The sequence below is a fragment of the Achromobacter sp. NPDC058515 genome (assembly GCF_042721735.1).
Classification (GTDB): domain Bacteria; phylum Pseudomonadota; class Gammaproteobacteria; order Burkholderiales; family Burkholderiaceae_B; genus Achromobacter.
In genome coordinates this window covers 1-46,684 of the sequence record NZ_JBHXNI010000026.1, presented here as the reverse complement: position 1 = coordinate 46,684, position 46,684 = coordinate 1, and the positions used below count along the sequence as shown (strand labels likewise).

General features: G+C 67.8%; 39 protein-coding genes, 6 tRNA genes and 2 pseudogenes. 26 read left to right on the top strand and 21 right to left on the bottom strand.

Annotated elements, in window-relative coordinates; translation table 11 throughout:
- Both ACFWP0_RS28950 and ACFWP0_RS28945 read right to left on the bottom strand, forming a co-directional pair.
- Positions 1-269: pseudogene (locus ACFWP0_RS28950) on the bottom strand (NADP-dependent malic enzyme); the annotation flags it as partial.
- A 137-nt stretch (positions 270-406) separates the two neighbouring features.
- Positions 407-1,294 (bottom strand): FAD-binding protein, encoded by an 888-nt coding sequence (locus tag ACFWP0_RS28945; protein ID WP_377848114.1) that lies wholly within the window; start codon positions 1,292-1,294, stop codon positions 407-409.
- A 43-nt stretch (positions 1,295-1,337) separates the two neighbouring features.
- On the opposite strand from ACFWP0_RS28945, the gene ACFWP0_RS28940 reads away from it, so the two are divergent.
- Positions 1,338-2,498, top strand: coding sequence for a pyridoxal phosphate-dependent aminotransferase (locus ACFWP0_RS28940; RefSeq protein WP_377848112.1), 1,161 nt, complete (start codon positions 1,338-1,340; stop codon positions 2,496-2,498).
- A 55-nt stretch (positions 2,499-2,553) separates the two neighbouring features.
- Here ACFWP0_RS28940 and ACFWP0_RS28935 read toward each other — a convergent pair whose 3' ends face one another.
- Positions 2,554-3,372: a lytic transglycosylase domain-containing protein gene (locus ACFWP0_RS28935; protein WP_377848110.1), complete on the bottom strand. Its 819-nt coding sequence runs from the start codon at positions 3,370-3,372 to the stop codon at positions 2,554-2,556.
- Between the two features lie 81 nt (positions 3,373-3,453).
- On the opposite strand from ACFWP0_RS28935, the gene ACFWP0_RS28930 reads away from it, so the two are divergent.
- On the top strand, positions 3,454-4,998 hold the full coding sequence (locus ACFWP0_RS28930) for a UbiD family decarboxylase (protein ID WP_377848108.1): 1,545 nt from the start codon (positions 3,454-3,456) through the stop codon (positions 4,996-4,998).
- A gap of 79 nt (positions 4,999-5,077) precedes the next feature.
- Here the strand turns inward: ACFWP0_RS28930 and ACFWP0_RS28925 are convergent, their stop codons facing one another.
- The 9 genes and pseudogenes from ACFWP0_RS28925 to ACFWP0_RS28885 form a co-directional block, all read right to left on the bottom strand.
- On the bottom strand, positions 5,078-5,440 hold the full coding sequence (locus tag ACFWP0_RS28925; RefSeq protein ID WP_377848107.1) for a hypothetical protein: 363 nt from the start codon (positions 5,438-5,440) through the stop codon (positions 5,078-5,080).
- Positions 5,441-5,443: 3 nt separating this feature from the next.
- Positions 5,444-5,860 (bottom strand): phage holin family protein, encoded by a 417-nt coding sequence (locus ACFWP0_RS28920; RefSeq protein WP_377848105.1) that lies wholly within the window; start codon positions 5,858-5,860, stop codon positions 5,444-5,446.
- A gap of 68 nt (positions 5,861-5,928) precedes the next feature.
- The gene (locus ACFWP0_RS28915; RefSeq protein ID WP_377848104.1) at positions 5,929-6,246 is read right to left on the bottom strand and encodes a YqjD family protein; all 318 of its coding nucleotides are present in this window, start codon (positions 6,244-6,246) and stop codon (positions 5,929-5,931) included.
- Positions 6,247-6,329: 83 nt separating this feature from the next.
- On the bottom strand, positions 6,330-7,055 hold the full coding sequence (locus tag ACFWP0_RS28910; RefSeq protein WP_377848116.1) for a hypothetical protein: 726 nt from the start codon (positions 7,053-7,055) through the stop codon (positions 6,330-6,332).
- Between the two features lie 139 nt (positions 7,056-7,194).
- Complete coding sequence (locus ACFWP0_RS28905; protein WP_377848102.1) at positions 7,195-9,921, bottom strand: molybdopterin-dependent oxidoreductase; 2,727 nt, start codon at positions 9,919-9,921, stop codon at positions 7,195-7,197.
- Between the two features lie 5 nt (positions 9,922-9,926).
- Positions 9,927-11,144: pseudogene (locus ACFWP0_RS28900) on the bottom strand (NAD(P)/FAD-dependent oxidoreductase); the annotation flags it as partial.
- Positions 11,145-11,153: 9 nt separating this feature from the next.
- Positions 11,154-12,029: an ABC transporter ATP-binding protein gene (locus ACFWP0_RS28895; RefSeq protein ID WP_377848101.1), complete on the bottom strand. Its 876-nt coding sequence runs from the start codon at positions 12,027-12,029 to the stop codon at positions 11,154-11,156.
- A gap of 4 nt (positions 12,030-12,033) precedes the next feature.
- Complete coding sequence (gene ntrB / locus ACFWP0_RS28890) at positions 12,034-12,864, bottom strand: nitrate ABC transporter permease (RefSeq protein ID WP_377848099.1); 831 nt, start codon at positions 12,862-12,864, stop codon at positions 12,034-12,036.
- Positions 12,865-12,890: 26 nt separating this feature from the next.
- Positions 12,891-14,189: a CmpA/NrtA family ABC transporter substrate-binding protein gene (locus tag ACFWP0_RS28885; protein ID WP_377848098.1), complete on the bottom strand. Its 1,299-nt coding sequence runs from the start codon at positions 14,187-14,189 to the stop codon at positions 12,891-12,893.
- Positions 14,190-14,668: 479 nt separating this feature from the next.
- Between ACFWP0_RS28885 and ACFWP0_RS28880 the strand changes: the two genes are divergently transcribed.
- Entirely contained in the window at positions 14,669-15,250 is a 582-nt protein-coding gene (locus ACFWP0_RS28880) for an ANTAR domain-containing response regulator (protein ID WP_377848096.1), read from the top strand.
- 123 nt (positions 15,251-15,373) lie between these two features.
- Positions 15,374-16,789 (top strand): siroheme synthase CysG, encoded by a 1,416-nt coding sequence (gene cysG / locus ACFWP0_RS28875; RefSeq protein WP_377848094.1) that lies wholly within the window; start codon positions 15,374-15,376, stop codon positions 16,787-16,789.
- 9 nt (positions 16,790-16,798) lie between these two features.
- On the opposite strand, the gene upp is transcribed toward cysG, so the two are convergent.
- The 3 genes from upp to ACFWP0_RS28860 form a co-directional block, all read right to left on the bottom strand.
- Entirely contained in the window at positions 16,799-17,437 is a 639-nt protein-coding gene (upp, locus tag ACFWP0_RS28870) for a uracil phosphoribosyltransferase (RefSeq protein ID WP_377848092.1), read from the bottom strand.
- A gap of 154 nt (positions 17,438-17,591) precedes the next feature.
- On the bottom strand, positions 17,592-19,040 hold the full coding sequence (dacB, locus tag ACFWP0_RS28865) for a D-alanyl-D-alanine carboxypeptidase/D-alanyl-D-alanine-endopeptidase (RefSeq protein WP_377848091.1): 1,449 nt from the start codon (positions 19,038-19,040) through the stop codon (positions 17,592-17,594).
- Positions 19,041-19,141: 101 nt separating this feature from the next.
- Positions 19,142-20,299 (bottom strand): ABC transporter substrate-binding protein, encoded by a 1,158-nt coding sequence (locus tag ACFWP0_RS28860; protein WP_377848089.1) that lies wholly within the window; start codon positions 20,297-20,299, stop codon positions 19,142-19,144.
- Positions 20,300-20,531: 232 nt separating this feature from the next.
- Between ACFWP0_RS28860 and queA the strand changes: the two genes are divergently transcribed.
- From queA to ACFWP0_RS28825, 7 genes are all read left to right on the top strand, one after another.
- Positions 20,532-21,590 carry a tRNA preQ1(34) S-adenosylmethionine ribosyltransferase-isomerase QueA gene (gene queA, locus ACFWP0_RS28855; protein ID WP_377848087.1) on the top strand — a complete coding sequence of 353 codons (1,059 nt, stop codon included), beginning with the start codon at positions 20,532-20,534 and terminating at the stop codon, positions 21,588-21,590.
- Positions 21,587-22,723 carry a tRNA guanosine(34) transglycosylase Tgt gene (gene tgt, locus ACFWP0_RS28850; protein WP_377848085.1) on the top strand — a complete coding sequence of 379 codons (1,137 nt, stop codon included), beginning with the start codon at positions 21,587-21,589 and terminating at the stop codon, positions 22,721-22,723. The genes queA and tgt overlap by 4 nt, the downstream gene beginning before the upstream one ends.
- A 229-nt stretch (positions 22,724-22,952) precedes the next feature.
- On the top strand, positions 22,953-23,297 hold the full coding sequence (gene yajC, locus ACFWP0_RS28845; protein WP_054451553.1) for a preprotein translocase subunit YajC: 345 nt from the start codon (positions 22,953-22,955) through the stop codon (positions 23,295-23,297).
- A 111-nt stretch (positions 23,298-23,408) separates the two neighbouring features.
- Positions 23,409-25,289 carry a protein translocase subunit SecD gene (gene secD / locus ACFWP0_RS28840; RefSeq protein ID WP_377848083.1) on the top strand — a complete coding sequence of 627 codons (1,881 nt, stop codon included), beginning with the start codon at positions 23,409-23,411 and terminating at the stop codon, positions 25,287-25,289.
- A 53-nt stretch (positions 25,290-25,342) separates the two neighbouring features.
- On the top strand, positions 25,343-26,278 hold the full coding sequence (gene secF, locus ACFWP0_RS28835; protein WP_377848082.1) for a protein translocase subunit SecF: 936 nt from the start codon (positions 25,343-25,345) through the stop codon (positions 26,276-26,278).
- Positions 26,279-26,371: 93 nt separating this feature from the next.
- Positions 26,372-27,049: a VOC family protein gene (locus tag ACFWP0_RS28830; protein ID WP_377848080.1), complete on the top strand. Its 678-nt coding sequence runs from the start codon at positions 26,372-26,374 to the stop codon at positions 27,047-27,049.
- A gap of 79 nt (positions 27,050-27,128) precedes the next feature.
- Positions 27,129-27,839: an alanyl-tRNA editing protein gene (locus ACFWP0_RS28825; RefSeq protein WP_377848079.1), complete on the top strand. Its 711-nt coding sequence runs from the start codon at positions 27,129-27,131 to the stop codon at positions 27,837-27,839.
- A gap of 71 nt (positions 27,840-27,910) precedes the next feature.
- Here ACFWP0_RS28825 and ACFWP0_RS28820 read toward each other — a convergent pair whose 3' ends face one another.
- Positions 27,911-28,678 (bottom strand): phosphatase PAP2 family protein, encoded by a 768-nt coding sequence (locus ACFWP0_RS28820; protein ID WP_377848077.1) that lies wholly within the window; start codon positions 28,676-28,678, stop codon positions 27,911-27,913.
- Between the two features lie 169 nt (positions 28,679-28,847).
- On the opposite strand from ACFWP0_RS28820, the gene miaB reads away from it, so the two are divergent.
- The 5 genes from miaB to lnt all read left to right on the top strand — a co-directional run bounded on the left by miaB (position 28,848) and on the right by lnt (position 34,439).
- Complete coding sequence (gene miaB / locus ACFWP0_RS28815; RefSeq protein WP_377848075.1) at positions 28,848-30,287, top strand: tRNA (N6-isopentenyl adenosine(37)-C2)-methylthiotransferase MiaB; 1,440 nt, start codon at positions 28,848-28,850, stop codon at positions 30,285-30,287.
- On the top strand, positions 30,284-31,306 hold the full coding sequence (locus ACFWP0_RS28810) for a PhoH family protein (RefSeq protein ID WP_377848074.1): 1,023 nt from the start codon (positions 30,284-30,286) through the stop codon (positions 31,304-31,306). The genes miaB and ACFWP0_RS28810 overlap by 4 nt, the downstream gene beginning before the upstream one ends.
- Positions 31,296-31,769, top strand: coding sequence for an rRNA maturation RNase YbeY (gene ybeY, locus ACFWP0_RS28805; protein ID WP_377848073.1), 474 nt, complete (start codon positions 31,296-31,298; stop codon positions 31,767-31,769). Before ACFWP0_RS28810 ends, ybeY begins: the two co-directional genes overlap by 11 nt.
- A 154-nt stretch (positions 31,770-31,923) precedes the next feature.
- Positions 31,924-32,814, top strand: a complete 891-nt coding sequence (locus ACFWP0_RS28800) for an HlyC/CorC family transporter (RefSeq protein ID WP_377848071.1) — start codon at positions 31,924-31,926, stop codon at positions 32,812-32,814.
- Positions 32,811-34,439 (top strand): apolipoprotein N-acyltransferase, encoded by a 1,629-nt coding sequence (gene lnt, locus ACFWP0_RS28795; protein WP_377848069.1) that lies wholly within the window; start codon positions 32,811-32,813, stop codon positions 34,437-34,439. Before ACFWP0_RS28800 ends, lnt begins: the two co-directional genes overlap by 4 nt.
- Before the next feature lie 7 nt (positions 34,440-34,446).
- Here lnt and ACFWP0_RS28790 read toward each other — a convergent pair whose 3' ends face one another.
- On the bottom strand, positions 34,447-35,502 hold the full coding sequence (locus ACFWP0_RS28790; RefSeq protein WP_377848068.1) for an aldo/keto reductase: 1,056 nt from the start codon (positions 35,500-35,502) through the stop codon (positions 34,447-34,449).
- A gap of 389 nt (positions 35,503-35,891) precedes the next feature.
- Here ACFWP0_RS28790 and ACFWP0_RS28785 point away from each other — a divergent pair.
- From ACFWP0_RS28785 to ACFWP0_RS28745, 9 genes are all read left to right on the top strand, one after another.
- Positions 35,892-35,967 (top strand) — tRNA-Ala (locus ACFWP0_RS28785).
- A gap of 35 nt (positions 35,968-36,002) precedes the next feature.
- Positions 36,003-36,078 (top strand) — tRNA-Glu (locus ACFWP0_RS28780).
- A gap of 80 nt (positions 36,079-36,158) precedes the next feature.
- Positions 36,159-36,235 (top strand) — tRNA-Asp (locus tag ACFWP0_RS28775).
- Positions 36,236-36,340: 105 nt separating this feature from the next.
- Positions 36,341-36,416 (top strand) — tRNA-Ala (locus tag ACFWP0_RS28770).
- A gap of 34 nt (positions 36,417-36,450) precedes the next feature.
- Positions 36,451-36,526: transfer RNA gene (locus tag ACFWP0_RS28765), tRNA-Glu, on the top strand.
- A 72-nt stretch (positions 36,527-36,598) separates the two neighbouring features.
- A tRNA-Asp gene (locus ACFWP0_RS28760) sits at positions 36,599-36,675 on the top strand.
- A gap of 189 nt (positions 36,676-36,864) precedes the next feature.
- The gene (locus tag ACFWP0_RS28755; protein WP_377848067.1) at positions 36,865-38,379 is read left to right on the top strand and encodes a PAS domain S-box protein; all 1,515 of its coding nucleotides are present in this window, start codon (positions 36,865-36,867) and stop codon (positions 38,377-38,379) included.
- Between the two features lie 249 nt (positions 38,380-38,628).
- Positions 38,629-39,648 carry a biotin synthase BioB gene (gene bioB, locus ACFWP0_RS28750; protein WP_377848065.1) on the top strand — a complete coding sequence of 340 codons (1,020 nt, stop codon included), beginning with the start codon at positions 38,629-38,631 and terminating at the stop codon, positions 39,646-39,648.
- The gene (locus ACFWP0_RS28745; RefSeq protein WP_377848115.1) at positions 39,645-40,517 is read left to right on the top strand and encodes an EamA family transporter; all 873 of its coding nucleotides are present in this window, start codon (positions 39,645-39,647) and stop codon (positions 40,515-40,517) included. The genes bioB and ACFWP0_RS28745 overlap by 4 nt, the downstream gene beginning before the upstream one ends.
- Before the next feature lie 10 nt (positions 40,518-40,527).
- Here ACFWP0_RS28745 and ACFWP0_RS28740 read toward each other — a convergent pair whose 3' ends face one another.
- Together ACFWP0_RS28740 and ACFWP0_RS28735 are read right to left on the bottom strand one after the other, a co-directional pair.
- Positions 40,528-41,928 (bottom strand): MFS transporter, encoded by a 1,401-nt coding sequence (locus ACFWP0_RS28740; RefSeq protein WP_377848064.1) that lies wholly within the window; start codon positions 41,926-41,928, stop codon positions 40,528-40,530.
- 84 nt (positions 41,929-42,012) lie between these two features.
- Positions 42,013-42,516: a peroxiredoxin gene (locus ACFWP0_RS28735; protein ID WP_377848062.1), complete on the bottom strand. Its 504-nt coding sequence runs from the start codon at positions 42,514-42,516 to the stop codon at positions 42,013-42,015.
- Between the two features lie 244 nt (positions 42,517-42,760).
- Here ACFWP0_RS28735 and ACFWP0_RS28730 point away from each other — a divergent pair, with 244 nt between their 5' ends.
- Positions 42,761-43,186 carry a hypothetical protein gene (locus ACFWP0_RS28730; RefSeq protein WP_377848060.1) on the top strand — a complete coding sequence of 142 codons (426 nt, stop codon included), beginning with the start codon at positions 42,761-42,763 and terminating at the stop codon, positions 43,184-43,186.
- A gap of 185 nt (positions 43,187-43,371) precedes the next feature.
- Here ACFWP0_RS28730 and ACFWP0_RS28725 read toward each other — a convergent pair whose 3' ends face one another.
- Positions 43,372-44,250: a dienelactone hydrolase family protein gene (locus ACFWP0_RS28725; RefSeq protein WP_377848058.1), complete on the bottom strand. Its 879-nt coding sequence runs from the start codon at positions 44,248-44,250 to the stop codon at positions 43,372-43,374.
- Positions 44,251-44,314: 64 nt separating this feature from the next.
- A partial coding sequence (locus ACFWP0_RS28720) for a DUF748 domain-containing protein (RefSeq protein ID WP_377848056.1) occupies positions 44,315-46,684 on the bottom strand: 2,370 nt, incomplete at its 5' end.

The following is a 46,684-nucleotide window of genomic DNA, read 5'->3' as shown; positions in this document are numbered from 1 at the left end:
ACCGGCTTGGAGGCCAGCGCGCCGATGTTGCCCAGGCCCAGCACCGCGGTGCCGTTGGTGATCACGCCCACCAGGTTGCCGCGGGCGGTGTAGCGGAACACATTGGCGGGGTCCGCCACGATTTCCTCACAGGCCGCCGCCACGCCGGGCGAGTACGCCAGGGCCAGATCGCGCTGGTTCGTCAGCTGCTTGGTCGGCGTGACCGAGATTTTGCCGGGGCGCCCGTGCTCGTGGTATTCAAGGGCGGCTTTGCGAAGGTTGGCATCCATATGGGCGGCTACTGGCTAGAGTGTGTGACACGGAAAGAGGGAGGAATTCTATTCCCATGACGGGCGTCGCGATACATCCGCGACGTTCCCCTTTCTTTGAGGACGAGCGCCGAAATCTTACAGCAAGCTGAAAAGTATCAAATTTCCCGGGCCTGAAATAAGGGAAAACGTCCATCGGGATCGAACAGCGCCTTGACCCGCGCATCCAGCCGGAAGGTGGCCAGCCCCGGCGTCTCGGGCTCTGGCCCCTCCTCTGTCCAGGCCGGCGCGTCCGTCAGCATGACGCTCTGCACCCAGGCCAGCGTGCCGCCATGCCCCAGCAGCAGGTGCGCCAGGTTGACGCCGGCCGGGACCTCGGGTTTCAGCGCATCCAGCCGGTAGCGGCCCAGCCAGTGGTAGCCGTCCCGGGTGGCGAAGGCGTCGCCGCCCGAGGCAAGCTGGAACAGCGCCGGCACCAGGCGCTGCACCGTGGCCGAGCGCAGGGGCTGGACATCGGACTCGCCGAACGGGCCCAGCGTCTCCTCGACGCCGTCGGCCAGCATGACGTCCGCCGCCAGCAACCCCGATGCGGCGCACCTGCCGGCGGGCCAGAGGGCCGGCGCCGCCAGCCATTGGGCCAGGGTCATGTCGCCCGGCAGCCCCGCGAACTGGCGCAGTCCCGCCTGGGCCAGCGCCGCCAGCGGCACGCCGGGCTGGGCGCGCCAGCGCGGCGCGTCGCCGCCCAGCCGCGCCAGGCCAGCCAGCAGCGAGGGATCAACCCGCAGGCGCGGCCCCGCCGCCGGGGCGTAGGGTCCCGCCGCGCCTTCCAGCTCAAGCACGACGCGGTATTCCGCGCACAGCGCGCGCGCATGCGCCGCGTCCGCGTCGCGGGCCGGGGTGAGGACGGCGCAGGCGCCGCCCGCGCCGCCCTCGCCCAGGTCGCGCACCTGCCCTTGGCAAACCAATGCCAGGCGTTGCACAAAGGCCGCCCAGGGTGTCTGGGCAGGCCGACGGCCGAGGAGGAAGGCGCGCCGGGAGGGCTGCATGACTACAATTCCTTTTTCGCTAGAAGACGCTTTCGAGAATCCAATGCCCCGCCTTGCCACTCGCACCCATGATTTTCTGACTTTCCAGGTAATGGAACTCTTCAAGCAGGCGCAAGCGCTGCAGGCGGCGGGCAAGGACATTATCAGCCTGGGCATCGGCGAACCGGACTTTACCGCGCCCCCCCAGGTCGTGGAAGCGCTGGAGCGCGCCGCGCACGCCGGCCTCAGCGGCTACAGCCCGGGCGCCGGCCTGATGCCGCTGCGCGCCGCCATCGCCCAGTTCTATCACGACCAGTTCGGCGCGACGATCGATCCGTCCCGCGTGATCGTCACGTCGGGCACCTCCGGCGCCCTGACGCTGGCCTGCGCGGCGCTGGTGAACCCGGGCGGCGAAGTGCTGATGCCCGACCCGTCCTACCCGGCCAACAGCAATTTCGTGCTGGCCGCGGGCGGCGTGCCCCGCCTGATTCCCAGCTCGGCCGAAAAGCGCTTCCAGCTTTCCGCCCAGGACGTGGCCCAGCACTGGACGCCCGCCACGCAAGGCGTGCTGGTGGCCTCGCCCAGCAACCCCACCGGCACCTCCATCGACCATGGCGAGCTGGCCGACCTGCTGGCGCAGGTGCGCGCGCGCGACGGCTTCGCCATCGTCGACGAGATCTACCTGGGCCTGTCCTACGACGGCCAGCCGCGCTCGGCGCTGACGCTGGACGACGACATCATCGTCATCAACAGCTTCTCGAAGTACTTCCACATGACCGGCTGGCGCCTGGGCTGGATGATCGTGCCCCAGGACATGGTCGCGCCGGTGGAGAAAATCGCGTCCAGCCTGGCGATCTGCGCGCCCACGCTGGCCCAGCACGCCGCGCTGGCCTGCTTCTCGCCCGCCGCGCTCAAAACCTTTGAACATCGCCGCGAAGCCTTCAAGCAGCGCCGCGACTACCTGCTGCCGGAATTCGAGCGGCTGGGCATCCAGGTGCCGGTCAAGCCGGACGGCGCGTTCTACATCTACGCCGACATCAGCAGCCTGGGCATGGACAGCGCCACGTTCTCGCAGCGCCTGCTGCTGGAAGCCGGCGTGGCGGCCGTCCCCGGACTGGACTTCGGCCCGGCCCACGGCGGGCACACCATGCGCTTTTCCTACGCCACGGGGCTGGACCGCCTGGAAGAGGCCGTCGCCCGCATCGGCCAGTTGCTGCAGCGCTGACGCCCCAGCGACCAAGGCGCGCCCAGGGGCGCGCCTTGTCGTGCAACTCGGGGAATCAGTCGCGGGCCAGGGCGATGCCCGAGGCCAGCGCCAGGCGCCGGCGTTCGGCCTGCACCTTCGCCCCGTAGCCGTTGTCGTCTGGCCCGGTGGAGCCCACGTAGCAAGCCAGGCCGCCATCCACGGAACCGCGGCGGTTGATGCAGTCGCGCAGGATCGTGGCGCCGACGCCGATGTTGGCGGACGGGTCCAGCGGATTCTTGCCGACCGCATCGAACTTGTCCTGGTGCACGCTGGTCATGACCTGCATCAGGCCCTGCGCGCCCACATGGCTTTCCGCCAGCGGGTTGTAGCGGGACTCGATGGCGATCACGGCCAGGACCAGCAAGGGGTCCAGCTGCTTTTCGCGGCTCACCTTGTACACGGTGTTCAAGAGCGGGCCGGTCGCGTCATAGGCGACCTTGTACTTGCGCGATATATAGTTGCGCAATGCTTCGGCCTGCGGGCCTGTCGCCACCGTGGCGGGCTTTTTTGGCGCCGGAGGCGCAACGCGGGCTGGCCCCAGCATGCCGGTGGCATTGCTGACGGGGGCGGTGGGAACGGCCATGGCAATTGCCGACGCAGTGTCGGAACCCAGTTCGGAGCCGGCATCGGAATCGGCGCCGGCTTGCATGGATGAAGGCGCTAGGGCGGTCAACAAGGCTTTGTGCACTTGCAATGCCTGGTCGCGCAAACCAGGCAGGGCGAATCCCATGCTTACCGTCACAATGACCGCAATGCCCAGATAAACGGAGCAAATGCGCAGGGATTCGGCAAGATATTGGTGCACTCCTTGGGCCATGTTCCTGAACAGGCTGGCCACTGACGCATCGGGCATAAAACCTCCTGCGTAAAAAAGAGGGAGTCAATGTTAACCTCTCTTTCTATCTAAAATGTAACCAAATCGCTGGGATCTGTAGTGAAATACCGCGACCTTAGAGACTTCCTCGCCCAACTTGAACGGATGGGCGACCTTAAACGCATCGCCGCGCCGGTCTCCACACGGCTGGAAATGACCGAAATTTCCGACCGCGTGCTGCGCGCCGAGGGCCCGGCCCTGCTGTTTGAAAATGCCCGCCACGACGGCCAGGCCGCGCAGATGCCGGTGCTGACCAATCTGTTCGGCACGCCCTCCCGCGTGGCCCGCGGCATGGGCGCCGACAACGTCAGCGCCTTGCGCGACATCGGCGAGCTGCTGGCCTCGCTGCGCGAACCCGAAGCGCCCAAGGGCCTGCGCGATGCGCTGGCCAAGGTGTCCATGCTGAAGGCCGCGCTGTGGGACATGAGCCCCAAGAACGTGAAGAGCCCCGCCTGCCAGGAGATCGTCTGGGAAGGCAAGGACGTGGACCTGACCCGCCTGCCGATCCAGACGTGCTGGCCCGGCGACGTGGCGCCGCTCCTGACCTGGGGCCTGGTCATCACGCGCGGCCCCAACGCAAAGCGCCAGAACCTGGGCATCTACCGCCAGCAGCTGCTGGGCCCCAACAAGCTGATCATGCGCTGGCTGTCGCATCGCGGCGGCGCACTCGATTTCCGCGACCACGCGATCGCCCACCCCGGCACGCCCTTCCCCATCGCCGTGGCGCTGGGCGCCGACCCGGCCACCACGCTGGGCGCGGTCACCCCCGTGCCCGACAGCCTGTCCGAATACCAGTTCGCCGGCCTGCTGCGCGGCTCGCGGACCGAAGTCGCGCAGGCGCTGGGCAGCGACCTGTCCGTACCGGCCTGGGCCGAGATCGTGCTGGAAGGCCATCTGCTGCCGTCCTCCGATCCGCGCGCCGTCAAGCCCGCCGTGCCCGAAGGCGTCAACCCGCCGCCGAATTCCGACTACGAAATGGCGCTGGAAGGCCCCTACGGCGACCACACCGGCTACTACAACGAGCAGGACTGGTTCCCCGTCTTCACGGTGGAGCGGATCACGATGCGGCGCAATCCCATCTACCACTCCACCTACACCGGCAAGCCGCCCGACGAACCGGCCGTGCTGGGCGTGGCGCTCAACGAGGTCTTCGTGCCCCTGCTGCGTCGCCAGCTCCCGGAGATCGTGGACTTCTACCTGCCGCCCGAAGGGTGCAGCTACCGCCTGGCCGTGGTGTCGATCCGCAAGCAGTACGCGGGGCACGCCAAGCGGGTCATGTTCGGCCTGTGGAGCATCCTGCGCCAGTTCATGTACACCAAGTTCATCGTGGTGGTGGACGAAGACATCAACCCGCGCGACTGGAAGGAAGTGGTGTGGGCGATGACCACCCGCATGGACCCGGTGCGCGACACGCTGCTGGTGGAGAACACCCCCATCGACTACCTGGACTTCGCCTCGCCGGTGTCGGGCCTGGGCGGCAAGATGGGCATGGACGCCACCAACAAATGGCCCGGCGAAACCCACCGCGAATGGGGCACCCCCATCACGATGGACGCCGACGTCAAGAAGCGCGTGGACGACCTGTGGGGCCAGTTGGGCCTGTAAGCCCGCGGCCCGCGGCGCGCATGAAAAACCCCGCCACGAAGGCGGGGTTTATTCGTTTGGGAACCCGGAGAACGCGCCGCTAGCGCGCATCCGTGTCCCGGTCGTGGCGCATGCCTTGCCAGGTCTTGAACAGTTGCCAGCCGACAAAGGCGCCGCCGGCGATCTTCAAGAGCTTGGACCGCTTGCCGCCGCGCATGAACAGGGCGGACAGGGATGAACTGACGATGGGATAGCGCCGCGCCAGCGTAATCGCCTGCAAAGCCCAGCGGGACGCGCCGCCCGAAGCCAGCCCGGGCAGCATGCCCCGGATCAGCGAGGCCGGCTCCAGCTTGCGTCCGGCGGACACGATGCTTTGCGCCAGCGATTCGCGCTCGATGGCGGCGCGGGCGCGCAGCAGCTCGATGCGCACGGCGCGGTCGACGGTGGGAGACCTTTTTTTCATGGTTCAGATCTCCTCGCGGCGACGGGCCTTCGCGTCGTCATCGCTTTGCGCGTCGCGGACACGCTCCAGCAGTTCCGCGTCGCGGCCCAGCTCTTCCAGCGTGGCCGAGAACGGCGCCGCGCCGTAGACCAGTCCATGGCGCACCACCAGCAACAGCACCACCCCGACAATGCCATAGAAAGCCGCCAGGAGGCCCAGGGCCAGGTAGCGGTCTTCAGTGGGCCAGAACGCCACGGCGATGGAGATGGTGGCCACCAGCACGGCCAGCGTCAGGAACAGCAACGCGGCAAACGCCATGCCCAGCAGCTTGAGCAGGCGCGCCTTTTCATCCGCCGCCTCCAGAGCCAGCAGCTCCAGACGCGTGCGCAACAGCCCGACCAGGCTGGACGCGACACCGAATACAGATTTTCGTAGACCCATGGCGGAAAGGACGCCGGGCGGACGGCGCGGACTAACGCCTGCGCCGCCCGCCCGGACGCCCTGCCTTATCAGCGGCGGCTGATCAGCAAGCCGAGCAGCAGGCCGGTCACGCCTGCGACACCGATGGCTTGCCAGGGATTGTCATGCACGTAATCGTCCGTCGCGCGGGCAGCCTTGCGGCCACGCTCAAGCACTGCGTCTTGCGCTTCGTACAGGGCTTCGCGGGTGCGCTTGAGCGAGGTCAGCGCGCGGTCGCGCAGTTCGTTCGCCTTGTCGCCGGTGCTGCTGGCGGCTTCGCGCAGCAGGCTTTCGGCGTCATTCAGGCTGGTCTTGACACTGTCGATGAGTTTTTCTTTTGCGACTTCTTCGGATTTTCTCGTGGCCATTTTTTGAGCTCCTGTTGTGTGTCTATGACGAAACCATCATACCAGCCGCCATGCGGGGAACATGGCGTGCTTGCTACCGTGTGCTACTTGATCTGCGTAATCTCAACCGCTGACTTGACGCCGCCCTGGTCGATATCCTGCTTCATCACCAGATTGACCGCCGGGCAATACCAATCGGTCACCGTCGTGTTCATGCCGGGGATGGGAATGGTCAGGCCCTGGAAGGTGGCCATGGTGGGATCGGAGTTGCGCGTGTAGGTGATCGGGTGGCAGGACTGCTTGCCCAGGGCGGTATCCACCGGGGTCTTCTTTCCCACGGTTTTCTCGCCGATGCGCACCGTCGTGCTGGGCTGGCCGCCCACGGGCGCTTCCTTGCCGATCTTCAGGCGGAACGACGAGCCCGGCAGCCGCTGGCCGGCGTCGAGCTTGCCGTCGTAGGCAAAGAGACCCAGCATGCGCAGGTCGAACTGGCCTTCGGAAGGCTGCGGCGCCTCGCCCGCGCTGGCGTAGCGCAGGAAGGTGGCCTGGCCGCCCTTGACCGTCATCAGGTAATCGAGCTTGGATTTGCCGGGCGGCAGGCCCGCGTAGCTGAACCGGGCCACGCCCTGCACGCGTGCGCGGCAGTTGTCGCCATTGCTTTTTGTAACCTCGGCAAAAGTCAGGTCGGCACCCAGCGCCAGGTTGCCCGAACCGGTCAGTTGGACCGCGCCGCCGTCATGCATGAATTGCGCGTCGCACACGCCGGCTTGCGCCGTCGCGGCGGCGCCCAGCGCGCCCGCGGCAAAAACCAGGGATGCCATTTTTCGCATCGTCACAAGCCACTCCAGAAATCAGAAAAACGCCGTCCGCACTTGGGGGGACGGTCGGCTTGATACTACACCGGTTGCCATGCCTGGCGTATGTCGGAACGTGTCGGGCGCGGCCCGCCCCCAGCCCCGCCGACGCCCGCTATGCAGGCGCCGCGACGGCCGGCGCGCGAGCTATCAGGGACTGTATCTCCGGCACGCATGAGCCGCAACCGGTCCCGCATCCCAGCGTGGCCTTCAGCGCCGCCAGGTCGCAGCCTTTGCCGATGCCGCCCTGGATCGCCGCCTCGCTGACGCCATTGCAGACGCAGACGATGCGCGAGCGGACCGGCCCGGCGACGCGCCCCATCAGCAGGGCGGCAACGCTGGCGGGCGCATCGCCGCCCGCGGCCCACGCCAGCAGCGCATCCTGCGCCCGCAGGTCGCCGGCCAGGAGGAAGGCCCGCAACGCCCCCTGCCCGGCCGCGACCCTGCGCATGAAGCCGCGCGAGGGATCGTCGAACGCCACGTCGGAGCGGCACAGGCCCAGCGCATCCGCCAACTCGTCCAGCAGCGCGGCGTCCGGCGCGGCGCGGGCCGCCAGCCGCAGCCGCACGCCGCCCGCCCCGACCGGCAGCACCACGGCGTAGTCGAAGCGGCGCAGCCAGGGCGCCAGTTGCGCGCGCAGCGCCGCGCCGTCGCCTTGCAGCCACCCCGCCGCCTGCCACGCCAGGCCGGCGGGTTCGGCGGACACGGCGCTGAACTTCAGTTCCGGCTGGCGCGAGACCGGATCGCAGGCCGGGCTGGTCAGCGCATTCACGCCCAGGCCCGCCATGTAGGCGCTGCCCCAGTGCATCGGCACAAAGGCATGGCCGGGCTGCACCGCATCGTCCGCCCGGGCGGGCAGCACCACGCTGCCCCGCCGCGAGCGCAGCCGCGCCAGCGCGCCGGGGTCGAGCTTGAGCCGGCGCATGTCGTCGGGATGCAGCGACACCCTGGGTTCCTCGACATGCTGCGTCAGCGCGCGGGCGAGCGAGGTGCGCGCCATCGTGTGCCAGTGGTCGCGCAGGCGGCCGGTAGTGAGCTGCAGGGGAAACTCGCCGGACACGGTTTCGGCGGTGGGGCGCCACGCCACGTCGCGAAAACGCGCGCGGCCGCTGGCGGTGGGGTAGACGCCGTCGGCATACAGCCGCGCCGTCCCCTGGCCCTGGCGGTAGGGCCATTGCTGCGGCCCCCGCAGGCGCAGGGTCTCGTAGTCCAGCGCGCTGTAGTCCAGGTCCCGCCCGGCCGTCATGCGGGCGTGCTCGGCGTAGACCTCGCTTTCATCGCGATGGGCGAACAGCGCCGCCTTCTCCGGCGCGATGCGGCCGGCCAGGCGACGGGCGACCGCCTGCGCCAGCCGCCAATCGGGCTTTGCATCGCCGGGCGGCGCGATCGCCGCATGAACCCGGCTGACGCGCCGTTCGGAATTGGTCACGGTGCCGGACTTCTCGGGCCACGTCGCCGCGGGCAGCACGAGGTCGGCATAGGCCAGGGTCTCGGTGCCGGCAAACGCCTCCTGCACGATGACAAACTCGGCGCGCTCCAGCGCCGCGCGCACGCGCGCCTGATCGGGCAGCGACTGCGCGGGGTTGGTCGCCGCGATCCACAGCACCTTGATGCGCCCCTCCAGCACCGCGTCGAACATGTCCAGGGCGGTCGCGCCGGGCATGTCGGGCAGGCGCTCGACGCCCCACAGTCCGGCCACCTCGGCCCGGTCCGCCGCCGATGCAGGGTCGCGATGGCCCGGCAGCAAGGTGGCCATGCCGCCCGCCTCGCGGCCGCCCATGGCGTTGGGCTGGCCCGTCAGCGAGAGCGGCCCGGCGCCCGGCCGGCCTATCTGCCCCGTCGCCAGGTGCAGGTGAATCAGCGCGGCGTTCTTGTCGGTGCCGCTGGCCGACTGGTTCAAACCCATCGTGTAGAGCGACAGCGCCGCGCCGGCCTGGCCAAACCAGCGGGCCGCCTGAATGATGTCCCGCGCCGGCACCCCGCAGATCTGCTGCGCCATCTCGGGCGTGCAGGCCTCTACCCGCGCCCGCAGCGCGTCGAAGCCCTCGGTGTGCCGCTGGATGTAGCCGTGGTCGACCAGCCCTTCGCGCACCATGACGTTCAGCATGGCGTTGAACAGGGCCACGTCGCTGCCCGGCGCGAGCGGCAGGTGCAGGTCCGCGAAGGCGGCGGTGTCCGTGCGCCGGGGGTCCGCCACAATCACCTTCATGCCGGGGCGGCGCGCCCGCGCCGCCTCCAGCCGCCGGAACAGCACGGGGTGCGCGTAGGCCATGTTGGACCCGGCGATCAGCACCGTGTCCGCCAGTTCCAGGTCCTCATAGCAGGCCGGCGGCGCATCGGCGCCCAGGGTGAGCTTGTAGCCCGACACGGCGCTCGACATGCACAGCCGGGAATTGGTGTCGATGTTGTTGGTGCCCGCCAGCGCCCTCGCCAGCTTGTTGAAGACGGCGTAGTCCTCCGTCAGCAGCTGGCCGGACAGATAAAAGCCCACGGCGTCGGGGCCGTGGCGGGCGATCGTGGCGGCCAGCGTGTCCGCCGCGATGTCCAGCGCCTGCTCCAGCCCGATGTCCCGCAGGGGCAGCCCGCGCGCCTCGCGCCATTGCGCCGACAGCACGCGCGCGCCGTCGCTCCGCACCGTGGCGGCCAGGGCCAGGCCCTTGCTGCACAATTTGCCGTGGTTGGCCGGGTGACGCTCGTCGCCGCGCACGCCCAGCACCGCGCCGTCGCGCACCTGCACGCGCACGCCGCAGCCCGTGCCGCAATAGCAGCACACCGAGGCCACTTCCGTGACGCCCGCGGCGTCGTTCCGGATGTCGATCCGGCGAGTCAAAGGCATGTCCATCCCTATTCGCCCGCCACGCTTTCGCCGAACATGAGCCGGTCGCGCAGGGCTTCGATGCCCACGCCTTCGCGGATCAGCCGGACATACCAGGCGCCGTCCGCGGTGTCGCCGTACAGGCAGGCGCCCACCAGCCTGTCGCCCCGGATCACCAGTTTCTTGTAGACGCCGCCCGGCGTGTCGGCCAGCGTGATCGTTTCGGTTTGCGCGCCGCCCACGAAGTCGCCGGCGGAGAACAGGTCGATGCCGGTGACCTTCAGCTTGGTCGACGTGACGCTGCCTTCGTAGCGGCCGATGCCGTGCAGCGCCAGATGGTTGGCCGCCACCTTCGCCTGTTCAAACAAAGGCGCGACCAGGCCGTAGGCGGTGCCGCGATGGCTGACGCATTCGCCGACCGCATAGATGCGCGGGTCGTAGGTCTGCAAGGTGTCGCTGACCACCACGCCCCGGTCCACGTGCAGGCCGCAGCTTTGGGCCAGCTCCGTGTTGGGCCGCACACCCACCGCCATCACGACCAGGTCCGCCGGGATCTCGCTTCCGTCCGCGAAGCGCAGCGCGCGCACGCGCCCGTCGTCCCCGCCCAGGATCGCCTCGGTCTGGCGCTTGAGCAGGAACTTCAGGCCGCGCGCCTCCAGGCTCTGGCGCAGCAGGGCGGCGGCCTCGCCGTCCAGCTGCCTGTCCAGCAGCGCCGCCCCCAGATGCACGACCGACACGTCCATGCCGCGCGCCGCCAGGCCGTTGGCGGCCTCCAGCCCCAGCAGGCCGCCGCCGATCACCACCGCGTGCCGGTAGCGCGACGACGCGTCTATCATCAGATTCACGTCGCGGATGTCGCGAAAGGCGATGACCCCGTCCAGCTCATGGCCCGGCACCGGCAGGATGAACGGATTGGACCCGGTGGCCAGCAGCAGCCGGTCGTACGGCGTCTGCGTCCCGTCGTCGGCCAACACCGTGCGCCTCGCCCGGTTGATGCCGACCACCTTGCGGTTGAGCTGCAGCCGGATGCCGTGGCGGGCGTACCAGTCCTCGTCGTTGAGCACGATGTCCTGCAAGGTCTGCTCGCCGGTCAGCACGGGCGACAGCAGGATGCGGTTGTAATTGGTGTAGGGCTCGGCGCCGAACACCGTGATGTCGTAGAGGTCCGGCGCCAGCTTCAGCAGCTCTTCCACCGTGCGGATGCCCGCCATGCCGTTGCCGACCACCACCAGCTTCTGCTTCGCGTCCATGGCGGTCCCCTATGCGGCGGCGCGCGAGGCGCCCGCCTCCTCCAGCGGGGCGGGGTCCGCGGCCAGGGCAGCATTGGCCTGCGCCACGGCCTGCGAGCGCTCCGGGTTGCCGTGGCGGCGGTGCAGGAAGTCCACGACCGAGGCGCGGCAGGCCAGATAGGCCGCGTCGTTGGCCAGCCGCACGCGGTCGCGCGGCCGGGACAAGGGCACCGGCAGGATCTCGCCGATGGTCGCCGCCGGGCCGTTGGTCAGCATCACGATGCGGTCGGACAGCAGCACGGCCTCGTCCACGTCGTGCGTGACCATGATGGTGGTCGTGCGCGTCTTGGCCACGATCTTCAGCAGCTCATCCTGCAGATGCGCGCGGGTCAGCGCGTCCAGCGCGCCAAAGGGCTCGTCCATCAGCAGCACGCCCGGCTCTATCGCCAGCGCGCGCGCAATGCCCACGCGCTGCTTCATGCCGCCGGAGATTTCCCGGGGCAGCTTGTTCTGCGCCGGCAAGAGCCCCACCAGATCCAGCGCGGCGCGCGTGCGCTCGGCAAGCTGCTCGCGCTTTTCCCTGGCCCCGAACACGCGCTCCACCGCCAGGTGCACGTTCTGGAAACAGTTCAGCCACGGCAGCAGCGAATGGTTCTGGAACACCACCGCCCGGTCCGGGCCGGGGCCGGCGATCTCGCGCTCCGCGCACAGCAGCACGCCGGAAGTCGGACGGGTCAGGCCGGCGATCAGGTTCAGCAGGGTCGACTTGCCGCAGCCGGAATGGCCGATCAGCGTGATGAACTCGCCCTGCTCCACGGTCAGGTCGATGTCGCGCAGCGCCACGAAGGCGCCCTTGCGGGTGTTGAACGTCTGTCCCACGCGTTCGATGCGTACGAATTTCTTCATGGCGCTATTCCTCGGTGTAGGTGAAGCGGCGGGCCAGCGCGACCAGCAGGGTTTCCAGCAGCAGCCCCACGATGCCGATCACGAAGATGGCGATGACGATGTGCTCCACCTTCAGGTTGTTCCACTCGTCCCACAGCCAGAATCCGATGCCCGTGCCGCCGGTCAGCATTTCCGCCGCCACGATCACCAGCCATGCGGTGCCGATGGACAGCCGCACTCCGGTCAGCATGTAGGGCAGCACGGCGGGCAGCAGCACCTTCGTCGTGATCTTCCACTCCGACAGGTTCAGCACGCGCGCCACGTTCAGGTAGTCCTGCGGCACGCGCGACACCCCCACCGCCGTGTTGATGATCATGGGCCAGATCGAACAGATGAAAATGGCCCAGATCGCGGCGGGATTGGCCGCCTTGAACAGCAGCAGCCCCAGCGGCAGCCAGGCCAGCGGGGAGACCGGCCGCAGCAGGCTCACGATGGGCGAGAACATGGCGCGCACCGCCGCGTAGCGGCCGATCGCGAAGCCCACGGGAATGCCGACCAGCGCCGCCAGGCCGAAGCCGACCGCCACGCGCTCCAGCGAAGCCAGCAGGTTCCAGCCTATGCCCTTGTCGTTCGGGCCGTTGTCATAGAACGGATCCGAAAACAGGTCCACGGCCGCGCTCCAGGTGACGCCGGGCGTGGGGATTTCCGGTATCCGCATCGCCACCACCTGCCAGACCAGCACAAACAGCGCGAACCCAGCCGCCGGCCCCACCACCGCCTTCAGCGCGGATTCCAGGCGTTCCCGCCACAGCGCGGCGAACTCGTCGCTTCGGCGCATACTCGTTACGGTAGACATTGCGAGTCCCCTTTTCGTATCGGCGCTCAGGCCTTGACCTTGAAACCGTCGGCATAGGCCGCGGGATTGCTGCCGTCCCAAACCACGCCGTCGATGAGCTTGGAGGCGCGCATCTCGCTGGCGGGCAGCGCCACGCCGGCGGCCTGCGCCGCCTGCTTGTAGACGTCGATGCGGTTGATCTGCCTGGCCATCGCCAGGTAGTCGGGATGTTCCTTCAAGAGCCCCCAGCGCTTGTGCTGCGTCAGGAACCACATGCCGTCGCTCAGGTACGGGAAGTTGGCGGCGCCGTCGGCATAGAAGCGCATGGCGTGCTCGTCCGTCCACTTCTTGCCCAGGCCGTCGTCGTAGTGGCCGAGCATGCGGTCCACGATGCCGCTGGCATCCGTATTGACGTAGGACTTGGCGGCAATGGTTTCCGCAGTCTTGCGGCGGTTTTCGGGAGAAGCGTCGATCCACTTGCCGGCTTCGAGAATCGCGGCGGTGACGGCGCGCGCCGTGTTCGGATTGCGCGCCACGAAGTCGGCGCTGGTGCCCAGCACCTTTTCGGGGTGATCCGCCCAGATGCCCTGCGTGGTGACGGTGGTGAAGCCGATCTTGTCCAGGATGGCGCGCGCGCCCCAGGGCTCGCCCACGCAATAGCCGTCCATGTTGCCCACGCGCATGTTCGCCACCATCTGCGGCGGCGGCACCGTGATGACCTTGGCGTCCTTCATGGGGTTGATGCCGTAGGCCGCCAGCCAGTAGTACAGCCACATCGCGTGCGTGCCGGTGGGAAAGGTCTGGGCGAAGGTGTATTCGCGCTTGTCCGACCCCATCAGCCTGGCCAGCGATTCGCCGTCGCGCGCGCCCGCCTGCAGCAGCTTGTTCGACAGCGTGATGGCCTGGCCGTTCTGGTTCAGGTTCATCAGCACGGCCATGTCCTTCTTCGGTCCGCCGACGCCCATGTGGACGCCGTAGACCAGGCCGTACAGCACGTGCGCCATGTCCAGCTCGCCATTCATGAGCTTGTCGCGCACCGCGGCCCAGGAGGCCTCCTTGGACGGCGTGATCGTCACGCCGTACTTCTTGTCGATGCCCAGCACCGAGGCCATCACGACCGAGGCGCAGTCGGTCAGCGGGATGAAGCCGATCTTCACCTCGGTCTTTTCCGGCGCATCGGTGCCGGCGGCCCAGGCGCCGGCGCGCACCAGCGGGTCAACCAGGGAAAGCAGGCCGGCGCCGGCCACCGCGCGCGCCGTCCCGCTCAGCCATTTGCGGCGTCCGGCGTTGGCGGTCGTGTCGGCGCCGGCGGCGTCGGTCGAGGGGCTACGGGTCACTGGCGTCATGCACAACTCCTGAAAAAGCCCCCCGCGCTGCGCACGCTTCGCGTGCTTGCTGCCCCCGAGGGGGCATTTTTTCCAGGGGCGGCCCGGCGAAAAAAAACGTCCCGCGCGCCACGGAACCCAATCCGATGGCGCTGCGGAACGTCGTTGTCCCTTGCCGCGTATTGCGGCGCATTGCGTCGGGCGACCGCCGTTGGCCGCCCCGTTTTCACTTAAGCAAGCGCTGTGCCAACTGCGCGGCGGGCCACGCGAATTCCGCCGGAACCCGCGCCGCCGCTGGCTTTGCGGCGCAAGCCGCCATGGATGCGGCGGGTCATGGACGCCCCCTAAAACAGGGCGCGAACCAAGATGGTGCGCAGCCGGTTGCGGCAGCGCACCATTCCTGTGCGGGCCGCGCCCCGCCGCCGTGCGCGGGCTCGCCGCAGCGCGCTGCCGCAACGATGGCACGGAACTTGCATCAGTAAAAACATCTGGGGGGTCCCATGCTGAAGGTCATGCTGCTGAACGATGGCGAAGGACGCGCGGCGTCGCTGCGGCAAACGCTTGCCGCGGCGGGCGTGCATGTCGTCGCGGAAGTGGCGCCCGGCATGGACCTGGCCGCCAGCATCGCCCGCGCCGCCCCGGACGTGGTGCTGATCGACAGCGACGCGCCCGGGCGCGACACCCTGGAGAACGTCTGCGTGGCCAGCGAGCACAGCGACCGCCCGGTCGTGATGTTCACCGACAACGGCAACCGCGAAACCATACGCACGGCCCTGCGCGCGGGCGTGGCCGCCTACGTGGTGGGCGACGTGCCCGCCGCCCGCATCGAGCCGCTGCTGACGGTGGCGATCGAACGCTTCGCCATGGAGAAGTCGCGCCGCGAGGAGCTGCGCGAGGCCCAACTGCGCCTGGCCGACCGCCAATGGGTGGAGAAGGCCAAGGGTATCCTGATGAAGGCGCGTTCCATCCCCGAGGACGAGGCGCACCGGCTGTTGCGCGAGCGCGCCATGCAAAGCCAGAAGCGGCTGGGCGAGGTGGCCCGCGAGGTCGTCGAAATGAGCCAGTGGCTGGGCAGCGCCTAGGCCGGCCCGCCTGCGCCTAATAAGTTATGGCTATATGGAATAAAGAAATCAAAAGTTGTGGGGATGAAAGCCCGTCCCTATGATCGACTCACATTGAGCCGGGTACGCCCGAGGCTGGCATTCATGAAGCTTTTCCCGATTTTTGCCGATCTGAAAGACCGGCTGGTACTGGTGGTGGGCGGCGGCGCGGTCGCCGAACGCAAGACGCTCGCCCTCTTGGAGGCCCACGCCGACGTCGTCGTGGGCGCCCCCGAACTGACGCCCGCCCTGGCTGCCCTGGCGGCCGAAGGCCGCATCCGCCACCTGCCGGGGCGTTTCGACGCCGCCTGGCTGGAAGCCGTGTGGCTGGTCGTGGCCGCCACCGACGACCGCGCGACCAACGCCGCCGTCTCCGAAGCCGCCGAAGCGCGCCGCATCTTCAGCAACGTGGTGGACGACCCGGAACTGTCGTCGTTCCAGGTGCCGTCCATCGTGGACCGGTCCCCGGTCATCGTCGCGATTTCCTCGTCCGGCGTGGCGCCCGTGCTGGCCCGCCGGATCCGCGAACGCATCGAATCGCTGTTCGACCACACGCTGGGCCAGCTGGCCGGCCTGGCCGCCGATTACCGCAAGCGCATCCGCGCCAGCCACCCTGACCTGGGCGCGCGCCGCCGCTTCTACGACTGGCTGCTGGACGGCCCGGTGGCCGGCTTTCTGCGCCAGCAGCAGCCGGCGCAGGCAGAAGCCGCGCTGGCCGCCGCCCTGGCCGCGCCGCTTGCCCCCGCCGCGGGCAGCGTGGTGCTGGTGGGCGCCGGCCCCGGCGACCCCGGCCTGCTCACGCTCAAGGCCTTGCGGGCCCTGAACGAAGCCGACGTGATCCTGTATGACCGGCTGGTCAGCGACGAGGTCATGTCGCTGGCGCGCCGCGATGCCGAACGCGTGGCCGTGGGCAAGCTGCCCGGAGAAAACCATCACGCGACCCAGGCGCGCATCCATGCGCTGCTGGTCGAGCATGCGCGCGCCGGCCGCCGGGTCGTGCGGCTCAAGGGCGGCGACGCCTTCATCTTCGGCCGAGGCGGCGAAGAACTGGAATATCTGCGCGCCCATGGCGTGCGCTATGAAGTGGTGCCCGGCATCACCGCCGCGCTGGCCTGTGCGGCCTATGCCGGCATCCCGCTGACGCACCGCGAACATGCGCAGTCCGTACGGCTGGTCACGGCGCACTGCCGCGAGGACGAGGACAACCTGGACTGGCCCGCGCTCGCCCGTGAAAAACAGACCTTGGCGTTCTATATGGGCGTGGGACAGCTGGACCTGCTGACCGGGCGCCTGCTGCGCCACGGCCGTTCGCCGCAGACGCCGTTCGCGCTGATCGAAAACGGCAGCCGGCCGGAACAGCGCGTGCTCTCGGGCACGCTGGAGCAGCTGCCGCGGCTGGCCCAGGCGCACGCCATCCGCTCCCCCGCCCTGCTGATCGTGGGCGAGGTCGCCGGACTGGCGCCGCAATTGCACTGGTTCGGCCAGCACCTGGACGGCCGGCTGGAGAAGCTGGCCGCGTAGCCGCGCAAGCTACGACGTCTTTTGCGTGGTCCCGAAAATGCGGTCGCCGGCGTCGCCCAGGCCCGGCATGATGTAGCCGTGCTCGTTCAGGCCGTCATCGATGGACGCCGTGTAGATATGCACGTCGGGGTGCTTGGCCAGCACGGCGTCGATGCCGACCGGCGCGGCGACCAGCACCAGCGCGCGGATTTCCTTGCAGCCGGCGCGCTTGAGCAGGTCGATGGCGGCAACCATCGAGCCGCCGGTGGCCAGCATCGGATCCACGATCAGCGCCAGGCGCTGGTCCAGTTCCCCCACCAGGCGTTCCAGGTAGGTGTGCGCTTCCAGCGTCTCTTCGTTGCGGGCCACGCCCACGACGCTGACCTTGGCGCCCGGAATCAGGCTGAGCACGCCGTCCAGCATGCCGATGCCGGCGCGCAGGATGGGCACCACGGTGACTTTCTTGCCGGCGATCTTCTCCACCTGGACCTGGCCGCACCAGCCTTCGACAGTGGCGGGGGCCAGCGGCAGATCCTTGGAGGCCTCATAAGTCAGCAGCGCGCCGACTTCCTGCGACAGTTCACGGAAGCTCTTGGTGCTCAGGTCGGCGCGCCGCATGATCCCGAGCTTATGGCGGATCAGCGGATGGCGGATTTCGTGCACGGGCATGTGCGTAACTCTCCAGAATATTTGTTGGTCAGGCGTTTTCGCCTCAGGCGGAACCGGTACGGCGCGACGCGCGCGCGTCGGCCGTTGGCGAGCCACACATGAGGATCGTAATCGGTTTAGGGGCCCTCGCGTGCGCGGCGTGGGGGGTACGCATTCATTGTTCGGCGAGCCAGGCTATCAAGGCGTCGTCGAAGGCGCGGACGGCGCCGGCCTGGTCGTGGTTGACGATGCTGACCACAACGTAGCGCTTGCCGCTGGCGCCCAGCACGTAACCGGCGATCGAGCGCACGTCGCGCAGCGATCCGGTCTTCAGGTGGGCCATGCCCAGGGTGCCGTTGCCCTTCAGGCGGCGGCGCACGGTGCCGTCCACCCCGGCGATCGCAAAGGACGAGATGTACTCCGGCATCACCGGCGAATTCCAGGCCACGGTGAGCATCGACGCCAGGCTGTCGGCGGATACCCGGGCGTCGCGCGACAGGCCTGCGCCGTTGTCGATGACCAGTTCGGGCATATTCAGGCCCTGCTTGGCCAGCAGCTCCTTGGCCACGGCCTCGCTGCTGGTGACGGTGGACGGCCGGCGGCCGCGCTCGGCGCCCAGCGTCAGGAGCAGGGTCCGCGCCATGACATTGTTGCTGCGCTTGTTGATCTGGCGGATCGCCTCGGCCAGCGTCGGCGAGTCGTGGGAAGCCAGCACCACCGCGTCGGGCGGGACCATGCCGGAGCGGACCTGCCCCTTGAACGTGCCGCCCAGCTCCTTCCAGAGCATGCGGAACACCTCGGTGGCGTAGTCGGGCTGGGAAAGCGCCAGGCGGTACAGGCTGAATTCGCCGCAGGAGCCGGCCACCTTGCCGTTCACGCGGATGGTGACGCCCTGCTGGGTGATGACCGGGTCGGTCGTGACCACAGGCGGCCCCGGGCAGCGGATGTCGCTCCACTCTACATGGCCTTCGATCTTCAGGCCGGGCAGCGGCGGATCGATCAGCGGCACCCATTTGTTGGCGACGGGATCGGGCGTGAACAGGAGGCGCAAGGCGCCAAAGCCCACCATCAGGGCATCCGGGCTGGCGTTGTAGGCCCGGTCCGGCGCGCCGTCGAAGGCGCCGGGGTCCGTAGCCACCTGGCCGAAGATGCTGCGGTCGATCACCAGGTCGTTGATCTGCTTGACCCCGCGCAGCCGCAATTCGCGCAGCAGCGCCCACAGGTCCTGCAGCAGGAATTGCGGATCGCCCCCGGCGCGCAGGTACAGCGGGCCGCTCAGCACGCCCTTGGCGTCGGGCCGGGCGCCCGGCGCAGCCATGAATTCGGTCCGCCAGACGTAGTTGGGGCCCAGCTCGGACAGCGCGGCCCAGGTCGTGACCAGCTTCATCACCGACGCGGGATTGCGCGATTCCTTGGCGTTCAGCGCCGCGAGGCGCGGGCCGCCCACTTCCTGCACCACCAGGGACAGGGCGCTGTCGGGCAGCTTGCTGGCCTTCCAGGCCTTCACCACACTCGGCGGCAGGCCCGGGACCTGCGCAAAGGCGGCGCCCGCGGCCAGGGCCAGCAGTCCGCCGGCCAGCCATTGCTTCAGCCCGCCCACACGCATATTCGCTTGTCCCGTCATCCCACGCCCACCCGGTTGCTCTTCCCGCAAAACCGAGAGCATACAAAACCTGGGACGGTTGCGGGCGGCGCGGACCCGCCCGCCCCGCCGCCCGCCCGCTTTTATTTCTGCAGCCGCCACTTGCCGGACGCGACGGTGGCCATGACCAGGGCGCGTTCGTCCAGGCCGTTGTGGTCGGTGGGGCTCATGTTCACCACGCCGGTCGCCGTGGGCAGGTTCTTGACGTTCTCTAGCGCGTCGCGCAGCGCGGCGCGGAATTCCGGCGTGCCCGGCTTGGCGGTCTTGAGCGCCACGGGGATCGCCTGCTGCAGCAGCAGCCCCACGTCCCAGGTGTAGGCGGCAAAGAGCGATACGCTGCCCGGACCGTTGGCGGCCTCGTATTTCCGGGCGAAGCCCTGCGCCGTGGCCTTGACCGGGTTGTCGTCCGGCAGCAGGTCCGCCACCATCACCGGCCCCACCGGCACCCAGGCGCCTTCGCAGGCCGTGCCGCAAACGCGCAGGAAGTCGTTGTTGGCCACCCCGTGGTTGAAATAGATCTTGCCCTGGAAGCCGCGCTCGCGCAGCGCCCGGGCCGGCATCGCGGCGGGCGTGCCGGAGGCGCCGACCACCACCGCGTCCGGGGCGGCGCCGATGAGTTTCAGGGTCTGGGCCACGGCCGAGGTGTCCGTGGGCGCGAAGCTCTCCCTGCCGACGACCTCGATGCCGTGCTTCCTGGCCGCTTTCTCGATCTCCACCCAGAAGGTCTCGCCCAGGGCGTTGTTAAAGCCGATGAAGGCCAGCTTCTTCACGCCGGCGGCGGCGGCGTGGCGCGCGATGCCCTCGGCCATCAGCGAATCGGAGTGCGGCGTCTTGAACACCCAGCGGCGCTTGTCGTCCACCGGATCGATCAGCCGGGCCGAGGACGCCAGCGTGATCACGGGCGTGGCGCCCGTGGCCACCGTGTCCAGCATGGCCATGGTGTTGGGCGTGGTGGTGGAGCCGACGATCAGGTCCACCTTGTTTTCGGAGATCAGCTTGTGGGAATTGCTGACCGCCCGGGTCGTATCCGACGCGTCGTCCAGCACCACGTACTCGACCTTCACCCCGCCGATCTCGGCGGGAAGCAGGCTGATGGTGTTGCGTTCGGGGATGCCCAGCGACGCCTGGGGGCCGGTCGTGGACAGGGTGGCGCCAATCTTCACCTGGGCCAGCGCGGGCGCGGCGCCCATGGCCAGCAGGCCCGCCAGCGCGGCGGCCATGAGGGAGCAACGGGGGGGCATGCGCAGTCTCCTTGGATATGCGGATATCGTTATGGACAGCGCCGATCCGCTACGGCGTAGAACACGGTTATACGGCGGAAACCGCCGCCCGCGGCAGGAAAAACGGTGGAGCGTGAAACCCCTCGTTCCGCCCCTATTAGCCGTCCCCTTTACAATATCTGGTTGCCCCAAGCCCGCCCGACCGCCTGGCTCGCCTTTTGCGGGGCCCGTTCCCTCTGATCCAGATACCCGCGTGACCCAGTCCTTCACCGTTTCCGATTTCAATTACGACCTGCCGCCCGAGCTCATCGCGCAGACGCCCGCCGCCGAGCGCACGGGCAGCCGCCTGCTGCACCTGGACGGCGCCGGCCAGCTGCACGACCGGCAGTTCGCCGACCTGGCCGCGTTGCTGCGCCCGCACGACCTGCTGGTGTTCAACGACACGCGCGTCATCAAGGCGCGCCTGGCCGGCCACAAGATCACCGGCGGAAAGATCGAGGTGCTGGTCGAGCGCATCACCGAATCCGACCGCGTGCTGGCCCATGTGCGCGCCAGCAAGTCGCCCGGCCCCGGCATGGTGCTGCGCCTGGCCGATGCCTTCGAGGCCACGGTGCTGGGCCGCGAGGGCGAACTATTCGACATCCGCTTTCCCGGCCCCGTGCTGGAACTGCTGGACGCGCACGGCGCCACGCCGCTGCCGCCCTACATCACGCACGCGGCCGACGCCGGCGACGACGACCGCTACCAGACGGTCTACGCCCGCGAGCCCGGCGCGGTGGCGGCCCCCACCGCCGGCCTGCACTTTGACCAGCCCACGCTGGACCGCCTGTCCGAACTGGGCGTGGCGCGCGCCTTCGTCACCCTGCATGTGGGCGCCGGCACCTTCCAGCCCGTGCGCGTGGACAACCTGGCCGACCACATCATGCACGCCGAATGGTTCACGGTGCCCCAGGCCGCCGTGGACGCCATCGCTGCCGCCCGCGCCCAGGGAGGCCGCGTGATCGCCGTGGGCACCACCAGCGTGCGCGCGCTGGAATCCGCCGCCGCCCAGACCGAGGGCCGCGCGGCCCCCGGCCTGCCGCTGGCCGCCGCCCAGGGCGACACCCGCCTGTTCATCACCCCCGGTTACCAATACCGCGTCGTGGACGCCCTGGTCACCAACTTCCACCTGCCCCAGTCGACCCTGCTGATGCTGGTGTCGGCGCTGGCCGGCGTCGAGCCGATCCGCCGCGCCTACGCCCACGCCGTCGCCCAGCGCTACCGCTTCTTCAGCTATGGCGACGCCATGTTTATCGAATCCCCCGCCCCATGACCGGACTGAACTTCGAACTGCTAGCCACCGACGGCGGCGCCCGCCGCGGCCGCATCACGCTGAACCACGGCGTGGTCGAAACCCCCATCTTCATGCCCGTGGGCACCTACGGCAGCGTCAAGGCGATGATGCCGCACGAGCTGAAGGAAATCGGCTCGCAGATCGTGCTGGGCAACACCTTCCACCTGTGGCTGCGCCCGGGCACGGAAATCATGGAAAAGCACGGCGGGCTGCACGGCTTCATGCAGTGGGACAGGCCCATCCTGACGGACTCCGGCGGCTTCCAGGTGTTCAGCCTGCAAGGCATGCGCAAGATCACCGAGGAAGGCGTCAAGTTCGCCTCCCCCATCGACGGCGCGCGCCTGTTCCTGACGCCGGAAGAATCCATGCGCATCCAGCGCTCGCTGAATTCCGACATCGTGATGGTGTTCGACGAGTGCACGCCCTATGAAATCGACGGCCGGCCCGCCACCGCCGAGGAAGCCGCGCGCTCGATGCGCATGTCGCTGCGCTGGGCGCGTCGCTCGCGCGAAGAATTCGACCGCCTGGAAAATCCCAACGCCCTCTTCGGCATCGTCCAGGGCGGCATGTACGAGTCGCTGCGCGACGAATCCCTGGCGGGGCTGCAGGACATCGGCTTCCACGGCTACGCCATCGGCGGCCTGTCGGTCGGCGAGCCCAAGGAAGACATGATGCGCATCCTGGCGCACGTGACGCCCAAGCTGCCGGCCCAGGCTCCGCGCTACCTGATGGGCGTGGGCACGCCGGAAGACCTGGTCGAGGGCGTGAGCCGCGGCGTGGACATGTTCGACTGCGTCATGCCCACCCGCAATGCCCGCAACGGCTGGCTGTTCACCCGTTTCGGCGACGTCAAGATCCGCAACGCCAAGTACCGCGACGACACCCGTCCGCTGGACCCGAGCTGCGGCTGCCACACCTGCGCGAACTTCTCGCGCGCCTACCTGCATCACCTGCAGCGCGCCAATGAAATCACCGGCGCGCGCCTGAATACGCTGCACAACCTGCACTTCTACCTGACTATCATGAAGGAAATGCGCGAAGCCATCGCCGAGGGGCGCTTTGACGCCTGGCGCGCCCAGTTCGCCGCGGACCGCGCCCGCGGGATCGAGTAACGGGCTTTTTTTCCAGTTGGGGGCTTTTTCCGTGGAGATTTGCCCCCATTTGATCGGGCAGGTCGCCGATTTGTCGGGCAGCCGCCCCGGCGCATGGGAAGACACCCTAGTTAAAGGCCGGCTATAACCTATATACAATAGTCGGCTTGCCCTATCCATGGCTCGCGCGGGGATGGGCGCATAAAAACATAGCTATAAACCCAAACAGACTCAAACGCAGGAGAATTCAATGTCCGTTATCGATACCGCCAGCCTCGTCGTGGCCCAGGCCGCCGCTCCCGAAGGCAACGCGCTGATGGGCATGCTGCCCATCATCCTGATGTTCGTGATCCTCTACTTCCTGATGATCCGTCCGCAGATGAAGCGCCAGAAGGAACACCGCAATCTGATCGCCGCCCTGGCCAAGGGCGACGAAGTCGTCACCGCCGGCGGCATGCTCGGCAAGGTCACCAAGGTCAACGACAGCTACGTCACCGTCGAAGTCTCGGAACTGGCCGACAAGCCCGTCGAAGTCATCATGCAGAAGTCGTCGGTCTCGACCGTGCTGCCCAAGGGAACCATCAAGGCCCTGTAAGCGTCCTACAAGAGCCCCGACGGGGGCTCTTGTCTTGATGGCGCCTACCGCCGCCCGCCGCGCTCGCCGCCCGGGCGGCCCTTTCATCTCTTTTACATGAAGTAGCCGGCAATGAACCGCTATCCCCTCTGGAAGTACATTACGGTCCTGGTCGCGGTCATCATTGGCCTGCTGTACACGCTTCCCAATTTCTACGGCGAATCCCCCGCCGTCCAGGTTTCCAGCGCCAAGGCCACCGTCAAGGTCGACCCGGCCATGCTGAGCCGCGTGGAGCAGATCCTGGCGGACGCCAAGATCCCCCACGAAGGGGCCTATTTCGAATTGAACGGCACCCTCGGCACCGTGCGCGCCCGCTTCCCGTCCACCGACGTGCAGTTGCAGGCCCGCGACCTGATCGAAAAATCCCTCAACACCGTCCCCGGCGATCCGCACTACACCGTGGCGCTGAACCTGCTGCCCGCCTCGCCTCCCTGGATGCGCGCGCTGGGCTGGTTCGCCCCCAAGCCCATGTACCTGGGCCTGGACCTGCGCGGCGGCGTGCACTTCCTGCTGCAAGTCGACATGCAGGGCGCCCTGACCGCCCGCTACGACTCGCTGTCCGCGGACGTGCGCTCGGTGCTGCGCGACCAGAAGATCAACGTGGCCGGCGTCGAACGCTCGGGCATGGGCATCGCCGCCACCTTCGCCAACACGGACGACCGCGACCGCGCCATCTCGACCCTGCGCACGCGCCTGCCCGACCTGGAATTCACCGAACGCGAAGAAAACGGCAAGCAGCTGCTGATGGCCGCCCTGAACCCGGCCGCGGTCACCCGCGTGCAGGATTCCGCCCTCAAGCAGAACATCAACACCCTGCACAACCGGATCAACGAACTGGGCGTGGCCGAACCGGTCATCCAGCAGCAGGGTTCGGACCGCATCGTGGTGCAGCTGCCCGGCGTGCAGGACGTGGCCAAGGCCAAGGAACTACTGGGCCGCACCGCCACGCTGGAAATCCGCATGGTCGACGACTCCCCCACCGCGCAAGCCGCGTTGCTGGGCGGCAGCGTCCCCTTCGGCCTGGAGCGCTACAACGACCGCGACGGCCGCCCCATCCTGGTCCGCCGCCAGGTCGTCCTGACCGGCGAAAACCTGCAGGACGCCCAGCCCGGCCGCGATTCGCAAACCCAGCAGGCCGCCGTGCACCTGACGCTGGACTCCAAGGGCGCCCGCATCTTCCGCGACGTCACCCGCGACAACGTCAACAAGCGCATGGCCATCCTGCTGTTCGAGAACGGCAAGGGCGAAGTGGTCACCGCGCCGGTCATCCGCGGCGAAATCGCGGGCGGCCAGGTGCAGATCTCGGGCAGCATGAGCTCCGAGGAAGCCGCCGACACCGCGCTGCTGCTGCGCGCAGGCGCGCTGGCCGCGCCGATGTCCATCATCGAAGAGCGCACCATCGGCCCGAGCCTGGGTGCGGACAACATCTCGAAGGGCTTCTATTCGACGCTGTACGGCTTCCTGGCCATCGCCGTCTTCATCATCGTGTACTACCGCCTGTTCGGCGTGTTCTCCACGATCGGCCTGACCTTCAACGTGCTGCTGCTGCTGGCGCTGCTGTCCATGCTGCAGGCCACGCTGACCCTGCCGGGCATCGCGGCCATCGCGCTGACGCTGGGCATGGCCATCGACTCGAACGTGCTGATCAACGAACGCATACGCGAAGAACTTCGGGCGGGAGCCTCGCCGCAGCAGGCCATCCATCACGGCTTCGAACGCGCGTGGGGCACGATTCTTGACTCGAACCTCACCACACTGATCGTGGGCCTGGCGCTGCTGGCCTTCGGTTCGGGCCCGATCCGGGGCTTCGCGGTGGTTCACTGCCTGGGCATCCTGACCTCGATGTTCTCGTCGGTGGTGGGTGTGCGCGCGCTGGCCAACCTGTACTACGGCCGCAAGAAGAAGCTCACCACGATCTCCATCGGCGAAGTCTGGAAACCGAAGGCAAACTGAAATAGGGCGGACGGCCCGCGCCGTCCGCCACAGAAAAGAACCGAAGGCGAAAAATGGAATTTTTCCGGATTCACCGCACCATCCCGTTCATGCGCCATGCGCTGGTGCTGAACATCATCAGTCTCGTCACGTTCGTCCTGGCGGTGTTCTTCATCGTCACGCGCGGCTTCCACCTGTCGATCGAATTCACCGGCGGCACGGTCATGGAAGTCAACTACGCCCAGACGGCGCAGCTTGAAAACGTGCGCGGCGTGGTCTCCAAGCTGGGCTACACCGACTTCCAGGTGCAGAACTTCGGCACCTCGCACGACGTCATGATCCGCCTGCCCCTGCAGGAAGGCCAGACCTCGGCCACCCAGAGCGAGACCGTCATGGCCGCGCTCAAGACCGCCGATTCCGGCGTGGAGCTGCGCCGCGTCGAATTCGTGGGCCCGCAAGTGGGCCAGGAACTGCTGCACAACGGCCTGATGGCGCTGCTCGTCGTGGTCGTGGGCATCATGGTCTACCTGGGCTTCCGCTTCGAATGGAAGTTCGCCGTCGCCGGCGTGATCGCCAACCTGCACGACGTGGTGATCATCCTGGGCTTCTTCGCCTTCTTCCAGTGGGAATTCTCGCTGTCGGTGCTGGCGGGCGTGCTGGCGGTGCTGGGCTACTCCGTGAACGAATCCGTGGTCATCATGGACCGGATCCGCGAGAACTTCCGCAAGTACCGCAAGGCGGACGTGCATGAAGTCATCAACAGCGCCATCACGCAAACCATCTCGCGGACCATCATCACCCACGGTTCGACGCAGATGATGGTGCTGGCCATGCTGTTCTTCGGCGGCCCCACCCTGCACTACTTTGCCATGGCGCTGACCATCGGCATCTGGTTCGGCATCTACTCGTCGGTGTTCGTCGCCGCCGCGCTGGCCATGTGGATGGGCGTCAAGCGCGAAGACCTGATCAAGCCGGTCAAGAAGGACGGCGAAGAAGGCGAGGCCGCCTGATCCCTCCAGGGCTTCAATACAAAACCCGTCGCTCGCGACGGGTTTTTCATTTGGTTCGCCGGTTGGAAGCCAATTCGTTACCATGACCACACCATGAAACTCACCATCGACCACATCGTCATCGCCGCGGCGGACCTTGCCAGCGGTACGGAATATGTCGCCGGCATCCTGGGCATCGCGCCACAGGGCGGCGGCGCCCACCCGCGCATGGGCACCCACAACCGGGTGCTGGGCATGGCGGGCGGCGTCTACCTGGAAGTGATCGCCATCGATCCGGACGCGCCCCCGCCCTCCCGCCCTCGCTGGTTCGGACTGGACCATGGCGCCGTGCGGGCGCGCCTGGAGCAAGGCCCCTTCCTGGCCCATTGGGCGGCGCGGGTCGAGGCGCCCCTGGACCTGACGCGCATGCAGGCCGAACACCCGGACCGCATCGCGCCCGTCGTCCCCATGACGCGCGGCGACCTGCGCTGGCGCCTGACCGTGCCCGACGACGGCAGCCTGCCCGCCTGGCGCGAAGCCGGCCACGAGGCCGGCGACGGCCTGCTGCCCACGCTGATCCAATGGGACGTGGACGATTACCCGGGCGTCAGCCTGCCGCGCCAGGCGCTGACCCTCAAGCGCCTGACCGGCAGCCATCCCCAGGCCTCGCTGCTGCGGCAGGGGCTGGCCTGGATGGGCACCGACACCCTGATCGACATCGAGCAGGCCATCGGCCCGCCCCGCCTCAGGGCGCAAATCGAAACCGCGCAGGGGCTCAAGACCCTGGCTTGAGCGCGCCCGGCGCGCCGACACCGGCCAATCGGGCAACGCCCCTTCCCCCTTGGAAAACCATCCGATCCGGAGACATCCCATGCCCGCCACCCGCAAGCGCTTCGACGACGAACCCTATCTGGGCCAGTGCGAGGCCACCGTCATCGCCGTCCACCCCGAAGGCATCGAACTGGACGAAACCGTCTGCTATGCCCGCAGCGGCGGACAAGCGGGCGACAGCGGCACGCTCACCCTGGCGGACGGCCGCGTCCTGACGCTGACGGACACCGTCTACGCCGATGACCGCCAGCGCATCCTGCATGTGCTGGACGCCGACGCGGCCCCGCAGGTCGGCGACCGCGTCACCGTCGCCATCGACTGGCCGCGCCGCCACCGGCTGATGCGCCTGCACACCTGTCTGCATCTGCTCGGCTCCCTGGTGCCCGCGCCCGTGACCGGCTGCAGCATTTCCCCGGATTCCGCGCGCATCGACTTCGACCTGCCCGAATCCACGCTTGAGAAAACCGACCTGACGGCTCGCCTGAACGCCCTGATCAGCGCCCGCGCCGATGTCGCCATCACCGGCATCACGCCGGAAGAACTGGCGGCGCAGCCCGACCTGGTGCGCACCGTGGGCGCCGCGCCCCCGGCCGGCGCCGCCACGATCCGCATCGTCGAGGTTCCCGGCGTGGACCGCCAGCCTTGCGGCGGCACGCATGTGGCCAATACCGGCGAGATCGGCGCCGTGGTCGTCACCAAGATCGAGAAAAAAAGCCGGACCAACCGCCGCGTGGTCGTCGGCTTCGCCTGAAGCGCCCTGCCCGGCTCGCGCCATAAAAAAAGGGCCGCGCTCGCGGCCCTGCTCGTTTCCGGTGCGCAGGCTTACGCCTTCTTCCACCAGTTCCACGGCGCGCGCAGCGGCCATTGATACTTGCTGGACAGCACCCGCGGCGCCAGGACGTGCCCGACCAGCACGGCGATGCCGGCCGCGGTCACCACGTCGGACAGGTAGTGGTCCAGGTTGACCAGGCGGCTCATGGCCACCAGCGCCGCCAGCAGCAGGAACACCCACCGCCAGCGCGGCGCGAGGATGCCCAGCACCACGGCCACGGCGAAGGCGGCATAGGTGTGGCTGGAAGGGAAGGAATTGAACTGCTGGACGCGCGAAAAGGACTCGCCCAGGCCGTAGACCCCTTGCTCGAAGAACAGCTCGGGGCGCGCCCGCGCCACCGTGCGCTTGAGCACCAGCACGATCAGCCCGCCGACCGCCAGGGTGGACAGCATCAGCAGGCTGCCTCGCGCCATCGCGGCAAAGCTCATCCGCACCGGGTTGCGCCAGCCGCGCGCCAGTCCGACCAGGCCGATCACATAGAAGGCGAGCGCCACGCCGATGTAGCGGCCGCTTTCGCCCATTTCGCCCACCCATTCGAAGGACTCGTCGACGCCATCCGACACCGATTTCTGGATCCAGATGGCCAAGGGCAGGTCCACCCACAGCGCGCAGGCGCCGGCCGTCAGCGCCAGGGCGCAGCCCAGTAGCGCCCAGACCGACGGGGAATAGGGGTTGCGGAACTTGTCGAGGGCATGCGCGCCCGGCCCGCCATCGATTACGGGAGCGGCTACCGGAGGCGTCAGGCGATTGGAATTCATCGGTACCGCTCGGAGAATTGATAAAAATTACGGCGGCCTGAAATACGGCCAGCCGTATATCGTAACGGCGGCCGGGCGCAAGACCAAGAAACAATTTTCTCGCAAGCGTTAAAATTCCTTCTTTCCTACCATTCAGCCCCCGGGATCTACACCCGTCACGGCGCCCATCATGCAAGAAACCTCCCTCAAGCGCGTGGACACCCCTCGCGACGGCGGCAACGCCGCCCTGCCCCCCGCCGATGCCGGCGCCGGCTCCCCCCGCAAACTGTATATCCGCACCTTCGGCTGCCAGATGAACGAGTACGACTCGGACAAGATGGCCGACGTGCTGCGCGGCGACCAGGGGCTGGAGCTGACGGACAACCCGGAAGAGGCTGACGTCATCCTGTTCAACACCTGTTCGGTGCGCGAGAAGGCGCAGGAAAAAGTCTTCTCGGACCTGGGCCGCGTGCAGCATCTGAAGAAGACCAATCCGAACCTGGTGATCGGCGTGGGCGGTTGCGTGGCCAGCCAGGAAGGCGAGGCCATCGTCAAGCGCGCGCCCTATGTCGACGTGGTGTTCGGCCCGCAAACGCTGCACCGCCTGCCCGACCTGATCAAGCGCCGCCGCGACGAGGGCCGTTCGCAGGTGGACATCAGCTTCCCGGAAATCGAGAAGTTCGACAACATGCCGCCCCCGCGGGTCGACGGCGCCACCGCGTTCGTCTCCATCATGGAAGGCTGTAGCAAGTATTGCAGCTTCTGCGTCGTGCCCTATACGCGCGGCGAGGAAGTCTCGCGCCCGTTCGACGACGTGCTGATCGAAGTGGCCGACCTGGCCGACCAGGGCGTGAAGGAAGTGACGCTGCTGGGCCAGAACGTGAACGCCTACCGCGGCCGCATGGCGGACTCGGACGAGATCGCCGACTTCGCCATGCTGCTGGAATACGTCCACGAGATCCCGGGCATCGAACGCATCCGCTACACGACCTCGCACCCCAAGGAAATGACGCAGCGCATGGTGGACGCCTACGCCCGCCTGCCCAAGCTGGTCTCGTTCCTGCACCTGCCGGTGCAGGCGGGCAGCGACCGGGTGCTGGCCGGCATGAAGCGCGGCTACACCACCCTGGAATTCAAGTCCGTGGTGCGCCGCCTGCGCGCCGCGCGTCCCGACCTGACGCTGTCCTCCGACTTCATCGTGGGCTTTCCCGGCGAAACGGAAGAAGACTTCGAGAAGACGATGAAGCTGATCGAGGACGTCGGTTTCGACACCTCGTTCTCGTTCGTGTATTCGCGCCGTCCGGGCACGCCCGCCGCCGACCTGGCCGACGACACCCCGCAGGACGTGAAGCTGCGCCGCCTGCAGCGCCTGCAGGCGCTGATCAACGAGCAGGCGGCAACCATTGCCCGCAACATGATCGGCACGCGCCAGCGCCTGCTGGTGGAAGGCCCCTCGCGCCGCGACCCGAACGAGCTCATGGGCCGCACCGAGAACAACCGCATCGTGAATTTCCCCGCGCCCGCGCGGCTCATCGGACAAATGGTCGACGTCGTCATCACCGAGGCGCACACGAATTCGCTGCGCGCCCGCGTGGCCGACGTGGACCGCACTTCCCAAGAGGCTGAATGACCACTCCCCGCTCCCGCGCCCGTCGCAGCATGCCCGCCGTCGTGACCCTGGACGGCGACAACACCCACCTGGCCAATCTCTGCGGGCCGCTGGACGAGAACCTGCGCCAGCTTGCCGACGGCATGAGCGTCAAGCTGTCGCGCCGCGGCAGCCGCGTCACCATTGAAGGCGAGCTGGCCGAACTGGCCGGGCGGGTGCTGCGCCGCTTCCACGAGCAGGCGGTGCACCGTGCCCTGTCGGTGGACGACATCCAGCTGGGCCTCGTCGAGATCGGCGTGGGGCGCCAGGAAGAAAAGCTGAAGGAAGAGGCGCAGGAGATCGACCCGCTGCCCGCCCTGGACGACGAAAGCGACGGCGTCGCCCTGCGCACCAAGCGCAGCGACCTGCGTCCGCGCACGCCGCGCCAGCGCGACTACCTGAACAACATCCTCAAGCACGACATCACCTTCGGCGTCGGCCCCGCCGGCACCGGCAAGACCTGGCTGGCCGTGGCCTGCGCGATCGACGCCATGGAACGCGACACGGTGCAGCGCCTGGTGCTGACCCGTCCGGCCGTCGAGGCCGGCGAGCGCCTGGGCTTCCTGCCCGGCGACCTGGCGCAGAAGGTCGACCCGTACCTGCGCCCGCTGTACGACGCGCTGTACGACCTGATGGGCTTCGAAAAGGTGCAGCGCCTGTTCGAGAAGCAGACCATCGAGATCGCCCCGCTGGCCTATATGCGCGGCCGCACGCTGAACCACGCCTTCGTCATCCTGGACGAAGCGCAGAACACCACGCCCGAGCAGATGAAGATGTTCCTGACCCGGATCGGCTTCGGCAGCAAGGCCGTCATCACCGGCGACCCGTCCCAGGTGGACTTGCCGCGCGGACAGGACAGCGGCCTGGCCCACGCGGTGAAGGTGCTGCATGACGTGCAGGGCATCGCCACCACCCGCTTCACCAGCCGCGATGTCGTGCGCCATCCCCTGGTCGCCCGCATCGTCGACGCCTACGAACGCGCCTCCGAAAATGAAGCCTGAGCTGTCCCTGTCCGTCCAGTACGGGGTGGAAGAAGCCCGCCTGCCCCGCTGGCGCCTGCGCCGCTGGGCGGAGCGCGCGCTGGCCGCCGCCGCGGATGACGGCCTGGTCGATTTCTCGGCCGCCGAGCTCAGCCTGCGCCTGGTGGGCACGGCCGAAGGCCGGCGCCTGAACCGGGACTTCCGCGGCCGCGACTACGCCACCAACGTGCTGACGTTCGAGTACGGCGTGGACCCGCTGGGCGTGGCGCGCGGCGACATCGTGATGTGCGTGCCGGTGCTGGCGCGCGAGGCCCGCGAGCAGCGCAAGGCGCTCCTGGACCATGCCGCCCACCTGACCATCCACGGCGTGCTGCACTCGCTGGGCTATGACCACATCAAGGCCCGCGACGCCAGGCGCATGGAGGCGCTGGAAACCGCCACCCTGGCCGCGATCGGCATCGCGGACCCCTACGTCGCCCCCTGATTGCGGCCATCGGGGTCTACCCTGAGAAATTGCCCGAAAATGGCGTGCAGCAAGGCGCAGATCGCGTCGGTTGCACCCATTTTCAGGGGTCGCGTTACAAATTGGAAGCCAGTTTCGGTTATGCTGGGCCCTCCATAACTTGTCCTCCCGGACGATGTCTGACCCTTACCCTGCTCCCGAAGCGACCCCTGCTCGCTCAGCCAAACCCGCCACCAAATCCCTTCTAGACCGCCTGCTTTCCCTTGTGCGCCGTGAGCCCGAGGACCGCGAAGGCATCAAGGCCATTCTGGAAGCCGCGCACGAACGCCAGTTGCTCGACGCGGAGTCGTACAAGATGATCAAGGGCGCGCTCGCCGTGTCCGAAGGCACCGTCGGCGACATCATGGTCCCGCGCTCGCGCATGGACCTGCTGGACGTCACGCAGCCCCTACCCTACCTGGTGGCCTCGGTGATCGAGACCGCGCATTCGCGGTTCCCCGTCTACGAAGGCGACCGCGACAACATCATCGGCATCCTGCTGGCCAAGGATCTGCTGCGCTGCATGCTGGAACCCGGCATCGAAGTGCGCACGCTGGTCCGCCCCGCCGTGTTCATCCCGGAATCGAAGCGCCTGAACGTGCTGCTGCATGAGTTCCGCGCCAGCCGCAACCACCAGGCCATCGTCATCGATGAGCATGGCGGCATTTCCGGCCTGGTCACGATGGAAGACGTGCTGGAACAGATCGTCGGCGACATCGAAGACGAATTCGACGAAACCGAGGAAGACTCCATCTTCCCCGAAGGCGAAAACCAATGGCGCGTGCTGGCCGCCACCGACATCTCGCATTTCAACGAGGTGTTCGGCTGCCAGTTGCCGGACGATGAATACGACAGCGTCGGCGGATGGATGGGCGGCCAGCTCGGCCGCATTCCGCGCCGCGGCGACTATGCCGAATTCGACGGCCTGCGCATGGAAGTGGCGCGCGGCGACGCGCGCCGCGCCATCTGGCTGCGCGTCAAGCGCAACGCCGCGCCCCAATCCGACCGCCCCGCCGCCGACGAATGAGCAGCACCCCGCGCGGCCGAATCCTGCGCGGCGCCGCCGGCCTGGTGCTGGCGGGCGCCGTCCACGCCCTGACTTTCGCGCCCGGCCCCTTGCCGGATTGGGCGCTCGCCATCACCCAGATCCTGGCGCTGGCCATTCTTGCCCGCGTCACGCTGTATGCGCCGTCCGCCAGGCAGGCATGGATGCGTGGCTGGCTGTTCAGCTTTGCCAGCTACGCGCTGGGCCTGTACTGGATCTTCATCAGCCTGCACCGCTACGGCGACCTGTCCGCGCCGCTGGCCGTGGCCGCCGTGCTGGCGCTGTCGGCCTTCCTGGCGCTGTTCCCGGCCTGCGCCAGCGCGCTGACGCGGCGCTATGCGCCGCTGGCATCCGATTCCACGCCGTCCCGCATCCTGTCCGGCACCCTTGCCTGGGCGGCACTGTGGGCCGCATTCGAATGGCTGCGCGCCGTGCTGTTCACCGGGTTCCCGTGGCTGAACATCGGCTATGCGCAAGTCGACAGCCCGATCGCCGGCTGGGCGCCGCTGCTGGGCGTGCATGGCATGGCGTTCCTGGCCGCCTTCGTCGCGGCGGCCCTCGCCAGCCTGTGGCAGCCCTCCCGAAAGAGCCGCCTCGGCTCGCGCCATGCCCTGGCCGCGGGCGTTGCCGTGGCCCTGGCGGCTGCCGGCTGGCCGCTGTCGCGCATCGGCTGGTCCGCGCCCGTGGGCGATCCGCTGAACGTGCGCCTGGTCCAGGGCAACATCGAACAATCCCAGAAGTTCGACCCCGCTTTGCTCGAACAAAGCCTGGTGCGCCACTTCGACCTGACGGCCATGCCGCCGGCTCCTGGCGCCCCTGCCCCGCAAATGGTGATCCTGCCCGAGACCGTGCTGCCCATCTTCCAGGACCAGCTCGACCCGCGCGTATGGGAAGCCTGGCGCAACCTGGCCGCGCGGCGCAACGCCGTCATCGCGATGGGCGTGCCCCTGCATGACCGCGTGAACGGCCGCGACCGCTACACCAACAGCGTCATGGGCTTTGACGGCAACACCCCGGTCGAGCAGCTCGTGGCCGGCAACCCCGCCATGCGCTACGACAAGCGCCATCTGGTGCCCTGGGGCGAATACGTGCCGCCCGGGTTCCACTGGTTCGTGAACATGCTGAACATTCCGCTGGGCGATTTCGATCGCGGCGCCGAGCGCCAGACGCCCTTCGCCGTGGGCGGCCAGCACATCGCGTTCAACATCTGCTACGAAGACCTGTTCGGGCCCGACCTGCTGCCGGCGCTGCAGCCCGGCGCCAACGGCGAACCGGGCGCGACCATCCTGGTGAACGTCAGCAACCTCGGCTGGTTCGGCGACACCTGGGCCCTGCGCCAGCATTTGCAGATCGGGCGCTTGCGCACCATCGAAACCGCGCGCCCCATGCTCACGGTGACCAACACCGGCATTACCGCCGCCATCGACGCCCGGGGCCGCGTGGCCGCCCAGCTCGCGCCGCTGCAAGCGGGCGTGCTGCCGGTGTCGGTGCAGGGGATGACGGGGCTGACGCCCTATGCGCGTTTCGGCGACAAGACCGCGCTGGCCCTGATCGGGCTGGCGCTCATCGCCGCGGTGGGCAGCGGACGCAAGTCGCGCCGCGCCTGATCCGCCTTCACGCGAACAGGTTCGCGGGCAAGGAGCCGTTCTCGTCGGGCGGGCGCAGCGGGCCGGCGCCCGCGCCCGTCAGCTCGATCGCATCCGCGATGGCCTGCATGTCGTCGGCATCCAGTTCCAGTTCCGCCGCGCCCAGCAAGCCATTGACCTGAGCGGCGCTGCGCGCGCCCACGATGGCGCCCGTCACGCCTGGCCACGCCAGCGTCCAGGCCGCCGCCACGGCGGCGACGGTCGTGCCGTGCTGCTCGGCGATGGGCTTGAAAGCATCGGCCAACGCCAGGTTGCGCTCAAGATTGGGCGGCATGAATTCCGCATGGCGCGCGCGCCAGTCGTCCTCTGGCAAGGCCTGCGCGCGCTCCACGCTGAAGCGTCCGGTCAGCAGGCCCGACTGCATCGGGCTGTACACGATGACGCCCGTGCCGTTTGCCGCGCACCACGGTATGAGGTCGCTGCCCGCCGCGCGCTGGATCGCCGAGAACGGCGGCTGCAGCGTGTCCACGTGGCCCAGGAATTGCGCATGCTGGAGCTGCGCAAGATTGTGGTTCGACAGGCCGACCGCCCTGACCTTGCCCGCCTGCTTCAGGTCCAGCAGTTCCTGCCAGTACGTTTCCAGCGGCGTGCCGTCGCCCGCGGGCCAGTGCATCTGGTAGAGGTCGATGCGCTCGACGCCCAGCCGGCGCAGCGAGTCTTCGATTTCGCGGCGGATGCTGGCCGGCGCGCCGGTGCGCCGCGGCATGGCCTGCGGCTGTTCGGCGGACCACGTCAGGCCGCACTTGGTGAAGACGTAGGGGCGCTCGTCCGGCGCCATCTGCGCCAGGGCGCGGCGCACGATCTCCTCGGAGTGGCCCAGCCCGTACACCGCGGCGGTGTCGATCCAGTTGATGCCGCGGTCCACTGCCAGCCGGATCGCGGCAATGGAGTCGGAATCGTCCTGCGGGCCCCAACCCACCGCCCAGCCGTTGCCGCCCATGGCCCAGGCGCCCAGTCCGATGCGCGTGATGTCCATGCCGCTGCGGCCCAGCGCGCGGGTGGGAAAGGAGGTTTTGCTGCTCATGGAATCGCGCTCATGTGTCGATGTCCTTTGCCTGTGCGAAGGCAAATTCCGCCGGTTTCCTTACGAAAAACCACACGGACGAATAAAAAAATTTCTGTTTACGATAGCATCCGCACAACTCTTTGATTTTGCTGGATTCTGCACCAATCGCCATGCAGCGCTGACTCCCGCCACCTCCTGAAAAGCCGCCGATTCAAGCGTTCCAACCCTCTTTTTTCGCAACTTTTTGGCTTTTTGCCATGAAGCGACTTGCACACCTAATTCAGTTCGTGCATAATCTCGTTTCTTCGCCAACGGCACTAAACAAAACCGGCAACGAACTACGAAAAAACGCACCATAAAACGTGGGTTCCAGTTCGTAAAACGTTGAACGGATTGATTAGAGAAACGGGGGTATAGCTCAGCTGGGAGAGCGCTTGCATGGCATGCAAGAGGTCAGCGGTTCGATCCCGCTTACCTCCACCAGTCAACAGCGAAGAAAGCAGTACGGCAAGTCCTAAGTCCCCTTCGTCTAGAGGCCTAGGACATCACCCTTTCACGGTGAGTACAGGGGTTCGAATCCCCTAGGGGACGCCAGTTCACTGGCAGCAGTATGCAGTAAAAGAAGCAGTAAATAGATGCAGTTGAAGTGACAAAGTAGTTGAGTAAGCCGCTGCGGAGCGGTAGTTCAGTTGGTTAGAATACCGGCCTGTCACGCCGGGGGTCGCGGGTTCGAGCCCCGTCCGCTCCGCCAAAAGCTCTCTCGCTCAGAGTCTTTCAAGAGCTCCGTTTTCGGGGCTTTTTGCTTTTATAGAGTGTGAGACCTTGTTGTCTGAAGTTTGGGGCATCAGGGATCCCTGGGGGTATAGCTCAGCTGGGAGAGCGCTTGCATGGCATGCAAGAGGTCAGCGGTTCGATCCCGCTTACCTCCACCAGTAAAGCAGTACGATAGTAAAGTTGTTCGTTCAGGTCCCCTTCGTCTAGAGGCCTAGGACATCACCCTTTCACGGTGAGTACAGGGGTTCGAATCCCCTAGGGGACGCCAGCTTCATCTGGTATGTAGCACCAAGCTGCCTTGACACCGCAGTGTAGTATTGAAGTTCAGTAAAGCCGCTGCGGAGCGGTAGTTCAGTTGGTTAGAATACCGGCCTGTCACGCCGGGGGTCGCGGGTTCGAGCCCCGTCCGCTCCGCCAAAGCACTTTGTGCTTTACGCAAGTCGCCGCTTTCAGCCGCGCCCATCAAAAGCTCCGGATTCCGGAGCTTTTTGCTTTTGCGCCTGCCCATCCGCGCGCGGGCCCCGCGCACTCCCCCCTTCCCTCTGTCTCGTCCGTTTTGCCCTCTGGACAGCGTGGCGGCGCGCCGTCATCCTGTACGTATACGCCATGCGAAGACAAGAGGCCTACGTGACCCCCAACGACGCCGCACCCCAAGCACACCGCCGACACCTGCAAAGCATCATCGCGGGCCTGCACGAAGGCATCATCCTGCTTGAGGCCGACGGCTCGATCGGCTGGGCCAACGCCAGCGCGCTCAGCCTGCACGGCGCGGAGGATCTGGATGAGCTGGGCGGCACGCCCGCCGGCTACCGCAAGCGCTACGCGCTCACCTACCGCAATCATCATCGCGTGCCGGCGCGCCAATATCCGCTGGACCGCCTGGCGGACGCCGAGGAATTCGAAGAGCTGCTGCTGGACCTGGCCCGCAAGGACGACGAGGAATTCCTGCGCCATATCCGCGCGAGCGGCCTGAACCTAGACGACAACGACGGCGTCCGCTACCGCGTGCTGATCCTGCACGACCAGACCGGGCAGATCAACGCCGAAGAGCGCTTCGAGCGCACCTTCGCCGCCAATCCCGCCCCCGCGCTAATCTGCCGCCTGTCCGACCTGCGCTACGTAAAGGTCAACCAGGGATTCCTGGAAATGACGGGCTACACGCGCGAAGCGGTGCTGGGCAAATCCGCCTACGAGCTGGATGTGCTGGATGGCGGCGAGGACAAGGAGGCGGCCGTCGCCAAGCTCAACGATGGCAAGACCATCGCGCAGCGCGAAGGCGTGGTGAAACTGCCCGATGGCGGCGCCAAATTCGTGATGGTCGCCGGCCAGCCCATCGACATGCAGGACGAGCCCTGCATGCTGTTCACCTTCATCGATCTGGAAGCCCGCAAGCGCATCGAGGTTGCGCTGCGCGAAAGCGAAGAACGCTTCTCCAAGGCCTTTCGCCTGGCGCCCGTGCCCATGGCCGTATGCGACGGCGTCACCATGAACGTGCTGGAGATCAACGAGGCCTACTCGGCGGCCACAGGCGCCGCCACGCAAATCGACGGCGACCGGGAGCTTGCCGAACTGGGCCTGCGCCCCTACGAAGGCATGATCGCCAGCCTCAAGCGCGGCGAGAGCGCCCGCAACCGGGAGGCCACGCTGACGGCGCTGGATGGCGGAGAGCTGGACTGCCTGGTGTCGGCCGAACCCGTCATGATCGGCGGCCAGCGGCGAGTGCTGCTGGTGATGCAGGACATCACCGAGCGCAAGCGGTCCGAGACCGAACTGCTCACGGCCATCGAGGCCGTCATGCAGGACACCTCGTGGTTCAGCCGCGGCATCATCGAGAAGCTGGCGCAACTGCGCGAGCCCGCGCCCGCCACGCGCGACGTCGCGGAGCTGGCGCAGCTCACCTCGCGCGAACGCGAGGTGCTGGGACTGCTGTGCCAGGGCCATGACGATGACGGCATCGCCAAGACGCTCAAGCTGTCCCGCAACACCGTGCGCAACCACGTGGCCACCATCTACAGCAAGATCGGCGTGCACCGGCGCAGCGCCGCCATCGTCTGGGCGCGCGATCGCGGCATCACGGGACATGAGCACGCCCGCGCGCGGGACAAGCGGCCCAAGCCGTGAGAGACCCCTGAATTTACAAATTGAATCAAAATAATCAGGCATGCGGCGTCGCCGAAGATGACGCCGAGTTAGCCATCAAGGCCGCTCAAAAGCGGCCTTTTTCTTTGAACGACCACCCAATGCGCGCCTAAATCCGGACTTGCGGCACGCATTGCGCAAACCCTGCCCAGGTTCTTACGATCCGCCGATCCTGCCCTTGCCTCAATGGCCTAGCGGCGCGATCCCAGTAAGACCGACAGGAGCCCGACCATGCAGACCGCCTACATCCCCGTCCCGACGGCGCCCAAGCGTTTGCCCGCCCCCGCCTGGAGCGCCGCCGACATCATGGCGCTCTACGAGCTGCCGTTCATGGACCTGGTGTACCGGGCCCAGCAGGCCCACCGCGCCCACTTCGATCCGAACGCCATCCAGCTGTCCAGCCTGCTGTCGATCAAGACCGGCGGCTGTCCCGAGGACTGCGCCTATTGCCCGCAGTCCTCGCACTACGACACCGGCCTGGATGCCGACAAGCTGATGCCGCTGGAAGAGGTCGTGGCCGCGGCCCGCGCCGCCCAGGCTGGCGGCGCGCAGCGCTTCTGCATGGGCGCCGCCTGGCGCAGCCCCAAGCCGCACCACCTGGACGCCGTGGCCGAGATGGTCGCCGCGGTGAAGGCGCTGGGCCTGGAAACCTGCGTCACGCTGGGCATGCTGCGCGAAGGCCAGGCCGAGCAGCTGAAGGACGCCGGGCTGGACTACTACAACCACAACCTGGACACCTCGCCGGAGTTCTACGGCAAGATCATTTCCACGCGCACCTACCAGGACCGCCTGGACACGCTGGACCGCGTGCGGGATGCGGGCATCAACGTGTGCTGCGGCGGCATCGTGGGCATGGGCGAATCCCGGCGCGAGCGCGCCGGCCTGATCGCCCAGCTGGCCAGCATGGAGCCCTATCCCGAGTCCGTGCCGATCAACAACCTGGTGCAGGTGGAAGGCACGCCGCTGGCGGGCGTCGAGGCGCTGGATCCGTTCGAATTCGTCCGCACCATCGCCGTGGCCCGCATCACCATGCCGCGCGCGGCGGTGCGCCTGTCCGCCGGCCGCGAAGCCATGGACGACGCGCTGCAGGCCCTGTGCTTCATGGCCGGCGCCAACTCCATGTTCTACGGCGACGCCCTGCTGACCACGGCGAACCCGCAGATGGAGGCCGACCAGCGCCTGCTGGAACGCCTGGGCATGCGGATCGACGCGGCCCCGCATACGCACCACGAGACCACCGCGTGCCGCTGACTCCCGGCCTGCTGTACCTGGCCGCGAGCGTTTTCTGCAGCGTCACCGTGGCCGTGCTGCTGAAGCTGGCCCGGCGCTGGCAGGTGGACGTGCGCCAGGCCATCGCCATGAACTACGCCGTGGCCGCCCTGCTCTGCTGGACCGTGCTGCGTCCGGACCCCGCGCGCCTGCTGGCGCCGCAGACGCCCTGGCTCGTGCTGGCGGCGCTGGGCGTGCTGCTGCCCAGCGTCTTCCTGGCGATGGCGGCGGCGCTGCGGCACGCCGGCATCGTGCGCAGCGACGCGGCGCAGCGCCTGTCGCTCTTCATTCCGCTGCTGGCCGCGTTCCTGCTGTTTGGCGAACCGGTCAGCGGCCGCAAGCTGGCGGCGATCCTGCTGGCGTTCAGCGCCCTGTACTGCCTGCTGCGCCAGCCCCGGGCGCAGGCGTCCGGCGCCGGCGCGCCCTCGGATCGCCGGGCGATGTGGCTGTGGCCGCTGGTGGTGTGGGCCGGCTACGGCGTGATCGACATCCTGTTCAAGCAGATGGCGCGCAGCGGCACCGCCTTCGCCGGCGGACTGCTGCTGGCCTTCGTGCTGGCAGGGGCGTTGATGCTGGCCTATCTGCTGTGGCGCCGGGTGCGCTGGCAAGCCCGGCATCTGGCGGCCGGCGTGGCGCTGGGCCTGGCCAACTTCGGCAATATCCTGACCTACATCCGCGCGCACCAGTCCCTGCCCGAGCATCCCGCGCTGGTGTTCGCGTCGATGAACATGGGGGTGATCACGCTGGGCACGCTGGTCGGCGCGCTGGCGTTTCGCGAACCGCTGACGCGGTTAAACATCCTGGGCATCGCGCTGGCCCTGTGCGCCATCCTGCTGATGGCGCCCTGGTAAGGACGCCGCCTCAGGTGCCGGTGCGGACCTGGCGCTCGGGCTCGGCGGATTCCCCGGAAAGGTCCGCCGCCGCGGCGTCTTGCGCCCCGGCATCCGCGCGGGCCGGTTCGGGCTCGGTCGGCGGCGGGGGAGCCGCCGACGCGTCGGGCTGCACCATTTCCATGGCCAGGTCGTTTTCGGGATCCACGCGCGGATCCAGCACCGCCGAGGCGGGCGAGCTCTGCAGGGTGTCGGGCATGGCCACGAAGTGCGTGGGCGCCTCGTCCACCTGGTGCGCACCGGTGACGCGCGTGGGGCGCACCTGCCAGACCAGGATCACGGCGCAGGCCGAGATGAAGACGTAATACATGCTGGGGCCGGCCAGGGACATCATCAGCCCCGCGACCATGGGGCCGATACAGGCGCCCACGCCGTAGGTCATGAGCAGCACGGCCGACAGGCTGACGCGGCGCTCGGATTCGACGTGGTCATTGGCAAACGCCGCGCCCAGCGGATAGAGGGTGAACTGCAATACGCCAAAGACACAGGACATGGCGACCAGCGCCCAGTAGGGCAGCGTGATCCAGCCCCACATGACCGTGGGCAGCACCACCAGCAGCAAGGCGTTGAACCGGATCAGGCCGGCGCGGTTGATGCGGTCGGACAGCCAGCCCATGGGCCATTGCGACAGGAGGCCCGCCGTGACGGCGGCGGCCACGAAGATGGCGGCCTGCGAGGTGGACAGACCATGCTTGGCGCCGTAGACGGCCGCCAGGCCATAGAAGGCCCCGGAAAGATTGCCCGCCACGAACAGCACCGTCATGGACAGCGGCACGCGGCGCATGAAGAAGCGGATGTCCAGCGGCGCGGGCAGCGGCGTGGGCGGGTGCGAACGGGCCGTGACGGCAAGCGGCACGAGGCACAGCACCAGGCACATGGCCACCAGGGTCAGCGGCCGCAGGTCCAGCGTGGCGTAGGCGGTCAGGGCCAGCTGCCCCAGCACGGTGCCCAGGCCGGAGACGACCATGTAGACGGAGAACACCCGGCCGCGCTGGTGGTTTTCGGTCTGCTCGTTCAGCCAGCTCTCGATGACCATGAATTCGGTCACCATCACGATGCCGGAAATGACGCGGAACACCAGCCACATCGGCATGGAATCGACCAGCGTCTGGGCCAGGATCATGCTGGTGGCGATGGCCGCGCACGCGACGAACGCCCGGATATGGCCGACGCGGATGATGAGCTTGTGCCCCAGCCGCGCGCCGCACACCAGGCCCAGGTAGTAGCCGGCAATCAGGGCGCCGATCCACACCTCGCTGACCGATTGGGAGGTCAGCCTCAAGCCCATGTAGGTGTTGAACAGACCTGTGCCGATGAGCATCAGCAAGGTCGCAAAATAGAGCGACGAAAAGGATGAGATGGTGGAGAGCATGGCGTCGGCAACCGCTGCTTGCGGTGGCGCGGCGGGCCGCCAGGGCGGCCCGCGCGTTGAGCGGTATAACGGGAACTACGCGGGTCAGGCCTGCGAGAGCATCGTGGCGGCGTCGCTGACTTCGAACTTGCCGGGTGCTTCCACGTTCAGGTGCTTGACCACGCCGTCGACGATCAGCGCCGAGTAGCGCTGCGAGCGCACGCCCATGCCGCGCTGGATCAGGTCCAGTTCGAGACCCAGTTCCTTGGTCCACAGCGCGGAGCCGTCGGCCAGCATGCGGACCTTGCCTTCGGTCTTCTGTTCACGGCCCCAGGCGCCCATGACGAAGGCGTCGTTGACGGACACGCACCAGATTTCATCGACGCCCTTGGCCTTCAGGGCAGCGGCCTGTTCCACGTAGCCGGGCAGATGCTTGGCCGAGCAGGTGGGCGTGAAGGCGCCGGGCACGGCGAACAGCGCGATGGTCTTGCCGCGGGTCAGGTCGGCGACCTGGAACGCGTTGGGACCGAGCGAGCAGCCGGCGGTTTCGGTTTCGATGAATTCGGTCAGGGTGCCATCCGGCACGCGGTCGCCGACTTTGATCGTCATGTAGATCTCCAGGAATGAGGGGCAATGCATTGAGGCAGGATCGCCTCACAGGCACCATCATAGTTCCTGCGGAGCCGCGCTGCAGCCTTCGGCGGGCGGGGAAAAGAAGATGCACAGTCTGAAACGACTCAACACGGCCGCTACACGGCCCGGAAACGGGTGGTTGCCATAATGCCGTGGTAACCATCGCCCGCCGCGGCTGTGCTGGATGCGGCCCCGGGGGGCTTCATAGGGAGGCTTTTCGATGCGTAAGATCTTGACCACCGGGCTGGCCTGGGCGCTGGCCGCCGCCGCCCCGGCCTGGGCGGCTCCGGACGCCGCCGAACAGGCCCAATTCGATTCCTTCGTCGTTGCCGCGGGCGCCTCCAATGGCGCTGCCCGCGCTTGCGGCGCCTCCGAACCCGACCTGGCGCAGCATCAGGCCACGGCCCGCAAGAACCTGCAGCGGTACGCCGCGGAGTATGAATTTTCCGCGGGAGGGTATGACGCGCTGTACCAGAAGGGGCTGGCGCAGGGGAAGACGATGATGGATGAGATGAAGCGTTCGGGCGTGGATGGCTGCCGGGGGGTGTTGGGGAGCTTTCAGAACGAGCGGGTGATCGGGTATGAGGAGATGAAGAACGCGCTGGCGGAGGTCAGTGATGGCTTGCCGGGAGAGAAGGCGCGATAGGTTTGCGATTGACGGGGGATGGTTCTTGAGGCGCCCGGCAGAGCAAAGAAGGTGTCTGACACCCCAGAAAGAAGGTGTCAGACACCCCATCTCGCGCTGATGCCCCGTAGGTGTCAGACACCGACCCGCCCGTAGGTGTCAGACACCGACCGCGGTGTCAGACACCGGCCCGCCGCCGAATGCGGTCAAAGCCCGTTTTGCTTGAACCAGTCCAGCATCCTGGTCCAGGCCTGCTCGGCCTCGGCCTTGCGGTAGGACGGGCGGTAGTCCGCGTGGAAGGCGTGCGGGGCTTCGGGGTAGATGTCGATGCGCGAAGCCTTGGCGGCGGCCGGGCCCTTGGCCAGTTCGATGCGCATGCGGTCGACGTCGGCCTGGGAGATGCCGGCATCCTTGCCGCCGTAGGCGCCCAGGACCGGGGCCTTCAGGTCGTTCACGACGCTCAGCGCGGATTTGGGCTTCAGTTCGCTCGGCTCGCCCGCCAACTGGCCGTACCAGGCGGCGCCTGCCTTCAGCTTGGAGTTGTGCGCGGCGTACAGCCAGACCTGGCGGCCTCCCCAGCAGAAGCCCAGGATGCCCAGCCTGTCGGGGTCGCCGCCGTTGGCCGCTGCCCAGGCGGCGGTGGCGTCCAGGTCGCTTCGAACCTGGGAGTCCGGCACCTTGCCCACGATCTCGGCCTGCAGTTTGGGGATCTCGGTGTATTTGGAGGGATCGCCCTGGCGCGCATAGAGTTCCGGCGCGATGGCCAGGTAGCCGTGGTGGGCCAGCCGGCGGCATACGTCCTGGATGTATTCGTGCACACCGAAGATCTCCTGCACCACGATCAGGGTGGGGAGGTTTTTCTTGCCCTCTGGCGCGGCGCGGAACGCAGGCATCTTGCCGTCCGGGGTGGGGATGTCGACCTTGCCCGCCAAAAGCCCCTTGGCGTCGGTGGAGATGGCGGTCTGCGCGACGGCCGGGCCTGCGGCCAGCGAGAATCCCGCCGCCACCGTGGTGGCGATGAAGCCACGCCGGTCCAGCCGCAGCGGCGGAAGCAGGCTGTCGAACTGCGCGTCCTGATCTTTCATCGAGAATCTCCTGGAATAAGACAAGTCCGGAGGGACGCCCTGCGTCCTCTGCGGCCCGCCAAGTTCACTTCAGGGAGAAGTCCACGCGCGAGGGCTGCCCCTCGTCCTTGATGCCATCGGCGTCCAGTTGCGGGGCAACGATGAACACACGATCCGCGAGTCCTTCCTGGGCTTGCAACTTCTCATAAACCGCCTGTGCGCGGGCATCCGCCAGTTGGCGCAACTGGTCCTCGCCGACCGGAGCGACGCCGCGCAGCATCTCCTCCATCTGCGCCGCCGGAACGGACTTGGCCATTCCGATGAAATTGCGCGGCTTGTCCTTGATGTCCGTGTCGTCGTAGACCTCTTCGAGGTACTTGGCACGTTCCGCGCCCGTGACCTCGGCGCCGGCCGGATTGGGCTTCTTGCCGCGCGGCGCGGTGGCGGCGGCCTTGGCGGCGCGGATCTTGGTGTCGACCCAGGCCTGGCGCAGGCCTTCGATGTCGGTCTTGGGATCGGCGCGGCCGCTGATGTCCATCTTCAGGGCGGGGCGGTCCACCAGCGCCTTGGTCAAGGTGTCGATGCGCTGCATGGTGTCTTCGGTGAGCACCGCGCTGCCCGGCGCGAATTCCACATAGGACAGCTCTTCGCCGCCGCCGAACGCCGACGCCAGCAGGCTGAAGGGCGAGGTGACCGCCTTGACCACCAGGTTCAGCAGGACGCGCACGACGATGCCGCCCACGGAAAACTCGGGGTCGTCCAGCGAGCCGGAGATGGGCAGGTTGATATCGATGTTGCCGCGCGAGTCCTTCAGCAAGGCCACGGCCAGCAGCACCGGCAGCTTGGTGGCGTCGGGGCTGTTGGTCTTGTCGCCGAAGGTGAGCTGGTTGAGCACCACATGGTTGGTGGCCTGCAGGGCGCGGTCCTTGATCTTGTACTGCAGGTCCACCGACAGCTTGCCGCGCTTGATCGGGTAGCCCACGTACTTGGCGGAATAGGTGTTGAAGCGCGGCAGGTCCACGCCCTTGGCGGACGCCTTCAGGTCCAGCGACAGGAACTTGGCGAAGGGCTGCACGACGCCGCTGATGGACAGGGGCGCGGTCGTGTAGACCCGGCCCGTGACCTTGACCTTGGCGGGCTGGGGATTGGTGGACGAAACGGCGGTGATGCCGCCCTCGATGCTGGACAGCTCCGCCACATAATTGGGCTTCACGAAGCGGTCGGTGAAGGTCATGCGGCCGCGGTTCAGGGTCACGCTGTTGACGGAGATGTCCGGCATGGCCGCGCCGCCGCCCTTAGCGGGCTCGGCGGGCGGCGGCGTGGCGCCGGCCGGGCTCTGGGTGTCCTGCGTAATGGAGCCGCCGGCCTGGCCCGGCGCCGCCACCAGGTCCATGACGTTCAGCCGGCCTTGCGCGTTGAGCAGCACGCGGCCGTAGAAGTCTTCCAGGGCGATGTCGCCCAGCCGGGCGCCGATCTTGTCGCCCGCCACCGAGACGTCCATGCCGGAAAAGCCCAGCCGCTTCCAGTTCAGGAAGTCGTCCTTGTTGACCCGGTCCTGCAGGTCGACATCCGTGATTTCGACGCCGCCCTTCCAGGCGGCCTTCATGGGGGCGTTGCCGGCGGCGGCCGTGAACTCGGCGTTGCCCTTCGCGCCCAGCGTGATGGCGCGCACCGTGGCGTTCAGGCGGGAGGCCGCGTACGGGGCGAAGGACGCGACGTTCAGTCCGGACAGGTCCACGGCAGTTTTGACGGTCAATGGCTGCGGGGTGAAGGCGCCCTGCAGGTCCAGCTTGCCGTTGCCCTGTATGCCGGCGGCCGCCAGCGTGAAGTTGCTCTGGCCGGGCCCCATGGCCAGGCGGTCGGCGGTCACGCGCAGGGTCTGCAACGCGATGTCCACCGCAGGCTTGAGCGATTCGTCCCGCGCCTTGAACTGCGTCAGGTCGGCCTGCACGGCGGTGGCGGACACATCCACCGCGCCGTTCTTTTCCCGCACGTGGACCTGCGCGCTTGCGCCCAGCCGGCCGTCCAGCAGCACGATCGGCGCCGCGTTGCGCACGGCCGGCGCCAGGGGCGCGAGGGCCACGTTGCCCAGGCGCACGCCCAGTTCGAGCGACAGCGGCTTGATCACCAGCGGGCCCTTGGCGCGCAGCCAGCCGCCGTCGGCGCTGTTGTCCATGGTCAGCCAAAGGTTGATGGGCTGGTCCGGGGCCTGGGGCAGCGCCACGCCCTCGACGGTGGCGGCCAGGCCGGTCATCGCGTAGTCCAGCTTGCTGATCGCGTCCGTGACGTAGACCTCGCCTTCATGCAGGTTGAAGGCGTCGAGCGTGACCTTCCATTCGCCGGGCGCGGCGGGCTGGGGCGCGGGCGCGGCGGCGGCGGGGGAATCCGGCGCGGCAGGGGCCGACGTGGCGGCGGCGGGGGAGCCCGGTGTGGCGGCGGGCGCAGGGGCCGCGGC

Coding starts and splice junctions, on each gene's coding strand:
- miaB (WP_377848075.1), top strand. CDS start 28,848: ATGCAAGAAACCTCCCTCAAGCGCGTGGACACCCCTCGCGACGGCGGC.
- ACFWP0_RS28910 (WP_377848116.1), bottom strand. CDS start 7,055: ATGCGAAAAATGGCATCCCTGGTTTTTGCCGCGGGCGCGCTGGGCGCC.
- ACFWP0_RS28735 (WP_377848062.1), bottom strand. CDS start 42,516: ATGACGATCAAAGTCGGCGACCGCGTGCCGGATGGCACCCTGACCGAA.
- lnt (WP_377848069.1), top strand. CDS start 32,811: ATGAGCAGCACCCCGCGCGGCCGAATCCTGCGCGGCGCCGCCGGCCTG.
- ACFWP0_RS28915 (WP_377848104.1), bottom strand. CDS start 6,246: ATGGCCACGAGAAAATCCGAAGAAGTCGCAAAAGAAAAACTCATCGAC.
- secD (WP_377848083.1), top strand. CDS start 23,409: ATGAACCGCTATCCCCTCTGGAAGTACATTACGGTCCTGGTCGCGGTC.
- ACFWP0_RS28800 (WP_377848071.1), top strand. CDS start 31,924: ATGTCTGACCCTTACCCTGCTCCCGAAGCGACCCCTGCTCGCTCAGCC.
- ACFWP0_RS28790 (WP_377848068.1), bottom strand. CDS start 35,502: ATGAGCAGCAAAACCTCCTTTCCCACCCGCGCGCTGGGCCGCAGCGGC.
- bioB (WP_377848065.1), top strand. CDS start 38,629: ATGCAGACCGCCTACATCCCCGTCCCGACGGCGCCCAAGCGTTTGCCC.
- ACFWP0_RS28885 (WP_377848098.1), bottom strand. CDS start 14,189: ATGACGCCAGTGACCCGTAGCCCCTCGACCGACGCCGCCGGCGCCGAC.
- ACFWP0_RS28825 (WP_377848079.1), top strand. CDS start 27,129: ATGCCCGCCACCCGCAAGCGCTTCGACGACGAACCCTATCTGGGCCAG.
- ACFWP0_RS28935 (WP_377848110.1), bottom strand. CDS start 3,372: ATGCCCGATGCGTCAGTGGCCAGCCTGTTCAGGAACATGGCCCAAGGA.
- ACFWP0_RS28895 (WP_377848101.1), bottom strand. CDS start 12,029: ATGAAGAAATTCGTACGCATCGAACGCGTGGGACAGACGTTCAACACC.
- ACFWP0_RS28925 (WP_377848107.1), bottom strand. CDS start 5,440: ATGAAAAAAAGGTCTCCCACCGTCGACCGCGCCGTGCGCATCGAGCTG.
- ACFWP0_RS28730 (WP_377848060.1), top strand. CDS start 42,761: ATGCGTAAGATCTTGACCACCGGGCTGGCCTGGGCGCTGGCCGCCGCC.
- ACFWP0_RS28725 (WP_377848058.1), bottom strand. CDS start 44,250: ATGAAAGATCAGGACGCGCAGTTCGACAGCCTGCTTCCGCCGCTGCGG.
- ACFWP0_RS28860 (WP_377848089.1), bottom strand. CDS start 20,299: ATGCCCCCCCGTTGCTCCCTCATGGCCGCCGCGCTGGCGGGCCTGCTG.
- ACFWP0_RS28905 (WP_377848102.1), bottom strand. CDS start 9,921: ATGGACATGCCTTTGACTCGCCGGATCGACATCCGGAACGACGCCGCG.
- cysG (WP_377848094.1), top strand. CDS start 15,374: ATGAAGCTTTTCCCGATTTTTGCCGATCTGAAAGACCGGCTGGTACTG.
- ACFWP0_RS28740 (WP_377848064.1), bottom strand. CDS start 41,928: ATGCTCTCCACCATCTCATCCTTTTCGTCGCTCTATTTTGCGACCTTG.
- ACFWP0_RS28940 (WP_377848112.1), top strand. CDS start 1,338: ATGCCCCGCCTTGCCACTCGCACCCATGATTTTCTGACTTTCCAGGTA.
- ACFWP0_RS28830 (WP_377848080.1), top strand. CDS start 26,372: ATGAAACTCACCATCGACCACATCGTCATCGCCGCGGCGGACCTTGCC.
- dacB (WP_377848091.1), bottom strand. CDS start 19,040: ATGACGGGACAAGCGAATATGCGTGTGGGCGGGCTGAAGCAATGGCTG.
- ACFWP0_RS28755 (WP_377848067.1), top strand. CDS start 36,865: ATGCGAAGACAAGAGGCCTACGTGACCCCCAACGACGCCGCACCCCAA.
- secF (WP_377848082.1), top strand. CDS start 25,343: ATGGAATTTTTCCGGATTCACCGCACCATCCCGTTCATGCGCCATGCG.
- ACFWP0_RS28810 (WP_377848074.1), top strand. CDS start 30,284: ATGACCACTCCCCGCTCCCGCGCCCGTCGCAGCATGCCCGCCGTCGTG.
- ACFWP0_RS28820 (WP_377848077.1), bottom strand. CDS start 28,678: ATGAATTCCAATCGCCTGACGCCTCCGGTAGCCGCTCCCGTAATCGAT.
- ybeY (WP_377848073.1), top strand. CDS start 31,296: ATGAAGCCTGAGCTGTCCCTGTCCGTCCAGTACGGGGTGGAAGAAGCC.
- yajC (WP_054451553.1), top strand. CDS start 22,953: ATGTCCGTTATCGATACCGCCAGCCTCGTCGTGGCCCAGGCCGCCGCT.
- ntrB (WP_377848099.1), bottom strand. CDS start 12,864: ATGTCTACCGTAACGAGTATGCGCCGAAGCGACGAGTTCGCCGCGCTG.
- ACFWP0_RS28945 (WP_377848114.1), bottom strand. CDS start 1,294: ATGCAGCCCTCCCGGCGCGCCTTCCTCCTCGGCCGTCGGCCTGCCCAG.
- tgt (WP_377848085.1), top strand. CDS start 21,587: ATGACCGGACTGAACTTCGAACTGCTAGCCACCGACGGCGGCGCCCGC.
- ACFWP0_RS28920 (WP_377848105.1), bottom strand. CDS start 5,860: ATGGGTCTACGAAAATCTGTATTCGGTGTCGCGTCCAGCCTGGTCGGG.
- ACFWP0_RS28880 (WP_377848096.1), top strand. CDS start 14,669: ATGCTGAAGGTCATGCTGCTGAACGATGGCGAAGGACGCGCGGCGTCG.
- upp (WP_377848092.1), bottom strand. CDS start 17,437: ATGCCCGTGCACGAAATCCGCCATCCGCTGATCCGCCATAAGCTCGGG.